This window comes from Pseudomonas sp. Sample_14 (genome assembly GCF_004307515.1).
GTDB classification, from domain to species: Bacteria; Pseudomonadota; Gammaproteobacteria; order Pseudomonadales; family Pseudomonadaceae; genus Aquipseudomonas; species Aquipseudomonas atacamensis.
In genome coordinates, this window is sequence record NZ_RCOC01000093.1 from 67,266 (window position 1) to 123,903 (window position 56,638).

Annotated in this window: 54 protein-coding genes, 1 tRNA gene and 2 pseudogenes (2 of these 57 only partly in view); 29 read left to right on the forward strand and 28 right to left on the reverse strand. The window is 59.6% G+C overall.

Annotation, left to right across the window (positions count from 1 at the left end):
* Both D8U61_RS22650 and D8U61_RS22655 read left to right on the forward strand, forming a co-directional pair.
* Positions 1–734 carry the 3' portion of a methyltransferase gene (locus D8U61_RS22650; RefSeq protein ID WP_130927696.1) on the forward strand. It extends 523 nt beyond the left edge of the window, so only the last 734 of its 1,257 coding nucleotides appear in the window; the start codon falls outside the window, past its left edge; its stop codon occupies positions 732–734.
* Positions 735–1,140: 406 nt separating this feature from the next.
* A tRNA-Thr gene (locus tag D8U61_RS22655) sits at positions 1,141–1,216 on the forward strand.
* Positions 1,217–1,289: 73 nt separating this feature from the next.
* Here the strand turns inward: D8U61_RS22655 and D8U61_RS28135 are convergent.
* A pseudogene (locus D8U61_RS28135) lies at positions 1,290–1,403 on the reverse strand (transcriptional regulator); the annotation flags it as partial.
* A 398-nt stretch (positions 1,404–1,801) separates the two neighbouring features.
* On the opposite strand from D8U61_RS28135, the gene D8U61_RS22670 reads away from it, so the two are divergent.
* Entirely contained in the window at positions 1,802–2,596 is a 795-nt protein-coding gene (locus D8U61_RS22670; RefSeq protein WP_130927697.1) for a lipopolysaccharide biosynthesis protein, read from the forward strand.
* Here D8U61_RS22670 and D8U61_RS22675 read toward each other — a convergent pair.
* The 4 genes from D8U61_RS22675 to D8U61_RS22690 form a co-directional block, all read right to left on the reverse strand.
* Positions 2,587–3,267 carry an RES family NAD+ phosphorylase gene (locus D8U61_RS22675; RefSeq protein WP_110644796.1) on the reverse strand — a complete coding sequence of 227 codons (681 nt, stop codon included), beginning with the start codon at positions 3,265–3,267 and terminating at the stop codon, positions 2,587–2,589. The two genes, D8U61_RS22670 and D8U61_RS22675, sit on opposite strands and share 10 nt — an antisense overlap.
* A complete protein-coding gene (locus D8U61_RS22680; protein WP_125925811.1) occupies positions 3,264–3,671 on the reverse strand; it encodes an MbcA/ParS/Xre antitoxin family protein in 408 nt (135 codons plus the stop codon). The genes D8U61_RS22675 and D8U61_RS22680 overlap by 4 nt, the downstream gene beginning before the upstream one ends.
* 136 nt (positions 3,672–3,807) lie before the next feature.
* The gene (locus D8U61_RS22685) at positions 3,808–4,128 is read right to left on the reverse strand and encodes a type II toxin-antitoxin system YafQ family toxin (RefSeq protein WP_312023558.1); all 321 of its coding nucleotides are present in this window, start codon (positions 4,126–4,128) and stop codon (positions 3,808–3,810) included.
* Positions 4,088–4,378, reverse strand: coding sequence for a type II toxin-antitoxin system RelB/DinJ family antitoxin (locus D8U61_RS22690; RefSeq protein ID WP_125917396.1), 291 nt, complete (start codon positions 4,376–4,378; stop codon positions 4,088–4,090). The genes D8U61_RS22685 and D8U61_RS22690 overlap by 41 nt, the downstream gene beginning before the upstream one ends.
* Before the next feature lie 468 nt (positions 4,379–4,846).
* On the opposite strand from D8U61_RS22690, the gene D8U61_RS22695 reads away from it, so the two are divergent.
* Positions 4,847–5,773 (forward strand): LysR family transcriptional regulator, encoded by a 927-nt coding sequence (locus D8U61_RS22695; protein ID WP_122611119.1) that lies wholly within the window; start codon positions 4,847–4,849, stop codon positions 5,771–5,773.
* On the opposite strand, the gene D8U61_RS22700 is transcribed toward D8U61_RS22695, so the two are convergent.
* The 9 genes from D8U61_RS22700 to D8U61_RS22740 form a co-directional block, all read right to left on the reverse strand.
* The gene (locus tag D8U61_RS22700) at positions 5,690–6,007 is read right to left on the reverse strand and encodes an AzlD domain-containing protein (protein ID WP_024011198.1); all 318 of its coding nucleotides are present in this window, start codon (positions 6,005–6,007) and stop codon (positions 5,690–5,692) included. The two genes, D8U61_RS22695 and D8U61_RS22700, sit on opposite strands and share 84 nt — an antisense overlap.
* Positions 5,986–6,702: an AzlC family ABC transporter permease gene (locus D8U61_RS22705; RefSeq protein WP_016772152.1), complete on the reverse strand. Its 717-nt coding sequence runs from the start codon at positions 6,700–6,702 to the stop codon at positions 5,986–5,988. Before D8U61_RS22705 ends, D8U61_RS22700 begins: the two co-directional genes overlap by 22 nt.
* Positions 6,699–7,076: a GNAT family N-acetyltransferase gene (locus D8U61_RS22710; RefSeq protein WP_003220700.1), complete on the reverse strand. Its 378-nt coding sequence runs from the start codon at positions 7,074–7,076 to the stop codon at positions 6,699–6,701. The genes D8U61_RS22705 and D8U61_RS22710 overlap by 4 nt, the downstream gene beginning before the upstream one ends.
* 79 nt (positions 7,077–7,155) lie before the next feature.
* On the reverse strand, positions 7,156–7,902 hold the full coding sequence (locus tag D8U61_RS22715; RefSeq protein WP_016772154.1) for a 2OG-Fe dioxygenase family protein: 747 nt from the start codon (positions 7,900–7,902) through the stop codon (positions 7,156–7,158).
* Between the two features lie 231 nt (positions 7,903–8,133).
* Positions 8,134–9,438 carry an OprD family porin gene (locus tag D8U61_RS22720; protein ID WP_056787155.1) on the reverse strand — a complete coding sequence of 435 codons (1,305 nt, stop codon included), beginning with the start codon at positions 9,436–9,438 and terminating at the stop codon, positions 8,134–8,136.
* Between the two features lie 460 nt (positions 9,439–9,898).
* On the reverse strand, positions 9,899–10,111 hold the full coding sequence (locus D8U61_RS22725) for a hypothetical protein (protein ID WP_016772156.1): 213 nt from the start codon (positions 10,109–10,111) through the stop codon (positions 9,899–9,901).
* Between the two features lie 245 nt (positions 10,112–10,356).
* The gene (gene aguA, locus D8U61_RS22730) at positions 10,357–11,463 is read right to left on the reverse strand and encodes an agmatine deiminase (RefSeq protein ID WP_122508430.1); all 1,107 of its coding nucleotides are present in this window, start codon (positions 11,461–11,463) and stop codon (positions 10,357–10,359) included.
* Positions 11,463–12,341, reverse strand: coding sequence for an N-carbamoylputrescine amidase (gene aguB, locus D8U61_RS22735; RefSeq protein WP_016772158.1), 879 nt, complete (start codon positions 12,339–12,341; stop codon positions 11,463–11,465). The genes aguA and aguB overlap by 1 nt, the downstream gene beginning before the upstream one ends.
* 305 nt (positions 12,342–12,646) lie before the next feature.
* Positions 12,647–15,559 (reverse strand): aminotransferase, encoded by a 2,913-nt coding sequence (locus D8U61_RS22740; RefSeq protein WP_130927698.1) that lies wholly within the window; start codon positions 15,557–15,559, stop codon positions 12,647–12,649.
* A 211-nt stretch (positions 15,560–15,770) separates the two neighbouring features.
* Between D8U61_RS22740 and D8U61_RS22745 the strand changes: the two genes are divergently transcribed.
* The 5 genes from D8U61_RS22745 to D8U61_RS22765 all read left to right on the forward strand — a co-directional run bounded on the left by D8U61_RS22745 (position 15,771) and on the right by D8U61_RS22765 (position 20,605).
* The gene (locus D8U61_RS22745; RefSeq protein ID WP_083387087.1) at positions 15,771–16,295 is read left to right on the forward strand and encodes a DUF3916 domain-containing protein; all 525 of its coding nucleotides are present in this window, start codon (positions 15,771–15,773) and stop codon (positions 16,293–16,295) included.
* Between the two features lie 82 nt (positions 16,296–16,377).
* Complete coding sequence (gene rfbC, locus D8U61_RS22750; protein ID WP_016772161.1) at positions 16,378–16,923, forward strand: dTDP-4-dehydrorhamnose 3,5-epimerase; 546 nt, start codon at positions 16,378–16,380, stop codon at positions 16,921–16,923.
* A gap of 42 nt (positions 16,924–16,965) precedes the next feature.
* Positions 16,966–18,774, forward strand: a complete 1,809-nt coding sequence (locus D8U61_RS22755) for an ATP-binding protein (protein WP_125925814.1) — start codon at positions 16,966–16,968, stop codon at positions 18,772–18,774.
* Complete coding sequence (locus D8U61_RS22760) at positions 18,771–20,153, forward strand: sigma-54 dependent transcriptional regulator (RefSeq protein WP_125925815.1); 1,383 nt, start codon at positions 18,771–18,773, stop codon at positions 20,151–20,153. Before D8U61_RS22755 ends, D8U61_RS22760 begins: the two co-directional genes overlap by 4 nt.
* A complete protein-coding gene (locus D8U61_RS22765; protein ID WP_125925816.1) occupies positions 20,150–20,605 on the forward strand; it encodes a YiiD C-terminal domain-containing protein in 456 nt (151 codons plus the stop codon). The genes D8U61_RS22760 and D8U61_RS22765 overlap by 4 nt, the downstream gene beginning before the upstream one ends.
* A 201-nt stretch (positions 20,606–20,806) precedes the next feature.
* Here the strand turns inward: D8U61_RS22765 and cysQ are convergent, their stop codons facing one another.
* Positions 20,807–21,634, reverse strand: coding sequence for a 3'(2'),5'-bisphosphate nucleotidase CysQ (gene cysQ / locus D8U61_RS22770; protein ID WP_125925887.1), 828 nt, complete (start codon positions 21,632–21,634; stop codon positions 20,807–20,809).
* Between the two features lie 7 nt (positions 21,635–21,641).
* On the reverse strand, positions 21,642–22,211 hold the full coding sequence (gene nudE / locus D8U61_RS22775; protein ID WP_016772166.1) for an ADP compounds hydrolase NudE: 570 nt from the start codon (positions 22,209–22,211) through the stop codon (positions 21,642–21,644).
* A gap of 88 nt (positions 22,212–22,299) precedes the next feature.
* Here nudE and yrfG point away from each other — a divergent pair, with 88 nt between their 5' ends.
* Positions 22,300–22,962, forward strand: a complete 663-nt coding sequence (gene yrfG, locus D8U61_RS22780) for a GMP/IMP nucleotidase (protein WP_071174081.1) — start codon at positions 22,300–22,302, stop codon at positions 22,960–22,962.
* 94 nt (positions 22,963–23,056) lie between these two features.
* Here yrfG and lysM read toward each other — a convergent pair whose 3' ends face one another.
* Positions 23,057–23,506 carry a peptidoglycan-binding protein LysM gene (lysM, locus tag D8U61_RS22785; RefSeq protein WP_016772168.1) on the reverse strand — a complete coding sequence of 150 codons (450 nt, stop codon included), beginning with the start codon at positions 23,504–23,506 and terminating at the stop codon, positions 23,057–23,059.
* A gap of 138 nt (positions 23,507–23,644) precedes the next feature.
* Here lysM and D8U61_RS22790 point away from each other — a divergent pair, with 138 nt between their 5' ends.
* The 4 genes from D8U61_RS22790 to D8U61_RS22805 all read left to right on the forward strand — a co-directional run bounded on the left by D8U61_RS22790 (position 23,645) and on the right by D8U61_RS22805 (position 28,627).
* Complete coding sequence (locus D8U61_RS22790) at positions 23,645–24,532, forward strand: LysR family transcriptional regulator (protein ID WP_024011190.1); 888 nt, start codon at positions 23,645–23,647, stop codon at positions 24,530–24,532.
* 92 nt (positions 24,533–24,624) lie between these two features.
* Positions 24,625–25,464 (forward strand): formate dehydrogenase accessory sulfurtransferase FdhD, encoded by an 840-nt coding sequence (gene fdhD, locus D8U61_RS22795; RefSeq protein WP_125925817.1) that lies wholly within the window; start codon positions 24,625–24,627, stop codon positions 25,462–25,464.
* Positions 25,461–27,809 (forward strand): FdhF/YdeP family oxidoreductase, encoded by a 2,349-nt coding sequence (locus D8U61_RS22800; RefSeq protein WP_130927699.1) that lies wholly within the window; start codon positions 25,461–25,463, stop codon positions 27,807–27,809. Before fdhD ends, D8U61_RS22800 begins: the two co-directional genes overlap by 4 nt.
* Positions 27,810–28,141: 332 nt before the next feature.
* Positions 28,142–28,627 carry a glycine zipper domain-containing protein gene (locus D8U61_RS22805; protein WP_125925818.1) on the forward strand — a complete coding sequence of 162 codons (486 nt, stop codon included), beginning with the start codon at positions 28,142–28,144 and terminating at the stop codon, positions 28,625–28,627.
* A gap of 55 nt (positions 28,628–28,682) precedes the next feature.
* Here D8U61_RS22805 and D8U61_RS22810 read toward each other — a convergent pair whose 3' ends face one another.
* The 3 genes from D8U61_RS22810 to D8U61_RS22820 form a co-directional block, all read right to left on the reverse strand.
* Entirely contained in the window at positions 28,683–29,108 is a 426-nt protein-coding gene (locus D8U61_RS22810) for a thioesterase family protein (protein ID WP_016772173.1), read from the reverse strand.
* Positions 29,109–29,324: 216 nt separating this feature from the next.
* The gene (locus D8U61_RS22815; protein ID WP_130887612.1) at positions 29,325–30,551 is read right to left on the reverse strand and encodes a 3-hydroxyacyl-CoA dehydrogenase; all 1,227 of its coding nucleotides are present in this window, start codon (positions 30,549–30,551) and stop codon (positions 29,325–29,327) included.
* Between the two features lie 124 nt (positions 30,552–30,675).
* Entirely contained in the window at positions 30,676–32,610 is a 1,935-nt protein-coding gene (locus D8U61_RS22820; RefSeq protein WP_130927700.1) for an ATP-dependent DNA helicase RecQ, read from the reverse strand.
* 274 nt (positions 32,611–32,884) lie between these two features.
* On the opposite strand from D8U61_RS22820, the gene D8U61_RS22825 reads away from it, so the two are divergent.
* The 3 genes from D8U61_RS22825 to D8U61_RS22835 all read left to right on the forward strand — a co-directional run bounded on the left by D8U61_RS22825 (position 32,885) and on the right by D8U61_RS22835 (position 35,071).
* Positions 32,885–34,027 (forward strand): hypothetical protein, encoded by a 1,143-nt coding sequence (locus D8U61_RS22825; protein WP_125925821.1) that lies wholly within the window; start codon positions 32,885–32,887, stop codon positions 34,025–34,027.
* Between the two features lie 106 nt (positions 34,028–34,133).
* On the forward strand, positions 34,134–34,799 hold the full coding sequence (locus D8U61_RS22830) for a hypothetical protein (RefSeq protein ID WP_232245433.1): 666 nt from the start codon (positions 34,134–34,136) through the stop codon (positions 34,797–34,799).
* Positions 34,799–35,071, forward strand: coding sequence for a type II toxin-antitoxin system RelE/ParE family toxin (locus D8U61_RS22835; RefSeq protein ID WP_123444075.1), 273 nt, complete (start codon positions 34,799–34,801; stop codon positions 35,069–35,071). The genes D8U61_RS22830 and D8U61_RS22835 overlap by 1 nt, the downstream gene beginning before the upstream one ends.
* A gap of 179 nt (positions 35,072–35,250) precedes the next feature.
* Here D8U61_RS22835 and D8U61_RS22840 read toward each other — a convergent pair whose 3' ends face one another.
* Both D8U61_RS22840 and hslO read right to left on the reverse strand, forming a co-directional pair.
* Entirely contained in the window at positions 35,251–36,792 is a 1,542-nt protein-coding gene (locus D8U61_RS22840; RefSeq protein ID WP_016772179.1) for a phosphoenolpyruvate carboxykinase, read from the reverse strand.
* 181 nt (positions 36,793–36,973) lie between these two features.
* Positions 36,974–37,876 carry an Hsp33 family molecular chaperone HslO gene (gene hslO / locus D8U61_RS22845; RefSeq protein ID WP_016772180.1) on the reverse strand — a complete coding sequence of 301 codons (903 nt, stop codon included), beginning with the start codon at positions 37,874–37,876 and terminating at the stop codon, positions 36,974–36,976.
* A gap of 107 nt (positions 37,877–37,983) precedes the next feature.
* Here hslO and D8U61_RS22850 point away from each other — a divergent pair, with 107 nt between their 5' ends.
* Positions 37,984–38,784 (forward strand): phosphatase PAP2 family protein, encoded by an 801-nt coding sequence (locus tag D8U61_RS22850; protein WP_016772181.1) that lies wholly within the window; start codon positions 37,984–37,986, stop codon positions 38,782–38,784.
* Between the two features lie 97 nt (positions 38,785–38,881).
* Here D8U61_RS22850 and D8U61_RS22855 read toward each other — a convergent pair whose 3' ends face one another.
* On the reverse strand, positions 38,882–39,289 hold the full coding sequence (locus D8U61_RS22855) for a S4 domain-containing protein (RefSeq protein ID WP_016772182.1): 408 nt from the start codon (positions 39,287–39,289) through the stop codon (positions 38,882–38,884).
* Positions 39,290–39,405: 116 nt separating this feature from the next.
* Between D8U61_RS22855 and D8U61_RS22860 the strand changes: the two genes are divergently transcribed.
* The 3 genes from D8U61_RS22860 to rimK are packed head-to-tail and all read left to right on the forward strand — an operon-like array spanning position 39,406 to position 41,583.
* A complete protein-coding gene (locus D8U61_RS22860; RefSeq protein ID WP_016772183.1) occupies positions 39,406–40,185 on the forward strand; it encodes an EAL domain-containing protein in 780 nt (259 codons plus the stop codon).
* Positions 40,186–40,219: 34 nt separating this feature from the next.
* Positions 40,220–40,681: an ATP-dependent zinc protease gene (locus D8U61_RS22865; protein ID WP_172667902.1), complete on the forward strand. Its 462-nt coding sequence runs from the start codon at positions 40,220–40,222 to the stop codon at positions 40,679–40,681.
* The gene (gene rimK, locus D8U61_RS22870) at positions 40,678–41,583 is read left to right on the forward strand and encodes a 30S ribosomal protein S6--L-glutamate ligase (RefSeq protein WP_024011184.1); all 906 of its coding nucleotides are present in this window, start codon (positions 40,678–40,680) and stop codon (positions 41,581–41,583) included. Before D8U61_RS22865 ends, rimK begins: the two co-directional genes overlap by 4 nt.
* 91 nt (positions 41,584–41,674) lie before the next feature.
* Here the strand turns inward: rimK and D8U61_RS22875 are convergent, their stop codons facing one another.
* Together D8U61_RS22875 and ompR are read right to left on the reverse strand one after the other, a co-directional pair.
* A complete protein-coding gene (locus tag D8U61_RS22875) occupies positions 41,675–42,988 on the reverse strand; it encodes an ATP-binding protein (RefSeq protein ID WP_016770645.1) in 1,314 nt (437 codons plus the stop codon).
* Positions 42,989–43,102: 114 nt separating this feature from the next.
* Positions 43,103–43,843: a two-component system response regulator OmpR gene (gene ompR, locus D8U61_RS22880; protein ID WP_016772186.1), complete on the reverse strand. Its 741-nt coding sequence runs from the start codon at positions 43,841–43,843 to the stop codon at positions 43,103–43,105.
* Positions 43,844–44,201: 358 nt separating this feature from the next.
* Here ompR and D8U61_RS22885 point away from each other — a divergent pair, with 358 nt between their 5' ends.
* The 7 genes from D8U61_RS22885 to tauD all read left to right on the forward strand — a co-directional run bounded on the left by D8U61_RS22885 (position 44,202) and on the right by tauD (position 52,625).
* Complete coding sequence (locus D8U61_RS22885; protein WP_125925823.1) at positions 44,202–46,526, forward strand: Tex family protein; 2,325 nt, start codon at positions 44,202–44,204, stop codon at positions 46,524–46,526.
* The gene (locus D8U61_RS22890; protein ID WP_016772188.1) at positions 46,526–46,909 is read left to right on the forward strand and encodes a PaaI family thioesterase; all 384 of its coding nucleotides are present in this window, start codon (positions 46,526–46,528) and stop codon (positions 46,907–46,909) included. The genes D8U61_RS22885 and D8U61_RS22890 overlap by 1 nt, the downstream gene beginning before the upstream one ends.
* 269 nt (positions 46,910–47,178) lie before the next feature.
* Positions 47,179–48,762: a glutamate--cysteine ligase gene (gene gshA / locus D8U61_RS22900; RefSeq protein WP_041477477.1), complete on the forward strand. Its 1,584-nt coding sequence runs from the start codon at positions 47,179–47,181 to the stop codon at positions 48,760–48,762.
* Positions 48,763–49,019: 257 nt separating this feature from the next.
* Complete coding sequence (tauA, locus tag D8U61_RS22910) at positions 49,020–49,997, forward strand: taurine ABC transporter substrate-binding protein (RefSeq protein WP_024011179.1); 978 nt, start codon at positions 49,020–49,022, stop codon at positions 49,995–49,997.
* Between the two features lie 16 nt (positions 49,998–50,013).
* A complete protein-coding gene (tauB, locus tag D8U61_RS22915) occupies positions 50,014–50,808 on the forward strand; it encodes a taurine ABC transporter ATP-binding subunit (protein ID WP_130927701.1) in 795 nt (264 codons plus the stop codon).
* Positions 50,805–51,638: a taurine ABC transporter permease TauC gene (gene tauC, locus D8U61_RS22920; protein WP_130927702.1), complete on the forward strand. Its 834-nt coding sequence runs from the start codon at positions 50,805–50,807 to the stop codon at positions 51,636–51,638. Before tauB ends, tauC begins: the two co-directional genes overlap by 4 nt.
* Before the next feature lie 144 nt (positions 51,639–51,782).
* Positions 51,783–52,625 (forward strand): taurine dioxygenase, encoded by an 843-nt coding sequence (tauD, locus tag D8U61_RS22925; RefSeq protein ID WP_130927703.1) that lies wholly within the window; start codon positions 51,783–51,785, stop codon positions 52,623–52,625.
* A gap of 130 nt (positions 52,626–52,755) precedes the next feature.
* Here tauD and mgrA read toward each other — a convergent pair whose 3' ends face one another.
* Entirely contained in the window at positions 52,756–53,793 is a 1,038-nt protein-coding gene (gene mgrA / locus D8U61_RS22930) for an L-glyceraldehyde 3-phosphate reductase (protein WP_130927704.1), read from the reverse strand.
* A gap of 360 nt (positions 53,794–54,153) precedes the next feature.
* Between mgrA and D8U61_RS22935 the strand changes: the two are divergent.
* Positions 54,154–54,276, forward strand: a pseudogene (locus D8U61_RS22935) (LacI family transcriptional regulator); the annotation flags it as partial.
* A gap of 38 nt (positions 54,277–54,314) precedes the next feature.
* On the opposite strand, the gene D8U61_RS22940 reads toward D8U61_RS22935, so the two are convergent.
* Both D8U61_RS22940 and betT read right to left on the reverse strand, forming a co-directional pair.
* On the reverse strand, positions 54,315–54,716 hold the full coding sequence (locus D8U61_RS22940; RefSeq protein WP_130887601.1) for a type II toxin-antitoxin system HicB family antitoxin: 402 nt from the start codon (positions 54,714–54,716) through the stop codon (positions 54,315–54,317).
* 247 nt (positions 54,717–54,963) lie between these two features.
* Positions 54,964–56,638, reverse strand: partial view of a choline transporter BetT gene (gene betT, locus D8U61_RS22945; RefSeq protein WP_160768576.1) — the 3' portion only. 287 nt of this gene lie beyond the right edge of the window; 1,675 of the gene's 1,962 nt are visible here — the last part of the coding sequence; its start codon lies off the right edge, out of view — the gene reads right to left on this strand; its stop codon occupies positions 54,964–54,966.

The following is a 56,638-nucleotide window of genomic DNA, read 5'->3' on the forward strand; positions in this document are numbered from 1 at the left end:
CCTTGAGTCAGCGTCATCATATGCACGCTTTGCATGTCGAACAGGATGTACTCGCGGCAGACGCCCCGGCCGTATTGAACGCCGCGCACACCCCCGTCGCCCTCCACGCGTGCGGTGATCTTCATGTGCGCTTGATGCAACTGGCCAGTGCCGCAGGTTGCCGGCAAATGGCGATCGCGCCCTGCTGCTACAACCGCATCAGTCGTAACGAATATCAGGCCTTGTCCTGCGCCGGATCGGCATCACTCCTACACCTGTCGCTGGAAGATCTGGCGTTGCCGATGAGCGAAACCGTCACCGCCGGTGCGCGCGTCCGACGTCAGCGCGACACCTCGATGGCTCGTCGCCTGGCTTTCGACCTGCTGCAACGGCAACTGCGCGGCGTCGATGAATACCTGCCAACCCCATCATTGCCCAGCGCTTGGCTGGATAAACCGTTTGCTGATTACTGTCGCGATCTGGCTGTGCTCAAAGAGTTATCCACAGTCGGCTCGCTAGATTGGTCGACACTCGAAGCCGCCGGTTGGCAGCGGTTGGCCGAAGTGCGCAACCTGGAATTGCTTCGCGGATTGTTCCGACGACCGCTTGAGCTCTGGCTGAATCTGGATCGGGCGCTTTTCCTCGCAGAACAGGGATACGTCGTACGCCTCGGCACCTTTTGCGACGCCTCACTCACACCGCGAAACTTACTGCTGCTCGCCGAACGCGCTGAAAACATCACAGCCTGTGGATAACTCTGTTGATGGATTTGCCGTGGATCCGATATCTGCGCCTGTTTCATCGCCTTAACGACACTGGTCATTTTTTGTTCACATAAATAAAAACCTGTAAAACAGGGATTTGCGAACAAGATGAGAATGGCTGCACTAAACCTCGCCCAAGCAGTCCTAGCGCCCCTCAGTTGTGCATAAGCTGCCAACCAAAACGACATAACCGACGAATATTGGGCTGGCCGAGTGAATAACTGCAGGGTCCCGAAAGCCCAGACTCAACCGTACGCCCTGCATAAATGCCTTACTGCGCTTGAGGTACAAAAGCTGCGCATTAATTTGCGCAGGGCCTGATTTTTCCGGAATGCAAAAATAGTCTGAATTCAGGGGTTTACAGGATCTACCCAATCGCTATAATCGTCGCCCACACGCCGGTATAGCTCAGTTGGTAGAGCAACTGACTTGTAATCAGTAGGTCCCGGGTTCGACTCCTGGTGCCGGCACCATACAAAACAAAGCCCCTGCAGAAATGCAGGGGCTTTGTTGTTTCTGAGTCAGCCAAGACGTCCAAAATGTGGATCAGGCAGGATGCAAATCCCGCAACGCCTCCGGATGCCGACTTGCGACCCACAAGAGAGTCTGCGCTGCACCCGTCGGCTGCCTGCGCCCCTGTTCCCAATCCTGCAAAGTCCGCGCTTATGCCTCGCAGTATCTGCAGGAGCCAAGCAAGGCACTGGTTGATGATGTGGTGAAAGTAATGGATGCGCCACCAGACAAGGCATTGATGTAAACCGCCATTTGAAGCCCTCGTTGATGCGAGGGCTTTTTGCATTTCAGGCCTGCCGAAAACATGCCGGCCTTCCTCAAGCCCCTTGGTGCGCGGACATATCCGACTTCCCTCCTGCATCTATCCAGATAACCCGCCAGCCACTGGAGCGTTCTTGGCCAACGCTTCGGCTGCCCAGCAGCCAAACGGGAACTAACGCCGAGCGCAACACTCACTTACAAAGCGCGGCGCTATAGAAGAGTCATCTCGCTTCATCACGTCAGCACAACGGACTGAATGCATGACATGGACCAAGAGACCATCGATGAACTTAACATCAGAAACGCCAAACGGCTCCGCACGTTCGCAAATCAGGGACTTTTCTGACTGTCGAAACATTGCTCGAGGCGCTGTATTCATAATCGCGTCGGGTAACTCCGCGAAGGACTTTCCCATTGAACAGTTTGCCGATATCCCGATGATCACGGTGAACGGCGCGATATCCATGTTCATGGGAACAGGCATCAAGCCGTTCTTCTACGCATGCACCGACACCAGTTTTTCGCTACAACAGCCTGACTTGTTTGCCTATGCGATGCGCACCAGTCAGCGAGTAGCTCTCTGGGCTCGCCAGGCCCAGGAACTGGCCGTTGAACCGACAGGTGATCTCTATCTTCTGAAGAAAGCGCCCAAACCAACCCTGACTGAATGGCTACTTCGCAACAACCAGGATCTCGTACGTAATCGCGCTGTTCTGGGTAGCCGAAACCGCAGTATCGGATTCAGCAAAAACCTCGCCCATGGTTTTTTTGATGCCCGCACAGTGTTGTATCTCGCACTCCAGCTCGCCTATCACGCAGGTTTTTCCAAGGTGATTTTGGTGGGAGCGGATATGAACCAGTCGGCCGGGCGCTTTTACGAGACTGATGGAAGCTCTATCTCACCGTGCGGGCTGGACCAGCATTTTCATTCCAGAATTCTTCCATCTCTGAAACTTATGTCCGACAAAGTCATCGACAGTAAATTTGCCGTGTACAACTTGTCGCCCTCTTCGCGAATTCCATCCAGCGTCATTCCCGTCACAACGCTCGACGAAGTCAAAGCGATAATTCAGACCTGACTGATCTCGAATACAAACGAAATTCTGCCCTCACTTGCGCTCCAGACATAGCGCAAATGCTTGCCCTGCTTCGGAATCGATACCGCCGGCGGCCGAAACGCCGCAACGCACTCATGCCCGGGCAACCGCACGCTGTTATAGAGCAAGCCCCACGACTCGGCGTCGCGCAGTTGTCGCGCGAACAGTTGTGATGGGCCATAGGCTTCAGGATCAGGCTGATGCAGATGATCAAAGCCATGGCGAATATCATGCAGCGGCCTGATCACCTGATTGAAGTAAGTACGCATGGTCAATTCGAGATCGGCTTCCCGGGTCGCCGCGAGAAAACGTTCCTGATGAAAACAGGTTTCGGCGATCGCCGCAGCCTGGCTGCTGGCGGCGTAATAGACGCCGAAGGTGCCGTCACTGAAACGGCTGCGTTTGCCGACGTGAGTGAACGCGGCCATCACCGGGCTGGAACCGGGGCCGGACAGGCGATCTTCGGGACGTACGCGGGCAAGGACGCCGGCCTGTTCGACCAGCCGATCATTGGTCAGTGCTTCGATGGCGTAGGCAACTTCGAGGTCCTCGGGGTCGAGGACGTCTTCGAACAGTGCAATCGGCGGGAAGCTGCTGTTGACGATGCGATACGCCCGCGGCCATGGCACATCCACCGGCGCCGGCGCTTTCAACCGCGCACTCCGTCGAGGTAGCGGCGCACATCGGCGATATCGACCACCCGGCCCGCCAGCATGTAATCCAGCGCGGTTTTGCCATTGAACGGTGCCGCGGTGTTCGGGCTGCTGACCCAATCGTAGGCGCGCTCGCGGCTGTTGCTGAAGATGATGCTCAACGCCTTGTGAATACCCATCAGGTAAGAGATGCGCTCGAGGGTGTCATGGGGCAGGCGTATGTTTGGCAGGTGTTTGTATTTATAGAACGTGGTGTTGCCGACTCCTCCGAGCAGGGTGCGTTGTTGCTCGGCGCTACAGCCCCAATGCTCCATGAGGCTGAAGAAGAACTTCAGCGCAACCCGGCCGGCTTCGGGGGCGTCGAGTTGTTCGCATGGGGTAAGAGCTGGGGATGAGGTAGGCATAGACGCCTCCTGATTTTTGTCTTAGCTGAAGACTAGTACATAACTGTAATTTTTTAGTATTTTGATACACAAACGAACGAATCGTAACAATCAAATGCGCAGAAGCCGGAGTTAAGCCGGCTTATGTATTTCTGCGCTATTGAAACAGTTCTGAATGACTCCCTAAATCCACGAACGTGATCAGGTCGGGACGTGTGTTCTCGTAAACCATCAGAAAATCGCCACCGATATGACACTCGCGGAATCCAGACCAATCTCCAGTCAGCGCATGATCCAGATATTCTGCCGGTAACTGCTGCCCCAGGAACAACATTGCCATCACCTTCCGAACGTCGTTCATATCTCGCCTTCCGGCACGGTTGTAACGATCCCAAGACTTCTTGAATTCAGAAGTCTGTGCACACTGTTTAGGTCGATCAGCGCGTTTTTGTGTTTTCTCCTGTTTCGCCATCAGCATTCCTCAGCATGTCGTCTATCGAGTCGAAACGCTGACGGATTTCTCGTGCTTCCATCATTGCGCGGGCCGTCTTCTCCGATGGAACTCGCACCTCGAAGGGAAGCCCCTGAGTAGCAACAACCTGTCGCAGAAAAAGTCGCATGGCGTCACTAATGCTCAGCCCGCAAGCGTTCAAGACTTCAGTGGCACGCGCTTTCAAATCCTCATCAATGCGGCAGCGCACATCGGTAGTTTTCAGTAGTGCAGCCATTTCAATTACCTCATCGTGGTTTTGTAGCTACATCAGCGCTACCTCTGCATTGTGTTCGGAGTGATCTTCGTCGGTCAACGCGAAGTTGATAGGTGGTTATCTACTACCATGGCTCGCATGCCAGACATCCATTTCAACTCCTTTGACTGTTGGGCGCTATCAGCTAAATCGTTACTTTACCCGAGACCTATCTGCGTATGACGCAGGCAAAAAGCTAGGAAGATGTAAGCTGTTTCTCTTCGAAAAGAATCTCCCCGCGCACCAAAACCACGCACTTTTTTGACCTTCATCACCCCCGCTTCACCAAAAACCCCGATCCTCTGTCAGCCTCCAGCCATCGGCGGGGAAATCAATTCGCTACTAAAGCCGCGACAACTATGCTCAGGTGCAGGAATATAGCCGGCATATGGCGCCGTTTCCGTCGTTTCGTACACAACAATACCCAGCCCACTTCAGAGGGCATTACCCATGGATAGCAGAACCTTACGCAACCTCATGCGCATCGTGCAGACCGGCTCGTTGTCGGCCGCAGCCGAGCATTCGTGCCTGACCGTGCAGGCGTTGGCCGCACAGTTGAACAAGGTCGAAGAGCAGTTCGGTTTCCGCTTGTTTCGCCGTTCCAACAAGGGCCTGACGCTGACGCCGCAAGGCACGGAGCTCACGCCTTACATCGACAAAGTGCTGATTGCCACGCGACAGATGGAAGAAAAGGTCGAGGCGCTGAAGGTCCCCGGGCAGCGGACGTTGAAGGTGGCGTTGAACAACACCCTGTCGCCTGATTTCAACCGGCGCATGATCGGGCGCCTGATCGAGGTGTTTCCCGATTACCAGATGGAGTTCAGCTACGCCGAGTCGATGGAAAATCTCAGCAAGCTGAAGAACGAAGATTTCGACCTTGCCGTACTGATCGGCCCGCAGCGGCCGGGGCTGCCGAGCATCGTCCTTCCGGAGGTGCAGGTGCAGGTGGTCGGTGCGCATTGCGGTCAGGAAAACGATCCGCTGACGTTGCTGGGCAACAAGTTTCAAGTGCGTCCTGCGGAAGATTGTCCGTATTCCCACAGCTTTTTGCGTTTTCTCGACGCCGGGCTGGGCAATCACGAGAACGGCCAGCGCATGGTCTATTCCTGCAGCGAAACCCTGACGCTGTCGTTGATCACGCAGATGGATGCGGTCGGCATGGTCTCGCGTGAAGCGGCGCAGAAGAACGGCCTGACGATTTTTCCGGGTTTCGAGGATTTCCTCGAAGTCCGGCTGGCGGTAAACAACCCGGAGTTGTCCCACCAGGCGCTGAACGACGTCGTTGATCTGCCGCTACATGAACGAGCCGAGCGCAATGTACGCAGCCGTCCCCACCGCCACACTGAGAAAGAGGTTTTTGCTGAAATACGCACATAGCAACGTCGGAATCGCGGCATAGAATTCCGGGCGATCGAGCTGGATCTGCCGGTCCTTGATCAACAGGGGCGTGAGGCTGATCGCAGCGACGATCGCCACCGGCAGATATTCCAGTGCGCGCGCCACGAACGGCGGCCAGTGTTCGGTGTTGATCTGCAGCGGCAAGGCGCGCGGCAGGAAGGTCACCGCCATCATCAGCACCACCACCAGAATCAGGAACGTTTGGTCAGGCATACACCCACTCCGCAGCCCACAAACGTGGCGATAAATACGTTGAAGGGCGAACTGCCGATCAGGCTCAGCGCACCCATGCACACCACGGCAGCAGCGGCCGCAATCAATTTGTTACGCGTGTTGCACAGCGAGACCAGCACGTAGAGCATCATCGCCGTCAGCGCGTAATCGAGCTGATATTTGATCAAGTGCGCCGCGTACTGCGCGCAGACCGCACCGAGCAAACCGCCGAGCACCCACGAGGTGTGGCAGAACAGATTGAAACCGATCAGGTAACGCACGTTGACCGGTGCGCCCGTGCCGAGCTTGACGCTATGAAAGGCGAAGGATTCATCCGTCAGGCCACCGGCGTAAGCCCAACGCTCCATGCGGCTCAAGCCCAATGCACGCAGGGCTTTGGCCATGTACACCGACATCAGCATGTGCCGCGCATTGATCAGAAACGTGGTCAGCACAATGGTGGTCAGCGACGCACCGCTGGAGATCAGCGCCAGCGCGGCGAATTGCGAAGCGCCGGCATAGACAAACAAGCACATCGCCACCGGCAGCCACATCGGCAGGCCGGCGTTGACCGCCATCAGCCCGAAGACAAACGACACGGTGAAATACCCGGCGACCACCGGGCTGGCTTCGGCAAACGTGCGCGACGGCTGATGAGTCGCCATCAGCGGCGCGCTGCCGGACCTTTCATTCATAGATCCCTCTCAAATGTTCGTTCGCCGTGAGGCTCGCAAAAACCCTGGGCGGTCCAGAATCGCTTGCCCGCGAGGTTAGCATCGTCGACGAACAGAAACATCCGCAGCACCCCGACCCGTTTCATGTCGGACGACGCTGCTTCGACCAAACGCTGGCCCACGCCCTGGCTGCGGTAACGCGGGCTCACGGCCAGATGGTTGATCGTGCCGCGACTGCCGAGCATGCCGCCGAGCACCGCGCCGACGATCTCGCCCTCGACATCGAAAGCCAGGTACGCCGTGGTGGTTTTCTGGATCAACACGCCGCGCAGGCATTTGGCGTCCTGCCATTCGCAGAACGACACTTCGTCGAACTGGCGGAAGAAGCGCTCCATGCGTTGCGCATCCTTGGCGGTGGCGCGGCGCAGTACCACTGGCGTCGAGCACTCGACGCCGTCGATTGGGGTGATCTGATTAGCGAACAATGTCGAAAGCGGTCCCGGGCCGCGAGAAGGAAATCGCCAGAATCTGCCGGTACGCCATGGCATGGGTGTGGGTGTTGCGCGCCGGGGTCACGTAATGGCGCATGTCGCGATCGAGGAAGTAGGTGGTATCGAGAATTTCCTCGTAGGTGGTCGCCGCCAGCTGTTGCTGATGAATGTCGTACAAACGACTCTCAGCGCCCTCGACATTATTGCGCCCCCAGAAGTGCACGCCGCTGAACGGATAGCCGTCGCAATGAATGCCTTCAGGGGTGATTTCCAGCTGCTTGCCGGGTTTGATCTCAATGCGGATCTGATGGATCTGGCACTGCCAGATTTCATCGTGCAACTCTTCCGGCAGGACACTTTTGTACACTTCGAAATCGGTGTCGATCAGGCTGCGCATCACCGGCGAAGAGATCACTTCTTCGGAAAAGTCCTGAAAGTGTCGTACCACGCCACCGACGTAAGCGTTGTTCTCTTTCGATTGCACGTAAGCGCGATGCTCAAGTTGCTTGAGCTCACGGGTTTTCGGGTTGTATTCAAAGTCGCTGTAACGACGATAACGCATGCCGGCTTCGGCCTGACCGTAGTAACTGTCAGGCTCCATGTTTTCCCAACTCTTGGTCAGTCTGACGAAGTCGGCAAAATGACCGTAGAGATTGAAGTCACCACCCTGGACGTTGACAAACTTGTCGCGCCGTAGCGATTCGCCCACTTCTCTGTTCAAAACGATCATTACCAAATTCTCCGCTGCGTTGAACGCCCTAATCTATTGGGTGGAGAATTTGCGTCCATGAGAAAGAATTTCAGGCATTTGAAGCACTGCTTGAAACGGAATCTGCAGCGCTTGAAAAACGACTTTTACATGACAAGAACACCGGTTATTTGCGGTTTGCGCTGAAAAAACGCCGAAAAAAAACCCCGAACGAATCGGGGTTTTCTCATTTTTCTTACAGCGGATCGATCATCAGAAGATGTTGATCGGATAGTCCACGAATACACGCAGTTCGTTACCGCTGACGTTGTACTCGCTGGATTTCTGCGACACGCGCAGGATCGAACTGCGCAACTTCACGCTCAGGTCTTTGGCCGGGCCACTTTGCACGACGTACTTGAACTGGTTGAAGATCTCGCGCTCGGTGCCGCCTTCGCTGGTAGACGTGGTGATGTTGTCGCCGCGCACGTAAGCGAAGTTGTAGCTCAGACCCGGAACGCCGAACGAACCAAAGTCCAGGCCGTAACCCAGCTGCCAGCTGCGTTCGTCTTCGGCGTTGAAGTCGGACCAGTAGGAGTTGGCCAGATAGATGGAGTTACCACCGTCGCCAACACGGCCCTGATCTTTCTGGTAGCCGCCATAGGCGTAGCCCAGGTTGCTGTCGCCAGTGGAACGCTGATGCGCCACGGTGAACGAGTGCGGGCCGGTGGCGAAAGTGGCTGCCAGGCTCCAGATCTTGTTGTCGCGACCAGTGACGATGCTTTCGCCCGGCACGGTGTTTTCGCGTACGTACGAGCTGTCCAGCTTGGTGCGATAGCCGTTGAAGTCCAGGGTCAGGGACTGATCCTTGTTGAACGGAATCACATAGTTGGCGTTCACGTACTGTTTCTTCAAGACGTCTTCAACGTCGGACGCATACAGCGCGCCTTTGAAGTGTTCGGTGAACTGATAGCTGCCGCCCAACACGTTGATCGACTTGAGACCGCCGCTGTCACGGCCTTCATCGCTCTTGCGCGACTCGGCGGTGAATCGGCCGGCGTTCAATTCCAGGCCTTGGATCTCACGGGAGGTGATCAAAGTACCGGTATAGCTTTCCGGCAGCAGACGCACGTTGTCGTAGCTCAGCACCGGCAGGGCCGGCATCTGGTCGCCATAGGTCAACACGGTGTTGGAAACACGGAATTTGACCGCTGCGCCGCCCTTGGCGATGTCGTGGTTCGCACGACCGTCATTTTCCTGTTTGAAGAAGTCGATGCCGCCGGCGCCGCTACGGCCCTTGCCGCCGTCCAGGCGCAATGCGTACAGACCGAAAGCGTCCACGCCGACACCGACGGTGCCTTGAGTGAAGCCCGAGGAGAACGTACCGATGGCCGCTTGGCCCCATTCGGCCTTGTCCTTGTTACCGTCTTTGTAATCACGATTGATGTAGGCGTTGCGCAACAGTACTTTCAGGCTGCTGTCTTCAACGAAACCCTTGGATTCGGCCTGGTCGTTAGCCATGGCCTGTGTAGCACTCAACATCCCCAGTGCGATCAGACTGATTCGCTTGTTCAACATTTTGTTTTCCTTATTACGGGTTGAAACGCGCTGTGTCGAACGGCTGAAACGGCGCTTTCTGCACTCTTGTATTCACCCCGAAACAAAAAAGCCCGCCGACGTTAACGTCATGGCGGGCCTGCTCCTTATTTTGAGTCATGGCGGTTAGCCACAGGCGTTGGGCCGAATCGTAGCCGCGCCCTGAACTGTGTGTCAATTTCAAGAATCGTCTTTAAATAGGCGAAAAACGTCTAAGAAACGTAATTTTTTTGCTGGGCGGTTGCAGAAAAAACGGATTAAACAGGGAGTTTGAACTGTGGGAGCGAGCCTGCTCGCGAAGCGCTGGATCAGTCAACAAAGTCACTGGCAGTGCTGACGCCTTCGCGAGCAGGCTCGCTCCCACTTTTGAATACCTGTGGATAAAAATCAGGCAAAAAAAGCGCCGCCATCCCGGCAGCGCTTTTACCAATCCCTATTGTTCTTATCCTTCCATCACATCCCACAAGGCTTCCAGCTCGGCCTCGCTGAACAGGCCAGCGGGGTAACGCTCGATCATCATCCGGCGCGGATCAGGTTGTCTGATCTGACGCGTTCCATTGGACTTCAACCAGTGCGCGACAAGCTGGAGCGATTCGCCGTTGACGGCCATGGGATGCACAGTCCGCTCGCTGATTACGTTCACTTCGGCGTTCATTTCAGCGCTCTCTCCCCGTTCGTGAGCGGCTACGTTATCCAAGGTTTGTGACAGAACTGTTGAAGTTCCCCGCCCTCCCTAGTGCATAAGGAGCAATACAAGAGCTATGCCAAGGCGACTCGAATGTCGACCGGCGGATACAAACAAGCCCGCGGTCCTGACGGGCCGCGGGCTTGCTTTGATGCAGAGCGAGCTAATCATTGCCTGGCTGATTTGTGAATCAACTCAAGCTGTTACGACTCAACTCACTCTTTGTGCGGCGCTGGCTGCTGTTGGGTAAGGCAGTGAATATTGCCGCCACCCAGTAACAGTTCGCGGCCCGGCACCATCACTACTTCGTGTTGCGGGAACAGCTTCTGCAGGATTTCCCTGGCCGGGGCGTCCATCGGGTCGTCGAAGCTCGGCGCGATGATGCCGCCGTTGACGATCAGGAAGTTCACGTAGGAACCGGCCAGACGCACGGAAGGATTGCGCTCCTGCGAACCGTCCACCGCATCGACGCCGGCACACTCTTCTTCGGTCGCGTACAGCGGCCCCGGAATCGGCATTTTGTGCACCGTGAACGGGCGGCCCTTGGCGTCGGTGCTGCTTTGCAGCACTTTCATTGCGGCCTGGCAGCGCGGGTAGTTCGGATCCTGCGGATCATCGGTCCACGCCAGCAGCACTTCGCCCGGACGCACGTAGCAGCAGAAGTTATCCACATGGCCGTCGGTTTCATCGTTGAACAAGCCATCCGGCAACCAGATGATCTTGTCCACGGACAGGTTGTCGCTGAGTACGGCTTCGATTTCTTCGCGGCTCAGGTGCGGGTTGCGATTGCGGTTGAGCAGGCATTCTTCGGTGGTGATCAGCGTGCCTTCGCCGTCGACATGAATCGAACCGCCTTCGAGCACGAAACCTTCGGTGCGGTAACGCGGGCTGCGCTCGATCTCGAGGATCTTGCCGCCGACCTGCGAATCACGGTTCCACGGTGCATACAGGCCGCCATCGAAACCGCCCCAGGCGTTGAAATCCCAGTTCACACCGCGCACTTCACCATGGTTATTGATAACAAAGGTCGGGCCGCTGTCACGAACCCAGGCGTCGTCGCTGGACATTTCCACCACGCGGATATTCGGCACATCGAGGCGCGCGCGGGCGTTTTCGTATTGGCCGGCGGAGACGGCAACGGTGACCGGCTCGAAACGGGCGATGGCTTTGGCCACGGCGGCGTGCGCGGCCTGCGCCGGTTTGCCGCCCAGACGCCAGTTGTCCGGGCGCTCGGGCCAGATCATCCAGGTCTGGGTTTGTGGCGCCCACTCGGCCGGCATGTAGAAGCCGTCGGCGCGCGGGGTACTTTTCAATGTGGTCATCAGGACTCCAGGGAACCGTCGAGGGTTTTCAACGCGCCGTACAGATTCGGTCGGCGGTCGCGGAATGAACCCCACGCGCTGCGAATATGTTCCAGCTCGTCGAGGTTGAACGTGTGCACAAGAATACCTTCTTCGGTTTTATTCAGCTCCTGCACTTTTTCGCCGAACTGGTTGGCGATGAATGAAGAGCCATAGAAGGTGATGTCGTAGCCGTCCTGTTCTTCGTTGCCGATGCGGTTGCTGGCGATCAGCGGCATCAGGTTGGCGCCGGCATGGCCCTGCTGCACCCGCTGCCAGTGATCGCGCGAAGAAATGGTCTTGTCGTGCGGCTCGCTGCCGATCGCGGTCGGATAAAAGAGAATTTCCGCGCCTTGCAAGGCCATGCTGCGCGCCGCTTCCGGGAACCACTGGTCCCAGCAGATGCCGACGCCGATTTTCGCATAACGGGTGTTCCATACCTTGAAGCCGGTGTCGCCCGGGTTGAAGTAATACTTTTCGTGATAGCCCGGGCCGTCGGGGATATGGCTTTTACGATAAATCCCGAGGTTGCTGCCGTCGGCGTCGATGATCGCGATGCTGTTGAAGCGTGCACGCCCCGCCAGTTCGTAGAAGCTGATCGGCAGCACCACTTGCAGCTCTTTGGCGATTTTCCGGAAATGCTTGATGGCCACGTTTTCTTCAACCGTCGTTGCCAGTTGCAGGTAATCCGGATTGGGCTTCTGGCAAAAGTACGGCGCCTCGAACAGTTCCTGGATGAGGATGATCTGCGCGCCTTTGGCGGCGGCTTCGCGGACCAGTCTTTCAGCGGTTTCGAGGTTGGCTTCCAGGTCCCACGAACAGGCCATCTGCGTGGCGGCGACGGTAACGATACGGCTCATGAATCATCTCCGGGCTAGTGCTTTGACGGTCGAAGAATTCGACCGAAAAGAAAACGCGCGCACCGGACAAAAGATCGCCATGCCGGAGCAATGGCAACTTTATAACCGATAAATATCGGCTTTAGAAGCTGTAAAGAAGAAATCTCTCTGTTTGAACGCCAATTAAATCGATACAAATCGGACTTCAGACCGAAAATAAATGTGGGAGCGAGCCCGCTCGAGAATGCGCTGTGTCAGTCACCGCATGTGGCGACTGATACACAGCTTTCGCGAGCAGGCTCGCTCCCACAGGGGATGTGCGTTGCTTAAATGCCTTCGGTAAGCACCCGATCCAGCATATCGACAAAGAAATCCACGCTCTGGCGCGACGTCACCATCGGTGGCTTGATCTTGAGGATGTTCAAATCATCGCCCGTCGGCTGCATGAAAATCCCCAACTCGCGCAGGCGATCACACAGCAACGCAGTCTCGGCGGTTGCCGGTTCCAGTGTCTGCCGATTGCGGATCAGTTCCAGCCCCAGATAAAACCCGGAGCCGTGCACCGCGCCGACCAGCGGATGTTTATCGATCAACGCTTCCAGGCGCGCCTTGAAGTGGCCGCCGACGACCTGGGCGTTTTCCCAGAGCTTTTCTTCCTCCATCACATCGAGCACCGCCATACCAATCTGGCAACTGACCGGACTGCCGCCCGCCGACGAGAAGAAATAGCCTTCGGCCTCCAGCGCCTCCGCGATTTCCCGGCGAGTGATCACCGCGCCAAGTGGCTGACCGTTACCCATGCCCTTGGCCATGGTGATGATGTCCGGCACCACGCCCTGCTCTTCGAAGCCCCAGAAAAAATGACCCATGCGCCCGTAACCGACCTGCACTTCGTCAGCGATGCACACCCCGCCCTGCGCGCGGACCTTTTCATACACCTGCGGCAAATAGCCCGGCGGTAAAGAAATACCCCCGGCATTGCCGTAGACCGGCTCGCAGATGAAACCGGCCAGTTGCCGCTTTTGCTCGGCCAGTTTTTGCAGATGATGCTCGACGCTGCGCACGTAATCCGGCGCCGAATCGGCGCCACGGAATTCGCCGCGATACGTGTTCGGCGCTGGCACTGGGTGCACCCAGTCCGGGCGACTTTCCAGCGCTTTCGGGTTGTCGGCAATCGACGTCGATACCGCATCGGCACCGATCGTCCAGCCGTGATACGCCTCGAGCACACTGATCATGTCGCGCCCGCCGCTGTAGGCCCAGGCCAGACGAATCGCCAGGTCATTGGCCTCGCTGCCGCTGTTGACCAGAAACACACGATCCATGCCCTCCGGCGCCAGCTTCACCAAGCGCTCGGAAAACTCGGCGACCGCCGCGTAGTTGAAGCGCGAATTGGTATTGAGCAACGACCACTGCCGCGCCGCGACCGCCGCCATCCGAGGGTGACCGTGGCCGAGCACGGCGACGTTGTTGAGCATGTCCAGATAGGATCGGCCCTGCATATCAATCAGGTGATTGCGCCAGCCGCGTTCAATGCGCGGCGGGTCAACGTAATAGTGCTTTTGCGTGCGGGCAAAACTGGCATCGCGGCGTTCGAGCAGGGTATTCGCGTCCAGCTCAGGCTCGGCGTCGCAGGCTAGCCCGAGCAGCATCGCCGGTGACGGGCACAACGCCTGCCACGCCGATGCACGGGACGGCGTGCAGAACAGCGGCGCGTCGAGCTCTGCTTCTCGGCACAACTGCACAATCAGCGGCCCAGTGACTTCACCGAGTTTCTGGCCTCTATCCACTGCCACCCCATGTTCAAGAACAGGCGTCACGCCCCACAGGCGAACGCTGAACTGTGGGCCATCGAGTTGCAGCGCACCGTTTGCCGCTTGCTTCAGAATGCCGGCGAACGGTGCTTGCACTTCGGTTCCGGTCGGCACACGCAATTCGACATGCAACGGGAACGTGTCCGGCTCAGTCGCGCTGTCTGGCCGAGTACGTGACAAGCGGTACTGGCCATAACGCGTCGCCGCCAGCCCGTGCACCGCTTCGGCCTCTGTCAGCAAGCGCTGATCAATGCCCGGCTGCTCCCAATTGCCCGCCTCGAAGTGCGGGCTCAACACGCCCAGATCGATCAGCGCGAATTCGCGCCCGACCAATCCGGGCAGCAATGGCGCAAATTCCGGTTTTTCGACCTTCGGCACGGTCTGGCCCACGGCGGTGAGAATCGCCGCTTCCATCAGCGCCTGTGGCACCGATGTCGCGACGTGAAAGATTTCCCACTCGTGACTGAGATTGTCGCGGCTATACGTATTGGTGGGGTCGATGCTCACCTGTTGCTCGCCACTGAGCACCAGCACCGCCGCCCGCGCCACGATCAATGGCCACAGCGCTTGCAGCTCAGCGTACTGCAACGGATTGACCGCGTGATAAGCCTTGACCGCCGGCAGGATGACAAACGGATCGCCATCGGCGTGATGCAGCAAAGCCGCACAGGTCACCGACAGATCGGTGATACGCCAGGTGCGCACCAGATCACCGAAGTCGATCACACCCTGCAACTGCCAATGCCGCTGGGCATCACGCGCCCAGACGACGTTGTCATCGGTGATGTCCATGTGAATCGCCTGCACCGGCAGTTTGTCCAGCAGCGGCTGCAAACGGCGCTCGGCCTGCTCGGCGGCAGCGCTGATCGCCGCACCCTGCTGCGCGTCGGTGATCACCGGCAACAGATGACTGATCAAAGCGTTGGCGTGACGCGCGTCCCACTGCAAGGTGCGTTCAAGACCCGGGTGATCGAAACCTGCCAGGGCCAGATCCATCTCGCCACAGAGTCGGCCAAACCCGGCGACCACGTCTTTGCCAAGATGATCGAAATCGGTCAATGGTTGGCCGTCGATGTACTCCAGCAACCGCACATGCACCGTTTCGCCATTGGCTTGCAACGACAACAGATCTGCACCGTTATTGGCTGCGATGACGCGCGGCACCTTGATCGCCGAGTGCTCGGCCAAGTATTTGAGCCCGGCGTGCTGGGCTTGCAGCTCAACAAGAGCGTAGTCGCCACGACAGACTTTCAGCACGAAGCGTCCACGCTCGCTGTCGACGCGATAATTCAGATCCTGCTGGCTGCCCAGCGCCTGCAACGTGCCGCTGAACCCGTAATATTCGGCCAGCCATTGCAGCGCCTGCGCCTCTGAAACCTGCGGACCGGGCAAACTGGCGCGATGAATCAACGTGGCGAGCGGCATGAAACGACCCCTGAAATTTTATTAGGCGCTTATATCGCCATTGCCTTGGCGGTTACGCAACCCCTTAAGACGTTGCCCGGTCAACCGAAAACGGAAATGCGATCATGAAAGACTTCCAGGCAAACTTTCCTACAAGACTTTCAGATTGTGTTTCAGCGCCGCTCTGTGCAATCTGCGCCCCGAATTCACAGCACGGATGCAAGCCCAAGTCATGTCCCATCGTCGCCTCGCCCTTACCGACAAAAAGGTTCGCAACATCCCTCGCCGCTTACGTGCATTGGCTGCTTGGGCCGCCGATTTCGAGGGATACTTTCCAGCCGACCTCACTCTCGAAGATAAATACTGGAACTGGAAAATTCCGATTCACATGGCGATGGTCGAAGGAAAACAGGCAACGACCGATCTGAAAAGGCAATGTGCCCAGCACTTGATCGACGCGGCGCAGCATCTACGCCTGGCTCGTCCTGAGCATGCGCTTGACTGCAGGGTGGTCGCAGCCATTTGTGTTCCCGGCATGTTTTCCAGCGAAATCTGTATCTATACGGATCTGGAATACCACCGCGGTCACATCCCTGCCTCCGACAGCGAATATGTCGAAACCGGCAAAAGCCTGGCTCAAGAATGGGGTCTTGTGTTGCCAAAGGGCATGGGCGAACGAGGTTTGCGCTACGAGGTTGAAGGCTGGGATGGGCAGACTTATGAAGAGGAACGCTGGTATTTTGGCGAGGTCGATTGACGCTCCGGCGTAGTCCGCACTCGCGCCCCGCAGCGCTTTGCGCAAGAATGTCGGCCATTCAAACCTGTCTATGGAAATCCCCATGAATGTCATCACCACCGATCTGCCCGGTGTTCTGATCATCGAACCCAAGGTGTTCGGCGACGAGCGTGGTTTTTTCTACGAGAGTTTCAATGCCAAGGCGTTTCAGGACGCTACCGGTCTGGAAACGCAGTTTGTGCAGGACAACCATTCGCGCTCGCAAAAAGGCGTGCTGCGTGGTCTGCATTACCAGTTGCAGAACACCCAGGGCAAGCTGGTTCGTGTGACCGCGGGTGAAGTGCTCGATGTGGCGGTGGACATCCGTCGCAGCTCGCCGCATTTCGGCAAATCGGTGGCGGTGCGCCTGTCGGCGGAAAACCATCGTCAGCTATGGGTACCGGAAGGTTTCGCTCACGGTTTCGTGGTGCTGAGCGAGTTCGCCGAGTTCCTCTACAAGACCACCAATTATTACGACCCGTCTTCCGAGCGCAGCATTCGCTGGGACGACCCGGCGCTGGGCATCGACTGGCAACTGGACGAAGCGCCGAAGCTGTCGGCCAAGGACCAGGCGGCTGCGCTGCTCAAGGACGCTGACGTCTTCGCCTGAGGCCGGGCATAATGCGCCTGTCCCTACAGGCGTATCCGGCACATGAAACCACCGCTCCCCCGCAGACCCCGCTGGCGCAGCCTCGCACTGTTGGCCCTGTGCCTGGCGCCGCTGCTGTGGCCGCTGGAGCACCTCGCCGAGCGCTATTACCGCAGCGAACTCGCCGGACAGAATCGCCAGACCCTCGACCTCTACGTCGCCAATCTGCTCGGCACCCTGCATCGCTATGAAGTGTTGCCGCAGATTCTCGGCGATCTGCCGGCCCTGCGCGCGGTGCTCGGTGCGCCGGACGACGGCGTGACCCAAGGCAACGCCAATCGCCTGCTGAAAAACATCGCCGCGCAGACCGGCGCTGAAGTCATGTACCTGATGGACACATCCGGCCAGACGCTGGCGGCGTCGAACTGGGACAAACGCGACAGCTTCGTCGGCCGCAACTTCGCTTTCCGCCCGTATTTCAGCGAAGCCATGGCCGGGCGCCTCGGACGCTTCTTCGGCCTCGGCACCACTTCGGCCAAACGCGGCTACTTCTTCGCCGCTGCCGTGCGCAACGGCGAGAAAATCATCGGCGTGCTGGTGATCAAGGTCGACCTCGACCATACCGAAAGCCTGTGGGGCAAAACCCCGGAACAATTGCTGGTGACCGACCATAACGGCGTGGTCATCCTGACGTCGCGCCCGGAATGGCGTTTCCGGTCCACTCGCGAGTTGAGCGATGCCGAGCGCGCCGCGATCACTGCGATCCAGCCCTACCCGACCCGTGAACCCCGGCCGCTTAACCTGAGCGCCGACGCCTGGCTGACGCAGACCCACGACATCGCCGAAACCGGCTGGAGCGTGAGCATTCTCGCCCCGCGCACGCTGATCGATCGTCCGGTGCGCACGGTAGTTGCGATCGGCGGCGCCACGCTGTTGGTGGTGATGCTGCTGGTGGGTTTGATGATGCAACGTCGCCGGCATTATCTGGAGCGCATCGCCTTCGAGGCCAAAGCGCGCCGCGAACTGGAAGGTCGGGTGGCTGAACGTACCAGCGATCTGGAGGGCCTCAACCGGCGTTTGAAGCAGGAAGTGCTCGAGCGTGAGCAGGCGCAGCAGGAGCTGGTGCGCGCCCAGGACGATCTGGTCCAGGCGGGCAAATTGTCGGCGCTGGGGACCATGTCGGCGAGCATCAGTCACGAACTCAATCAACCGCTGGCGGCGATTCGCAGCTATGCGGAAAACGCCGAAGTGCTGCTCGATCATCAGCGCACCGAGGACGCGCGCGGCAACCTCAAGCTGATCAGCGAACTGACCGGGCGCATGGCCTCGATCATCGCCCACCTGCGCGCCTTCGCCCGCCGCGATCGCCACGCACCGGAAAGCGTCGCCCTGCAACCGGCGCTGGACGATGCGCTGGCATTGCTGGCCAAACGTCGGCGCAGCATGGAAGTCGAACTTATCCGCGACTTGCCCGCAGCCACGCTGTGGGTCGAGGCCGGCGAAACCCGCTTGCGTCAGGTGCTGGGCAATCTGCTGGCCAATGCTCTCGATGCGCTCACCGAAAAAGGCCCGCCGCGCAAATTGTGGCTGAGTGCCGAAGCCACCGCCGACGGCGTCAATCTGTACATTCGCGACAACGGCCCCGGGTTCTGCATGGAAGCTCTTGGCCGCGCCAGCGAGCCCTTTTACACCACCAAGACCCGCACCCAGGGTCTGGGTCTGGGACTGGCCATTTGTGAAACGCTGATGCGCGCCTTTGGTGGCGAGCTGTCGTTCGCCAACCACAAACAAGGCGGTGCCCTGATCACCCTGCGCCTGCGCGCCGGCGCGCCCGGAGTCAGCCTGCAACCGTCCGAGGATCGAAGTGCATGACCATCGACAATCGCATCCAGGTAGTGTTGATCGACGACGATCCGCACTTGCGCCAGGCTCTCGGCCAGACCCTGGACCTGGCCGGCCTGAAAATCCTGCCGCTGTCCGAAGCCAAAGGGCTGGCGGCACAGCTTGAGCGTGACTGGCCGGGGGTGGTGGTCAGCGACATCCGCATGCCGGGCATGGACGGCCTCGAGCTGCTCAGTGAATTGCACGCACAGGATCCCGAGTTGCCGGTGCTGCTGATCACCGGCCATGGCGACGTACCGCTGGCAGTGCAAGCGATGCGCGCCGGCGCTTACGACTTTCTGGAAAAACCCTTTGCCAGCGATGCACTGCTCGACAGCGTCCGTCGCGCCCTCGCGCTACGGCGGCTGGTGCTGGACAACCGCAGCCTGCGTCTGGCCTTGAGCGACCGCAACGAATTGAGCGCGCGGCTGGTCGGCCATTCGACGCCGATGCTGCGCCTGCGTGAGCAGATCGGTGCGCTGGCGGCGACCAAGGCTGACGTGCTGATCCTCGGCGAAACCGGTGCCGGCAAAGAAGTCGTGGCCCGCGCGCTGCACGACTTGTCGAGCCGCCGCAACGGTCCGTTCGTAGCGATCAACGCCGGCGCCCTGGCGGAATCGGTGGTGGAAAGCGAGCTGTTCGGTCACGAACCCGGCGCTTTCACCGGCGCGCAGAAACGCCGCATCGGCAAATTCGAATTCGCCAACGGCGGCACGCTGTTTCTCGACGAAATCGAAAGCATGAGCATAGACGTGCAAGTGAAGCTGCTGCGCATGCTGCAGGAGCGCGTCGTCGAACGCCTGGGCGGCAATCAGTTGATCCCGCTGGACATCCGCGTCATCGCGGCGACCAAGGAAGACCTGCGCCAGGCGGCGGATCAGGGTCGCTTCCGCGCCGACTTGTATTACCGCCTCAACGTCGCGCCGCTGCGCATCCCGCCGCTGCGCGAAAGGGGCGAAGACGCACTGGTGCTGTTCCAGCACTACGCTGATGAAGCCAGCGCCCGCCACGGCTTGCCCCCCCACGAACTGCAACCGGCACACCGCGCCCTGCTGCTGCGCCACACCTGGCCGGGCAATGTACGTGAACTGCAAAATGCCGCCGAACGCTTCGCCCTCGGGCTTGAACTGGCACTGGACAACAGCGCTGATGGCAGCGGTGGCACGCCGGTAGAAGTGGTCAGTGGCGGCCTCAGCGAGCAAGTGGAAAACTTCGAGAAATCGCTGATCGCCGCCGAGCTGGCGCGCTCGCACAGCTCGGTGCGCAGCCTCGCCGAAGCCTTGGGTATTCCGCGCAAGACCCTGCATGACAAGCTGCGCAAACACGGTCTGAATTTCGGCGACAGCAGCCACGGGGAAGACCACGAATGAGCAGCGCAAGCGAATACCTGCAAACGGTGCTGCATCACGACATTCCGCTGACCGCCGAGATGGGCCTCAAAGTGCTCGAGTGGCGTGAGCAGCAATTGAGCCTGCACCTGCCGCTTGCGCCCAACGTCAATCACAAGAGCACCATGTTTGGCGGCAGCCTCTACTGCGGCGCGGTGCTGGCCGGCTGGGGCTGGTTGCATCTACGTTTGCAGGAAGAAGGGATTACTGACGGACACATCGTCATTCAGGAAGGGCAGATCAGTTATCCGCTGCCGGTGACCGGGGACGCCGTGGCGATCTGCCCGGCATCGGATGCCGCGGTGTGGAAGCGGTTTGTGGCGATGTATCGGCGATACGGACGGGCGCGGTTGACGCTGGATACGCGGATCCTGAATGCGGGAAGCGAGGACGATGCGGTGAGATTTACCGGGCAGTACGTTTTGCACCGTTGAAGATCAACAGCCCCTCACCCTAGCCCTCTCCCGAGGGAGAGGGAACCGATACGGGGATGCTACACATTTACGTCGACCTGAACTGCTTCGCCGAATCCACAATCGACTCGATTCTCCAGGACAATGCATAGCGCCAGACAACTCGGTCGGCTCCCTCTCCTGGGGGAGCGGGCTGGGTGAGGGGAATTGCGGATCAGGCAGTTAGCCTCGGGCCAACTCCAACAACCGCGCGCGCCACGCAGCCTTCGCCGGCAGCGCCAGAAAGAACTCGTTCAACAGCGATTCTCGCGGCGGATAACTGAACGCCTCGCCGCTCAGATCCAGCACCTCGCCCCCCGCGCCTTCCAGCACGCCCTGCGCTGCCGCCGTGTCCCACTGCGAAGTCGGCGCCAGTCGCGGATAGCAATCAGCAGCACCTTCGGCCAATAGACAGAACTTCAAGGAACTGCCGATATTGGCCAGTTGCAGCTCACCAAGACTGGCGCTCAACCCGGCCAGCAAACGCTCTTGCTCGGGACTTGAATGTCGGCGGCTGGCCACCACGGTAAACGCCTCGCCCGGCGCAGGCACATCGCGCACCTGAATCGCCGTCGGCGTACCGCCCTCGTCGCCACGCCAGGCTCCAAATCCGGCACCGCCGACGTAAAAACGACCGTTGGTCGGCATCGTCACCACGCCAAATACCACCCGGCCATTTTCGATCAGCGCGATGTTGACGGTGAATTCCTCGCTACCGCTGATGAACTCCTTGGTGCCGTCCAGCGGATCCACCAGCCACCAGCGCTGCCAACCGGTGCGCACGCTTTGCGGGATGTCGGCGTCCTCTTCCGAGAGCACCGGAATGCTCGGATCCAGCGCCGTCAGCCCGGCAACGATAAGGTGATGCGCAGCCAGATCGGCAGCCGTCACCGGCGAATCATCGGACTTGGCCGTGACTTCGACGCCGGCACGCCAGAACGGCAGAATCGCCTCGCCAGCCTGTAAAGCCAGCGCAACCACAGGTGCCATCAGCGGATGGGGAAAATTCATCGACGTCTCACTCATAGCTGAACACCCCGCGCTGGCTCAGCAGGTCGCGGGTCAAATACAGCGCCGCCAACGCGCGGCCCTCGGAAAATTGCGGATTCTGCGCCAGTGCCGACAGTTCGCGCAGGTTGACCTTGTCGACCCGCATCGGCTCCGGCTCATCACCTTCCAGCCGCTCTTCATACAGGTCGGTGGCCAGCACCACTTGGATTTTCTGGCTCATGTAACCGGGCGACAGCGACAGCTCGGTCAGATGCTCCAGTTGACGCGCGCCATAACCGGCCTCTTCCTTGAGCTCCCGCTCGGCCGCCGCCAGCACGTCCTCGCCCGGCTCGATCAGGCCTTTGGGCAGAGACAGTTCGTATTCGTCGGTGCCGCCGCAGTATTCCTCGATTAACACTGCGTGTTCGGCATCAAGCATCGCGACGATCATCACCGCGCCATAACCCGCGCCCTTGCCGACCAGACGCTCGTAAGTACGCTCCACGCCATTGGAAAATCGCAGCTTGAGTTCTTCGACGCGAAACAGGCGACTGGTGGCGACGATCTCGCGGGCGAGTACGGTGGGTTTCTGGCGCATGCAAAGCTCCTTGGCGTGAACGCGCTACTATAACGCGGCTTTCCCGATTGTTTGCGTCGGATATCCTTTCACCGTTCGAGACGTTGCCATGCCTTCTTTACCGTGGTCCGACATCGATACCGTTCTGCTCGACATGGACGGCACGCTGCTGGATCTGCACTTCGACAACCATTTCTGGCTCGAACACCTGCCCCAGCGCTACGCCGAGCTGCACGGCATCAGCCGGGCCATGGCCGAGCTGGAATTGCAGCCGCTGTTCGAGCGCCACGCCGGCCAGTTGCAGTGGTATTGCCTGGATTTCTGGAGCGCGGAACTGAAATTGTCGGTGCGTGAACTGAAACAGGAAACCGCCCACTTGATCGCCCTGCGCGCGGATGCCGATACCTTTCTCGATGCAATCAAACGCGCCGGCAAACGGGTGATCATGATCACTAATGCACACCGCGATTCGCTGTCGTTGAAACTGGAACGGATCGAACTCGCACCATACTTCGAGCGGCTGATCAGCTCGCACGACTATGGTTATCCCAAGGAGAACCCGCAGTTCTGGGATGCCTTGCAGGCGGACATCGGTTTTGATCCGGCGCGCAGCCTGTTTATCGACGACACCTTGCCGATCCTGCGCAGTGCACGGGATTTTGGCGTGGCGCACTTGCTGGCGGTGAAAGAACCGGACAGCCGCAAAGGGCCGAAAGACACAGCGGAGTTTGCCGCAGTCGAGGATTACCGGGATTTGATTGCAGGGCTTTGACCCCGCGTTGCTGCCATCGCGAGCAGGCTCGCTCCCACACCGAAATACGTTTCAAATGTGGGAGCGAGCCTGCTCGCGAAAGCGCTTTCGAATGTTATTCAGGAATACGCAGTACTTGTCCCGGGTAGATCTTGTCTGGATGTTTGAGCTGAGGTTTGTTGGCCTCGAAAATCTTGTTGTACTGGTTGGCGTCGCCATACACGCGCTTGGAAATCGCACTCAGCGTATCGCCCTTCTCGACCGTGACAAATTTTGCAGCGGCGGCAACGCCACCCGTCACGGTGATCTGATCGTCCACGCCACTCACGCCGGCGACGTTACCCAGGGCCAAGAGAATCTTTTCTTTCTCTTCCTGACTCGCCGCTTCACCCGTGGCGATGACCTTTTCGCCTTCAACCTTGACTTGGATCTTCGACGTATCGATACCAGTCAGCGCTTCCTGCACGTGCTTGGTCAGCGCTGCGCTGTTGGCCTCGGCCTTGTCCGGCGTCAGTGCATCGAGAATCTTTTCACCGGCTTCTTTCAAAAAACTGAACAGGCTCATCGCATTCACTCCATGTAATAAAGGGTCAGTCGTCCAAGCCTAGACCACCCCAGCCAAACCCGGTTCCAGTCCGACCAATGACGCTGCCGCGCCGCAGGCGGTAGAATCGCCACACCCCGCCAACCGCCCGGAGCGAAGATGGACATCAAGCAACTGAAATTCCTCATCGCCCTCGACGAAACCCGCCATTTCGGCCAGGCCGCCGCGCGCTGCCACATCACCCAGCCGACCCTGTCGATGCGCTTGCGCAGCCTCGAAGAAGAACTCGACCTGCCATTGGTCAATCGCGGCCAGCGCTTCGAAGGCTTCACCGCACCGGGCGAACGCGTGCTGGCGTGGGCGCGTACGGTGCTGGCAGCTTACGACGGCTTGCAGGCGGAAGCGGCGGCCTGTCGCGGAAATCTGATTGGTACGCTGCGCCTGGGCGTGGTGCCGCTGTCGAGCTTCGATCCCTTGCCGCTGATGCAACGACTGCACGCGGCGCACCCGGACTTGCGCTTCGAGCTGTCGTCGCTGAGCTCCGAGCAAGTGCTCGAACACTTGGCGAACAACCGCATCGACATTGGCGTGTCGTATCTGGAGCGCCTGGACAGCGAGCGCTTCGATTCGCTGGCCTTCAACGAGACGCGCATGGGCCTGCTCTATGACGAGCGCTCGTTCAACTTCGGCGAAGAACCCCTGAGCTGGGAGTCGCTGATCGAACTGCCGCTGTGCATGCTCACCAGCGGCATGCACTTTCGCCAGTCCATCGACCACAACTTCCACAGCCGTGGCCTGACCCCGCAACCGCTGTTGCAAACCGACGCCGTGCATCAACTGCTGCAAGCAGTACACGGCGGTTTTTGCTGCGCGATCATGCCGCTTGATGGCGGCGCGGAAACCCTCGCTGATCACCTGCGTCTGCAACCGATCGAAAATGCCCACACCCTCGCGCCACTGGGGCTGATCATGCGCCGTGGCGCGCCGCGTTCAGCGCTGGCAGAAGCCTGTTTCGCGCTTTATCAGAAATCGTCAAAAGACGCTTGATCGACGGCATCTATCGGTAGATCGGTAATAGCGATTAGACGCGACAACTTGCCGCGCCTAGTCTTGACCTAGATCAAACCGTCGGTGATGCCATGAACGCCAAGCGCCCAGCCTGCGCGGCGCCAGCAATTGAAACGCCCGCGCCTGCCGCCAGCCAGACCTACAGCTACAGCGATTTACCCTTTGAGGCATCGGCCAGCACCGCGCTGGCCGAGGAAGTCGCGTTGGCGATCGCCTACAACGGCATCAGCCAGGCGGTGATGCTGGTGACCCCGACCGATCTGGAAGACTTCATTGTCGGCTTCAGCCTCGGCAGCGGCATCATCGAAGACGCCAGCGATATCTACGATCTGCAACTGACAGGCGCCGGCTCGGCGCAATACGCGCAAGTGACCATCGCCAATCGCGCATTCTGGAACCTCAAACAGCAGCGTCGGCAGTTGGCCGGCACCAGTGGCTGCGGACTGTGCGGCGTCGAAGCCGTCGAACAGGCGCTGCCTGAGCTCAAAGTGTTGCCGGGCGCAGCCTTGCCACCGATCGAATGGCTCGACGGTTTGCGCCAGCGCATCGGCGCCTTCCAGCCGCTCGGCCAGCATTGCGGCGCGGTGCATGCTGCGGTGTTCATGAATGCCAGCGGTGAATTGCTGCTCGGTCGTGAAGACATCGGCCGCCATAACGCCCTCGACAAGCTGATCGGCGGGTTGATCCGCCAGAAGATTTCTACCGAAGGCGGCCTGGCGATTGTCACCAGCCGTTGCAGCCTCGAATTGATCCAGAAAGTCTTGCGTGCCGGCATCCAGACCCTGGTCAGCCTGTCGGCACCCACCGGCCTGGCCGTGCAATGGGCCCGGCGCCACAACCTCAATCTCATCCACCTGCCGCAGAAAAGTGCGCCGCGGATGTACAGCCCCGCGATGGAGAATCAAGCGTGAGCCAACATCATCAAGCCGACCAGAAACCTGTCCCGCGCTACAAGCCTTACAAAGGTGCCGCTGGCGGCTGGGGCGCCCTGATCAGTGTGGCCCAGGCGTGGCTGACCAGCGACAACGCCCTGAAAAACCTGCGCATGATGCTCAAGACCAACCAGAATGGCGGTTTCGACTGCCCGGGTTGCGCCTGGGGTGATTCGCCGGAAAGCGGCATGGTCAAGTTCTGCGAGAACGGCGCCAAAGCGGTGAACTGGGAAGCGACCAAGCGTCGCGTCGATGCGAAGTTCTTCGCCAAGCACAGCGTCACTTCCCTGCTGGAGCAGAGCGATTACTGGCTGGAATATCAGGGCCGCCTGACCGAGCCGATGGTCTACGACGCCGAGTCCGATCGCTACAAGCCGATCAGTTGGGAAGATGCCTTCGCTCTGATCGGCAAGCACCTGCGCAATCTGCCGAGCCCGGATCAGGCCGAGTTCTACACCTCGGGGCGCGCCAGCAACGAAGCGGCGTATCTGTATCAGCTGTTCGTGCGGGCTTACGGCACCAACAATTTCCCTGACTGCTCGAACATGTGCCACGAGGCCAGCGGCGTGGCGTTGGCGCAGAGTGTCGGGGTCGGCAAAGGCACGGTGACCTTCGACGACTTCGAACACGCCGACGCGATTTTCGTCTGGGGCCAGAACCCCGGCACCAACCATCCGCGCATGCTCGAACCGTTGCGTGAAGCGGTGAAACGCGGCGCCCAGGTGGTGTGCATCAATCCGCTGAAAGAGCGCGGTCTGGAGCGTTTCCAGCATCCACAGCACCCGATCGAAATGCTCACCAACGGCGACAAGCCGACCAACACCGCGTACTTCCGCCCGGCACTCGGCGGCGACATGGCGGTGCTGCGCGGCATGGCCAAGTTCCTCCTGCAATGGGAACGCGATGCGCAGAAAGCTGGTGAGCCAGCGGTGTTCGATCATGACTTCCTCAATGCCCACAGCGCCAACGTGCTGGAGTACCTCGCCACTGTCGACGACACCTCATGGGAGCAGATCGTCGAGCAGTCCGGCCTGACCCTGGTCGAGATCGAGCAAGCCGCGCGCATGTACGCCAAAGGCAAGAACGTGATCATGTGCTGGGCCATGGGCATCACCCAGCACCGTCATTCGGTGCCGACCATTCAGGAAATCGCCAACCTGATGCTGCTGCGCGGCAATATCGGCAAACCTGGCGCCGGTCTGTGCCCGGTGCGTGGTCACAGCAACGTGCAGGGCGACCGCACCATGGGCATCAACGAGCGTCCACCGGTGGCGTTCCTCGACTCGCTGGAGCGTCGCTTCCAGTTCAAGGTGCCGCGCCACAATGGCCACAACGTGGTCGAGGCGATTCATGCGATGGCCCAAGGTCGCGCCAAGGTGTTCATCGGCTTGGGCGGCAACTTTGCCCAGGCCACGCCGGACAGCTCGCGCACCTTCGAAGCGCTGCGCAATTGTGACCTGACCGTGCAGATCAGCACCAAGCTCAACCGCAGCCACCTCGCTCACGGCAAAGACGCGTTGATCCTGCCGTGCCTGGGCCGCACCGACATCGACATCCAGACCGAAGGCCCGCAAGCGGTGACCGTGGAAGACTCGTTCAGCATGGTCCACGCGTCCAACGGCCAGTTGCAGCCGCTGTCGAACCAGATGCGCTCGGAGCCGTCGATCATCGCCGGCATCGCTGCCGCCACTCTCGGCAGCCAACCGGTGGACTGGAACTGGCTGGTAGCCGATTACGGGCGCATTCGCGAACTGATCGCCGACACCATCCCGAGTTTCAAAGACTTCAACGACAAGATCAAAAACCCGGGCGGCTTCTATCTGGGCAACTCGGCTGGCGCCCGCAAGTGGAACACGCCGTCAGGCCGCGCCAACTTCCGCGCCAATCAGTTGCCGAAAGATCTGGTCCACGAACGCACCCGCGCCACCGGCCAGGTGCCGGATCTGATCCTGCAATCGATGCGCTCCCACGATCAGTACAACACGACGATCTATGGTCTCGACGACCGCTACCGTGGCGTGAAGGGCCAGCGTGACGTGCTGTTCGCCAACGAGGCCGACATCATTCGCCTGGGCTTCCGTCCGGGACAGAAGGCCGACATCGTGTCGATCTGGGACGATGGTCGCGAGCGCCGGGTGAAAGGTTTTACATTGTTGGCGTTCGATATTCCTGCGGGGCAGGCGGCGGCGTACTATCCGGAGGTCAATCCGCTGGTGCCGCTGGAAAGTACGGGGGATGGCAGCCACACGCCGACGTCGAAGTTCATTGCGATCCGGCTGGAAGCGGCGAGTGAGACTGGGTTGATCATGGCTAAATCCGCTTAACCGCGGAGCCAGATCCGGCCCCTTCGCGAGCAGGCTCGCTCCCACAGTTGGAATGCATTTCAAATGTGGGAGCGAGCCTGCTCGCGAAAGCCATCGATCTTTCAACAGATCTGCCGTGGCAAAGATTTTCGACCGCTCACAAAAAAGGCCGTTTCTGCATGAAAACGGCCTGTCCGAAGTAGCTAAAGACCGGCGAAAATCGGTTAAGTTCCGGTGAAAAAACAGTAACTTGCATTATTGTATACAAGTCGTGTTATTCGTCGGATTTTGATTGTCACGCCCATTGCAGAGCCTCAGGATCGGCGCCGTCATCCCTTTGAGGCTCATCCTCTATGAAGTTCTCCTCGATTCTCTTGTTGTCCCTTGGCCTGGTCAGTGGCTTCGCTTCTGCCGGAGGCACCACCGAAGCAGGTGTGGGCGGCGCATTGGGCGGGGTTCTTGGCTCGGTCGTCGGTCAATCGTTAGGCGGCAATACAGGTTCCACCATCGGCGCAGCCCTGGGCGGCGCGGGTGGTAGTGCGGTCGGCGCAGACAAGCGCAGCCGTGGCGAAGCAGCCATTGGTGGTGCACTGGGTGCAGCCGGCGGTAACGTCGTCGGCCGCAGTCTCGGCGGCACCACCGGCAGCCTGATCGGCTCCGCCGCTGGTGGCGGTGCAGGTGGCGCGCTGGGTAACTATATGGGCAACAAGAGCGACGATGATGATCGTCGCTACGACCGTCGCCATGATGACGGTCGCTACTACCGCGACCGTGGTCATCCAGGTCGCGGCCATGCCTACGGCCACCGCAAGCATCACAAGTACTATCGCCACCACTAAGGCGAAGGCTTGAACAAAAAATCGCAGCTTTTTAGCTGCGATTTTTTTTGCGCGTCTAGACCACCAGCCGCTCCAGCGCCCCACGCAAACCTGCCGGAATCGGCACCGGCTGATTGCTCGCCCGATCGACGAACACATGCACGAACCGCCCCGCCGCACACGCCTCGCTTTCGCCAACCTTGAACACAGCCAGTTCGTATTGCACCGAACTGTTGCCCAGCTTGCCGACCCGCAGTCCGATCTCGATCAGATCGGGAAAAGCGATCGAGGCAAAGTAATCGCAGGCGGAACTGACCACGAATCCCACCACTTCGCCGTCATGAATATCCAGGCCACCGACCTGAATCAGATAAGTGTTCACCGCCGTATCGAAGAAGCTGTAGTAGGTAACGTTGTTGACGTGACCGTAGGCGTCGTTGTCGTGCCAGCGTGTGGTGATGGGCTGGAAGTGGGGGTAGTCGATGCGCTGAGGGGTGGACATGGTTGTGCTGGTTCTCTTGTTTTTCAGTGAGGGCGCTTGCCCTCACCCTAGCCCTCTCCCAGAGGTAGAGGGGACTGACCGATGTGTTCTCTCGAAATACACCGACCTGAACTGTCGAGTCGAGCTCACATTCGAAAATCACGAAGATCGGCTCCCTTTCCCCCTCTCCCCTTGGGGGAGAGGGCTGGGGTGAGGGGATAGATTTTCGCCGTAACACTATGCGTGAGCAAACCCCTTGCCCTGCGCCGCCAGTTCGCCAATCAGCCGCGCCGGCTTCCACTGATCGCCCTGGCGCGTCTCCAGTGCCAGCAAGCGCTGATGAATATCCGCCAGCCCTTGCTGATCCGCCCAGGCCATCGGTCCACCCTTATCCGCTGCAAAACCATAGCCGTTCAAGTACACCAGATCGATGTCATGGGCCGAGCCGGCAATGCCTTCCTGCAGAATCTTCGCGCCTTCGTTGATCAGCGCCAGCAAACAGCGCTCAAGGATTTCTTCAGGACCGATGTCGCGACGCTGGAAACCCAGCTCTTCGCTGACCCGCAGCACCAGTGCATCCACTTCGGGATCATGCTCGGCCTGGCGACTGCCCGGCTCATAGTGGTAGTAGCCGTTGCCGGACTTCTGCCCGAACCGACCCATCTCACACAGGCGGTTATCCACCTGAACCTCGGGCGCATCCTGCCCCTTGCCAGCTAGCTGCCGAGCACGCCATTCCAGATCGATGCCGACCACGTCGTACATGCGAAACGGCCCCATGGCGAAGCCGAAACCTTGCAGCGAGGCATCCACCTGCTGTGGATAAGCACCTTCGAGGAGCATCTTGCGCGCTTCGAGTACATACGGATGCAGCATGCGGTTGCCGATAAAACCGTGGCAGTTGCCCGACACTACGCTGACCTTGCCCATGCGCTTGCCGAGTGCCAGCGCGGCCTCCAGCGCCGCTGGCGAGGTCTGCGCACCGCGAACGATTTCCAGCAGTTTCATGATGTGCGCCGGGCTGAAGAAGTGCAGACCCAGCACCTGTGCCGGGCGCCGGGTCGCAGCTGCGATGGCGTCGATGTCCAGCGCCGAGGTGTTGCTCGCCAGCAGGGCCTCAGGCTTGAGCAGGCCATCCAGCTCGCGAAAAATCTTCTGCTTCAGTTCGAGGTTCTCGTACACCGCTTCGATCATCAGATCGACGTTGCGAATCGCCGCGTAATCCGCCGCCGCAGATATACGAGCAATTCGCGCATCCGCCTCGGCCTGATCAATGCGGCCCTGGCGCACGTTGTGTGCATAAGTTTCGGCGACCGTAGTCAGCGCCTGCTCAAGCATCTGTGGATTGTTATCCACCCATTGCACGTTCACCCCGGCATTGGCCAGGCACATGACGATGCCACGGCCCATGGTGCCCGCGCCGATCACGGCAGCCTGCTGAATCTCGAAGCTTGTCTGGCTCATGTTGTTCTCTTGTGAGTTGCCCGAAGACAGATTCCAACCTTAGTCAGGCCACGACGCTTTTTGAAGTTTATTAGCGTGATGATCGACATTCAGCGGATGGATGCAGCGACCACAGACTCTCTGCTTAATCGAGCAAGTGACTGTCCGCCCACTCGCGGACCTCTGCGTAGGGATACTCTTCCAACGCAGCAAAACCCGGTATCGCCCGCGCCTTGAGTTTGGTGAACAACGGCACGCTGATTCCGCACAGGAACCGTGTCAGGCGTTCGGCCGTCGGAAGGCTGCCTGTGTGCTGCTCATGCCTGTGGATAAATTCACCACACAGCTGCGCGAAGTTTTTATCCACAAGCGGCGGCAATGGCGGCGGCTCCGGCAACCGCGCGATCTGGCCGTGACATACCGAACAATGGCCGCAATGTTCAGGGGCATTGTGGTCACCGAAATACTCGGCCAGGCGATAACCCAGGCAGCGTTCGGTGGCGAACACCTCAAGCATGGCGTGAATTCGCGCCACTTCAGTCTCTTCGTGACGAGTGAAGTACTCGTGCAGCTCAGCGCTCAGGGCGTCGCTGGCAAAATCACTTTGCAGCAGGCTGTAAACCTCGGTCATTTGCTTGCTTTCAAGCTCGACCCAGCCTTTTTCCTGGAAGTAATCAAGCGCTGTCACTACGCGATTGCGCTCGGCGGAATACTGCGAATACATCGCCTCGAAATCTACTGTGGCCCAGGTGCGTGCTCGCGTGGACGTTCTGATGATCGCCGCAACGAAGTCCCTGCGTTCGCCTTCGAAGCGCTGGAGCATTGCTTCAGGCTCAAGCAGATATTTGAAGCGGTATTCAGCGTAATAAGCGTAGCGCGGCGCGATCAGGCCCCGCAGTTCCAGCTGCACCAGCAAAGTCTTCAACGGCAACGAGCGAATGTTGCTCTGATCCGCCAGTGGCCCAAGCAGAAATTCCCATTGCCCTTCCGGGACCGAGGCTTTGAGTTCATCGAGCACATAGCGAATCCCGTCGCGCTCGGGCGTATCACCGTAGACGAAGTTTTCCAGCACATTGAGGCTGTCGCGATTCGCTAGTACCAGGCAGTCGGAGGGCTGCCCGTCGCGTCCGGCGCGGCCGATTTCCTGGCTGTAGTTTTCGATGGATTTGGGCAGATCGAAATGCACGACGTTACGGATGTCGCTCTTGTCGATGCCCATGCCAAAGGCGATGGTGGCGACAATGCAATTGGACTGCCCGGCCATGAAGCGACGTTGAATGTCTTCACGCTGATCGTGGGGCAAACCTGCGTGGTATGCCTCGGCCTGAATTCCGTTGCGTTGAAGATGCTCGGCGATGTGCTCGGCGGTCTTCTGCAACGTCACGTAGACAATGCTCGGTTGCCCGGGACGCTCGCTCATCCATTCGACCAGACGCCGGCGCTTGTCCTGACCGCGTACAGGCTCGACCAGCAGGTTGAGGTTGGGCCGATAGAAACCGGTGGTCACTACATCGTCCGGAGATATGGCGAATTTGGCCTGCATGTCGGCGATGACTTTTGGTGTCGCCGTGGCGGTGAGCAGCAAGGCCTGCGGGATGTTGAACTGACGTTGGTAGTCCGGCAATTTCAGGTAGTCCGGCCGAAAGTTGTGGCCCCATTCGGAAATGCAGTGCGCCTCGTCGACTACCAGCAACGAGATCGGCACCTGCTGCAGAAAATTGCGGAAGCGCTCATTTTTCAGGCGTTCGACGGAGATCATCAGAATCTTCAATTCCCCCGAACGCGCACGGGCCATGACGTCGTTGGCATCCTCGCGGCTCTGCGCCGAATCGATACTGCCTGCGGAGATACCGTGGCGCTTGAGAAACGCCAGTTGATCCTGCATCAACGCCAGCAACGGCGAAACCACCAATGTCAGGTGTGGCAGTAAAAGCGCCGGCAGCTGATAGCAAAGCGATTTGCCGGAGCCGGTGGGAAAGATCGCCACCGCGGAGCGCCCCGCCAGGACCGCGCTGACAGCGGCCTCCTGACCGGGGCGAAACTGTGGATAACCAAAAACCTGTTCCAGGGTGTGGTGCATTTACTGTCACTCCTTTGACTGCTGCCATGCCCAAAGCCTAGCGGGCGATTGCAGCGAGTCGAGAAAAGGTCGGGGTTGAATCGATACTGAATGATACATGGGAAGCGAAAACCAAGCGTGTAACAATCGAAGCGTCTCGACAAACTTTCGAAAAACTAAGCTACATATATATAACAAACTTAAAAATTACAAACGCAGACACAACAGCACCCTTTATTTATAACAACACTTCAAACTAACTTGACTGCTCTTATACATAAGCAAGAGCAACGAAATGACAACTTTAACAATCTTTTTCTGCGGCACCGGCTCCAACAAGTTTGATGACAAACATAAAAACTTCTGGGACGGCGAAATCGTTTCTACGCTCGCTGCACACCACAGTGGACGCGAATTCGCCGAGTGGATCGTCGTCGATGGCCCTGGCAGCGGCAATCTGCAAGCCGACGACCTGTTCACCAAGACCTCTGAATACGGCTTGTCCGGCACGCTGTTCGGCAAAGGCTGGGATGAAAACGTGCAGCACGCGTTGAATATCATCAAAGGCAAATGCGATTGGCAGCGTAAACAACTTACCGAGGCAGAATATAACCGTCTGAAAGCCGCAGGCATTCCTATTGAAGATGTAAAAGAGGAAGGTTCCTGGTTCTGGCGCCAGTATAACTATGGCGACCGAAGTATCACGCAACAGAAGTTGCAGGAACAGATCATCAAGACTTTCCGCAAGGACGGCATTATTCCGACGCGTGTCAATCTGCTCGGCTGGAGCCGGGGTGGTATCAGTTGCCATATGCTTGCCAATGCAATGTCCAGGGACGCTGCGCTCAAACATATTCCGGTGAATATCTTTGCGATTGATCCAGTCCCGGGAATTGGCAACTTCCAGGAAAACCGCGTCAAACTCGAATCCAACGTCAAGGAATACATCGCCTTCTATGCCCGCGACGAGCGCTCAAAAGGCTTCAGCTGCGTGATCCCGCAAACCGCTACCGGCACCAGGACTTCGATCTATCCAATGGCCGGTCGCCACGCCACCCTTGCTGGCAACGCCACGGCGCTCGGCGGCGAGCCGAGTAGCAGCAGCGACCTCAACGCGCTGATCGAGCCCGGCCGCATCGTTCGCCATCTCGCCGAGACCTGCCTCAAGCGCTGGGGCGCGCCACTGAGCAAAACTCTCAACCTGAACGATACCGACCTGCGCCGCCTCACCGGCGCCATCGTCAGCGACGAAGCTCGCTACAAGAAGATGCATACTCAGTCCTACACCTACTTCACCGAGCTGGATAAAGGTGAACGCTATGTCTCGCTGGGCAGCAACGGCGTGCCATTCTCGGCAGTCAAAGGCACGATCTACCGGCCGGCGACCGGACTGACCACAAGCCTGCTGGATATTTCCGGTTACCAGCATCTGCGTTGAAAGGCGTTGAAGAATCGGTAGCAACGTCTGGCGCTTTGTTCGTCCCATTCCTACTTCACGCGATGCCTTGTCGGCTATCGCGAGGCGGTGGTGCGAACCTATAGTCGTGGGTGTCGCTGCTTTGGTCAGTGACACCCACATCACCTACGCTCTGTATCCGCTGACACAGGACGGCTGCGACCTGCTGCAAGTCCGAAAGCCCCGGCCCAGCAACAAACGAAACATCATCGCTGCACACGGCGTATCCAGCATCAGGAGTCAAATTTTGCAAACTACTATTGATTGCGTACGATGGGAGCCATTACTCAGCGAAGGGCTCGCATTTATGGCCAGCACTGAAAACATCGACCACAGCGCCCTCCTTCGCTTGGTCGAAAACGGTTCTGTGAGCGGCACAATCATCGTCGCGAAACCGGGAGGCTGGTCGGTCGAGATTCGGCAAGGTAGCCGCAAATGCGCGCTGACAGCACAACGCAGTGGTCAGGTGCGCCTGTTCAAGAGGCTGGAGACGCTGGTGGCCTACCTGCAGGGCTTGGGCATCAGCCAATTTAACGTGGATGCCTCCGGTTATGACCCGCTGCAACTGAAAACCTACGCCAGGCCTGATCGCTCTGAAGCGTTGAAACAAGCCCATGAAGCGGCCGCTTATGAGGAATGGTTCAAGCGACAGGTGCAGATCAGCATCGATGATCCAAGGCCAAGTATCAGCGATGAAGATGCTCGCCGAATATTCGCCGCCAAGCGTGATGCCCTGCGTCAACGAGGGCGCTGATGAGGTTGGTCTGGCGCCCGGAAGCGCTTGCTGACCGAGACCGGATAATGGATCGAATCGGTCAGGACAACCCAGACGCTGCTGCGGATCTCGATGAAATGTTCGAATCAAAAGGGGAAATAGCAAGACAGCGCCCAACCTTGTACCGAAAGGGCAGGGTCCACGGAACACGTGAAATCGTTGCGGCCGCCAACTACGTCATCGTCTACGCAATCAAAAAAGACCGGGTGGAAGTGCTGCGTGTCATGCATGCACGGCGGCAATGGCCTTAGCTAGAGGATCATTTTGCAGGAATGTTAAGTGGCATTACTCTGGCCGTATCACGCCAAAAATGAACGATTACTGCTACACGGCAAGTGACGAACCGCCGTTGAGATGAGCTTACCCAAATCTTCGCCCATGAAAAAAAACCGCCCCAAAGGGCGGTTTTTTATTCACTGCAAACCACTACTTACAATTTCGGCCCAGCCGCCTTGATCGCGTCGCTCACTTCGAACTTCTTGAAGTTCTCGATGAACAGACCGGCCAGTGCTTTCGCGGCTTCGTCGTACGCCGCCTTGTCAGCCCAGGTGTTGCGTGGGTTGAGCAGGTTGGTGTCGACGCCCGGGACCGCCAGAGGCACGTCGAGGTTGATGGTGTCGAGGTGTTCGGTGGCTGCACCGATCAGCGCGCCGCTCTGGATCGCTGCGATCACCGCGCGGGTGGTCGGGATGTTGAAGCGTTGGCCGACGCCGTAGCCGCCGCCGGTCCAGCCGGTATTGACCAGGTAGACCTTGGAGCCGAAGCCGCGGATGCGCTTGATCAGCAGTTCTGCGTACTCACCAGCCGGACGCGGGAAGAACGGTGCGCCGAAGCAGGTGGAGAAGGTCGACTTGATGCCGCTGCCCGAACCCATTTCAGTCGAGCCCACCAGTGCGGTGTAGCCGGACAGGAAGTGGTAGGCCGCTTGTTCTTCGTTGAGGATCGACACTGGCGGCAGTACGCCGGTCAGGTCGCAGGTCAGGAAGATCACCGCGTTTGGCTCGCCACCCAGGTTCTTCTCGGAACGCTTGGCAACGTGCTCCAGCGGGTAGGCGGCGCGGCTGTTCTGGGTCAGGCTGACATCGGCGTAGTCGGCGTGCTTGGCGTCGTCGATAACGACGTTCTCCAGCACCGCACCGTGCTTGATGGCTTTCCAGATGACCGGCTCGTTCTTCTCGGAGAGGTCGATGCACTTGGCATAGCAACCGCCTTCGATGTTGAACACCACGCCTTCGCCCCAGCCGTGTTCGTCGTCACCGATCAGGTAACGGCTTTCGTCGGCCGACAGGGTGGTTTTACCGGTGCCCGACAGACCGAAGAACAGGGTCACGTCGCCGTCTTCGCCGATGTTGGCAGCACAGTGCATTGGCAGCACGTCAGCGGCCGGCAGCAGGAAGTTCTGCACCGAGAACATGGCTTTCTTCATCTCGCCGGCGTAACGCATGCCGGCGATCAGCACTTTCTTCTGCGCGAAGTTGATGATCACGCAACCATCGGAGTTGGTGCCGTCACGCTCAGGCACGCACTCGAAGTTGGCGACGTTGAGCACTTGCCATTCTTCACGGCCAGCCGGGTTGTACTGGGCCGGGTTGATGAACAGGCAACGACCGAACAGGTTCTGCCAGGCAGTCTGCGTGGTCATTTTCACGGCCAGGTAGTGATCTTCCGCCGCGCCTACATGCACGTGGGAAACGAAGTGCTCTTGCGCGTTGTTGAAGGCCTCGACGCGAGCCCACAGGGCATCGAACTTGTCGGCCGGGAACTTGCGGTTGATCGGGCCCCAGGCGATAGCAGCCTGGGTGGAAGGCTCTTCAACGATGAAACGGTCGACTGGCGAGCGGCCGGTGCGGTGACCGGTGCGAACAACCAGAGCGCCGGTATCGGCAAGCTCGCCTTCACCGCGATTCAGGGCTTCTTTTACCAGATCATCAACACTCAGATCGGTGTACACGGCGTTATTGGCTTGCGTCATGAGGTTCCCCGTCGGCCAGTGGCCGAGTGTGCTCCAAACGTTTTGTAGTAGAAAGTCGTGCACTACTACCGCGAAAAAAGTGGGCCGGATTATGCCAGAAAAGCCCAAAAAGAGTAGGGTCCTCCCGTCGTAACGGCGATATTCCGTCATTACGCAGTGAATTTACCTGCGCTGAACCGTTTTAGTGACGGGTATCTGACGGCGTATCGACGCCCGCGCCAGCGAACAATTGAGCAATATCGGCCGCGTCGAACAGGTACTGCTGATTGCAGAACTGGCAATCGATCTCGACTTTGCCGCCTTGCTCGGCGGCCAGCGCCAGCGCATCTTCCAGCCCAAGACTGACCAGCGCATTGCCGGAGCGTTCCCGCGAGCAACTGCAACTGAAGCGCAGATGCTGCACATCAAACAGGCGCACTTGTTCTTCGTGGTACAGGCGATGCAGGACGGTTTCGTTGTCCAGGCTCAGCAGCTCATCGGCGCTCAGAGTGCTGGCCAACGCGGTGAGGTGCTGCCAGCTGGCGGCGCGATCCTCTTCGTCTTTCAAGCGATCGGCGGGGAGTTGTTGCAGCAGCATGCCGCGGGCACGACGACCGTCGGCGAACAGCTTGAAGCGCGTGCCAACCTGCTGCGACATGACGAAGTAGTTGGTGAAGCAATCCGACAGGGTTTCGCCGTCGAGATCGACAATGCCCTGATAGCGCTGGCCAACAGTCGGGTCGACGGTCAGGGCCAGAACGCCGTCCGGCATCAGATCGCTGAGGGTGGCGTCTGCGGCGATCTGCTCGGCGTTGTAACGCGCCAGACCACGGATCTCACGCTCGCTGGAGCACTCGATCATCAGCAGCGGAATCGGCCCTTCCGAGCGTGCCTGCAAAATCAGCAAGCCATCGAACTTGAGCGTGCCGACCAGCAACGAAGCGGCCGCCATCAGTTCGCCGAGCAACTGCGCGACAGGTTCCGGGTACGGGTGTTTGGCGAGGACTTCAGCGTAGCTGCGCTCCAGCGCTACCAGTTCGCCGCGAGTGTCGCTGTCATCGAAGATGAAGCGTTGAGTGAAATCGGTATCCGCTAGGTCGGTCATAGGTCTGGGTATCTGAATGTGATGACAAAATGATTACAAAACGTGAAAATTTGCGCTTGCTGGCACTTTTTTTGGTGCCGGCGCTTTTTCGCCATGGGAGGCATTTTATGAACAATCCGGGTTTGTTCCAATCAAGGTGGAACCTCGGCCGGCTGGTTCTGTGTAACGTAGTGCCGTTGGCGCTGCTGGCTTTCTGGTTATGGCCTACCGGCCAGATGCTGTGTGTGATTTTCGACGAGTGGCTGTTCCGCTCGCTGAATGCACCGCTGGCCAGCAACCCGATATGGCTCCACATTTGGGCAATTGCAAGTCTGCGCCCGTTCGACATCGTCGTCGGACTGATTCTGCTGACGCTGCTGATCAAGGGCGACTGGGTCTTCAGGGCGATCGACGTGCGTCGCGCGTTCTTCGGTTTTTTCTCGATCCTGCTGCTGATGGTGGTGATCCGCGCGCTGTTTTCCAAATTCGCCGATCACATGGGCTGGCAGCACAGCAGCCCGTCAATGGTGCTTGAGGGCGCCGTGCACATCAGCGATTACTTTCCGCATCTGGAAAAAACCTGGGAGCTGAAGGACCGTTCCGGCCAGAGTTTCCCCGGTGATCATGCCTCAGTGTTGTTGATCTGGGCGTTGTTCATGGGCGTGTTCAGCCGCACCGTCGGACAATTTCTAACAGTATGGGGTCTGGCCGTGTTGTTCATGCTGCCGCGTCTGGTGGCCGGCGCGCATTGGGGTCAGGACGACTACATCGGCGGCGTGCTGCTGGCGGTGTGGGCGTTGGGCTGGGGTTACTACACACCGTTTGCCTATCACGCGGCGAACTTCTGGTTGAAGCTGACCGCGCCGGTTTTCGCGTTGCTGGGCAAGCTGCCGATGGTGTCGCGGATGAGTGTGGTGCGTAGCGCCTGATACCGCGTCGTACTCGATTCGCGAGCAGGCTCGCTGCCACAGACGACTTGATCAAATGTGGCAGCGAGCCTGCTCGCGAAGAGGCCGGCACAACGTTTCAATCTTCGTTGCTGCTACCGCGAAACTTGAACAGATCACGCCGCTGTTTCTTGCTCGGCTTGCCATCGGTGCTCACGCCCAACGACCCTGCCTTGCGCATTGCCGCAGCCGCTTCACGCTTGGCGACACTCGCCTCGGTCTCGGCATACAAGGTCTGCGCCTCGGGTGCGCCACGACGCACGATCGACAATGCCTCGACCCTCACCGTGCGCACTTCGAAGCCGGTACGAATCTCGAACTCATCACCGATGCGCGGCTCCTTGCCCGGTTTGCAGCGCTCGCCACGGCAATGCACCTTGCCACTTTCAATGGCGGCTTTGGCCAATGCACGGGTCTTGTAGAAACGCGCTGCCCATAGCCATTTATCGAGACGGACCTTGTCGTCCTCCTCCTGCTTCTGTCCCATATGAATTCCTCGCTCAGCCAGTAGTCGGAACTGTACTACCGTTTCTGTCGGGCGCAAGAACTCGGCCCTCCAGATAGACTGTGATCTTCGCCGCCTGACCGGCCTGGAGTGACCGCGTGACTAAATTTCCAACTTCGTTGACCTCAACCAAGGGCGGTTGCCAGGGCTGCCAGCAGAGCGAACCGCTGGACTTCGATTTTGCCTTCGCCTACCAGCCGATCGTCGACCTGCGCGACCAGTCGGTATTCGCCCACGAGGCGCTGGTGCGAGGCGTGGCCGGGGAAGGTGCACTGTCGGTGTTAAATCAGGTTACAGAAGATAACCGCTACCGTTTCGACCAGCTCTGCCGGACCCGCGCCATCGAAGGCGCGGCGAGCCTTAATATGCAGACACACTTGTCGATCAACTTTTTGCCCAACGCCGTCTACCGTCCAGAGCTATGCATTCGCAGCACACTGGAGGCCGCACGCAAACACAACTTTCCGATCGACCGACTGATTTTCGAAACCCTGGAAATCGAGCACGTAGATAATTATCGCCATTTGACCAATATTCTGCGTGAATACCGCGAATTCGGCTTCAAGACCGCCATCGACGATTTCGGCGCCGGTTATTCGGGGCTCAATCTGCTGGCTGATTTCCAACCGGACCTGATCAAACTCGACATGGCGCTGATCCGCGATGTTGACCAGGACCGTGTCCGTCAGGTGATCGTGCGGGGGATTGTCACAATGTGTGCGGAGTTGGACGTTACAGTCATTGCCGAAGGCATAGAAAGCGCCGGGGAACGGGATTTCCTCGCGGACTGTGGAATATTTCTGATGCAGGGCTACTGGTTCGCCAGACCCGCATTCAAAGCGTTGGCCCAGGTGCCGGACGAGGCCTGGAAGCGTTAACCCTTGGTTTTTTTCTTTGAAGACATTTGATCATTTGACCGTTGTCGGTCTGCGCGAGTGGGTGGCGCTCCCGGGCCTGGGAGTCGCTGGCCTGCGCGCAAAAATCGACACCGGCGCCAGCACCTCCAGCCTGCACGCCACCGATATCGAACCGTTCGAACGCGACGGCGAGAAATGGGTGCGCTTCACTGCGCATCTCGGCACGGTGGTGCAGTTGCGTCACCGGCGCTGTGAAGCACCGCTGGTCACGCGCAAAACCATCAAGAGCTCCAACGGCCATGCGCAAGTGCGCTATGTGATCAGCACCACGCTGGCCCTTGGCGATCGGGTCTGGCCGGTGGAGTTCACCCTGGCCTGCCGCAAGTCCATGCGCTATCGCCTGTTGCTCGGTTCCAAAGCCCTGATCGATGGCCAGTTGGTGGTCAATCCGGGCATCAAGTATGTACAAGACAAGCCGGTGTTCCCGGTATCTACCTCCTCCACAGGTGTTGCATGAAGATCGCTGTGCTGTCGCGTAATCCGCGTCTGTATTCCACCCGCCGTCTGGTCGAAGCCGGAATCGAGCGCGGGCATGAAATGGTGGTGATCGACACCTTGCGCGCCTACATGAACATTGCCAGCCACAAGCCGCAGATCCATTACCGCGGCAAACCGCTGGAAGGTTTCGACGCGGTGATCCCGCGGATCGGCGCGTCGGTGACGTTCTATGGTTGCGCGGTATTGCGTCAGTTCGAAATGATGGGCGTGTTCCCACTCAACGAGTCGGTGGCCATCGCCCGCTCGCGGGACAAATTGCGTTCACTGCAGCTGCTGTCGCGACGCGGAATCGGTCTGCCGGTCACCGGTTTTGCCCACTCGCCGGACGACATCCCCGATCTGATCGCCATGGTCAACGGCGCACCGCTGGTGATCAAGGTGCTCGAAGGCACTCAGGGCATCGGCGTGGTGCTGTGCGAAACCGCGACGGCGGCAGAGTCGGTGATCGAGGCATTCATGGGCCTGAAGCAGAACATCATGGTTCAGGAATACATCAAGGAAGCCGGCGGCGCGGATATCCGCTGCTTCGTGGTCGGCGACAAGGTGATCGCGGCAATGAAGCGCCAGGCCAAACCGGGCGAGTTTCGCTCCAACCTGCATCGCGGCGGCAGCGCCAGCCTGATCAAGATCACCCCGGAAGAACGCATGACGGCGTTGCGCGCTGCCAAGGTCATGGGCCTGGCAGTGGCGGGTGTGGATATCCTGCGTTCCAATCACGGGCCGCTGGTGATGGAAGTGAACTCGTCGCCGGGACTGGAAGGCATCGAGACCACCACTGGCAAGAATGTCGCCGGGATCATCATCGAGCATCTGGAAAAGAATGGCGGGCCGAATATGACCCGCACCAAGGGCAAGGGCTAGAGAAGCAGCTGCTAGCGGCAAGCTTCAAGCGGCAAGTGAACAGCGCTTTGCTTGCAGCTTGTAGCTTGTAGCTTGTAGCTTGTAGCTGCTTCTAAACAGCATCTCGGGGCAACATCAATCCAAGCGGCAATCTCACCCGCGCCTCCAGTCCACCCCCGGACCGGTTGCGCAATTCGACGTTGCCGCCATGCATCGCCGCAATCCTTTTCACGATCGCCAGCCCCAGCCCGGTGCCTTTGCCACCGCGAGCCCGATCACCTCGGGTAAACGGGTTGAAGATCGCTTCAAGCTCGGACGGATCAATCCCCGCGCCACGGTCCATCACGCTCAGGACCACATACGGCGCGCTGGTATCTCCGGACACATAAGCCGCGACCTCAACACCGGTGCCGGCATGGTTCAAGGCGTTGCCGATCAGGTTGTTGAGCAGGCGTTTCATCGACACTCGACGCAGCGGAAACGGCTGGATCGGTTCCAGGCGCAGGCGCACTTTCTCTTCGTTCTGGTTGTACGGCGCGGCGACTTCACGCACCAGATCGCTGAGGTCCACCTCCTCCACTGACTCATCACGACCATCGCGGATGAACGCGAGGAACTGGTCGAGAATCGCGTCCATGTCTTCGATATCGCGGACCATGTCGTCGGTGAGATCGGTGTGATCGCCCATCAATTCCAGCGACAGGCGCAAGCGCGTCAGCGGTGTGCGCAAGTCGTGGGAAACCCCCGCCAGCATCAGCTCGCGCTCGCGTCCGGCCTGTTCAACGTCCTCGGCCATCTGGTTGAAGGCGCGATAAACCTCGGTCATTTCGCTCGGCGTGTCGCTGATCGGCAGGCGCACGCTGCGGCCTTGGCCGAGTTGCCGCGCGGCATACACCAGGCGCTTCAAAGGCTGGTTGAGCTGGCTGACGAAAATCCATGCCGACGCCGTCGATAGCAGGCCGATGGCGAGGAACCAGCCGAGCACGTTCCAGATTTTCTGGCCGCGCAGCGGATGTGGATACAACGGCACTTTCAGCCAGCCATCGCCCAGGCTCGGTGCCCTCACCCACAGCGCCGGTGGCGAGTGCATGCGCAAACGCACCTCGGTGTCGGCACCCAGTTCCGCCTGCATCTGCCGCTGATAGATTTCGCTGTACGGCCAGTGCTGCTCGCCTTCCGGCACACCGGCGCCGACCACACGAATCAGGGTCGCGGCATCGGCAATTTTTGCGCGGTTTTCTTCGTCGGCGGCCCAATAGGCGCGCAGCGTCAGAGCGACACCATGGCTGTATTGGCGGTCCACCAGCACGTCCTCGTTCATCAACAGATAAACCAGGGTCAGCGCCTTGGAAAACAGCACGACGATCAGCACCAGCCAGAGGGTGCGGGAGAAAAAACTTTGGGGGAACCAGACGGGGGTTTTCATCTTTAACCGCTACACACTTGCAGGAGCGAGCAATGCTCGCATATTGCGGATTGCGAGTCTGTGGCAATGGCCGTGCGACCAGAGCCTTGCAGACCCGCTCCTACAAATCACCGATCACTTGGTGGCGGTGCCATCCGGTACGAACACGTAACCCACGCCCCAGACGGTCTGGATGTAGCGCGGTTTCGACGGATCGGGTTCGATCATCCGGCGCAGACGCGAGATCTGCACGTCGATGGAACGCTCCAGCGCATCCCATTCACGGCCACGGGCGAGGTTCATCAGCTTGTCGCGAGTCAGCGGCTGACGCGCGTTCATCACCAGCGCCTTGAGTACCGCGAACTCACCGGTGGTGAGCATGTGCACTTCATCGCCACGCTTGAGCTCGCGGGTCGCCAGCGACAACACGTAATCACCGAAGGTGACGTTTTCGTCCTCACTGCCCGGTGCGCCCGGTACCGGTGCGGCCTGACGGCGCAATACCGCTTTGACCCGCGCCATCAGCTCGTCGGGGTTGAACGGCTTGGCCAGGTAATCGTCGGCGCCCAGTTCAAGGCCCTTGATACGGCTCAGCTCATCGCCCTTGGCGGTGAGCATGATGATCGGAATCTGGTTGTTCGCGCTGCGCAGGCGGCGGCACGCGGTCAGGCCGTCTTCGCCCGGCAGCATCAGGTCGAGAACGACCAGATTGAACACTTCACGCGCCAGCAGACGGTCCATCTGCTCGGTGTTCGGAACGGTACGGGCACGGTAGCCCTTGCTGACGAAGAAACGCTCCAGCAGGCTGCTCAGCCCCGGATCGTCATCAACGATAAGAATTTTTTCGCCTTCAGCCGTTTGTGCAGTGCTGCTCATTGGATGCTCCTTTTAGCTCGGCGCGCATTATGGCGTAGCTGTCGTTATACGCACCGTGTGCATTGTTAGCAGATTTTTCCTTCACTGCCAGAAAACCGGGGTTTATGCCTACAGCCTGCAACGCCCCCGAATGACAGAACGCTGGTTATAATGCGCGGCGTTTTGCGCCAGGCAACGTCTGAATCGTTACCGTAAGTGGCCGGTATTTTTTCCGGCCCTGTGCAGTAACTGTTCGATTTCACGGGTCAATGGGCAGCTTCTTGATCCAGGCAGCGGCAATTTTCCAGCCGCTCAATCAGCCTCCAGGCCATTATCTGCGTGCCTGCGAGCCTGCTTTCATACTATGTCAGGTGGTTTTATGGACAGCATCAACAGCCGCATCGCCGAGGAACTCGGCGTACGCCCACAACAGGTCGAAGCGGCCGTCGCGCTACTCGATGAAGGTTCTACCGTTCCCTTTATCGCCCGTTACCGGAAAGAAGTCACCGGCAGCCTCGATGACACCCAGTTGCGTCATCTGGAAGAGCGCCTGCGCTACCTGCGAGAACTCGACGAACGGCGCATCAGCATCCTCGCCAGCATCGAGGAGCAAGGCAAACTCACCCCTGCCCTTGAGCGCGACATCAAGCTCGCCGACACCAAGACCCGTCTCGAAGACTTGTACCTGCCGTACAAGCAGAAGCGCCGCACCAAGGGCCAGATCGCCCTCGAAGCCGGCCTCGGCGAACTGGCCGACGGCTTGTTCAACGACCCGAACCTGTCGCCGGAAACCGAAGCCGCGCGCTTCGTCGACGCCGAAAAGGGCGTGGCCGACATCAAGGCTGCGCTGGAAGGCGCCAAATACATTCTCATGGAGCGCTTCGCCGAAGACGCCAGCCTGCTGGAAAAGCTGCGTAATTTCCTCAAACAGGAAGCGATCCTCAGTGCCCGCGTCATCGCTGGCAAGGAAGAGGAAGGCGCCAAGTTCCGTGATTATTTCGAACACGACGAGCCGCTGAAAAGCATGCCCTCGCACCGCGCCCTGGCGATTTTCCGTGGCCGCAACGAAGGCATTCTCAGCTCCGCGCTGAAAGTCGGCGATGAGCTGCCCGGCACGATGCATCCGTGCGAAGGCATGATCGCTCAGCAGTTCGGCATCCAGAACCAGAACCGCCCGGCGGACAAATGGCTCGGTGAAGTGGTGCGCTGGACCTGGAAGGTCAAGCTCTACACCCACCTGGAAACCGACCTGCTTGGCGAGCTGCGCGACGGTGCCGAAACCGAAGCGATCAACGTGTTCGCGCACAACCTGCACGACCTGCTGCTGGCCGCTCCGGCCGGCCCGCGCGCGACCCTGGGCCTCGACCCGGGCCTGCGTACCGGCTGCAAGGTGGCCGTGGTCGACTCCACCGGCAAGCTGCTCGACCACGCCACGGTTTACCCGCACGTGCCGCACAACAAATGGGATCAAACCATCGCCATTCTCGCCGCGCTGTGCGCCAAACACTCGGTGGACCTGATCGCCATCGGTAACGGCACTGCCAGCCGCGAGACCGACAAGCTGGCGATCGAGCTGATCAAAAAATATCCAGCGATGAAAATGACCAAGGTCATGGTGTCTGAAGCCGGCGCCTCGGTGTACTCGGCGTCGGAACTGGCGGCCAAGGAATTCCCGGACCTCGATGTGTCGATCCGTGGCGCCGTGTCGATCGCCCGTCGCTTGCAGGATCCGCTGGCCGAACTGGTGAAAATCGATCCGAAATCCATCGGTGTCGGCCAGTACCAGCACGATGTCTCGCAGCTGAAACTGGCGCGCGGTCTGGATGCCGTGGTCGAGGATTGCGTGAACGCCGTGGGCGTGGATGTGAACACCGCCTCCGTGGCTTTGCTGGCACGGATTTCCGGCCTCAATGCGACGCTGGCGCAGAACATCGTTGCTCACCGTGACGAACACGGCGCGTTCAAGACCCGTGCAGCGCTGAAGAAAGTCGCGCGTCTGGGCGAAAAAACCTTCGAACAGGCCGCCGGTTTCTTGCGCGTGATGAACGGCGACAACCCGCTGGATTCGTCGGCGGTTCACCCGGAAGCCTATCCGCTGGTGCAGCGCATTGCCGCTGAAACCGACCGCGACATTCGCTCGCTGATCGGCGATGCCGCGTTCCTCAAGCGTCTGGATCCGAAGAAATTCACCGACGAAACCTTCGGTCTGCCGACCGTCACCGACATCCTGCAAGAACTGGAAAAACCCGGTCGCGACCCACGTCCGGAGTTCAAGACCGCCGAGTTCCAGGAAGGCGTCGAAGACCTCAAGGATCTGCAACTGGGGATGATCCTCGAAGGCGTGGTGACCAACGTGACGGCGTTTGGTGCATTCGTCGACATCGGCGTGCATCAGGATGGTCTGGTGCACATCTCGGCGCTGTCGGAGAAGTTCATCAAGGACCCGCGCGAAGCGGTCAAGGCCGGTGACGTGGTGAAAGTGAAGGTCATGGAAGTCGATATCCCGCGCAAACGCGTCGGCCTGTCGATGCGCATGAGCGACACCCCGGGCGAGAAAATCGATGGCGCCCGTGGCTCGCGCCCGGGCTCGGCACCGCGCCAGTCTTCGGGCAACGCGCCGCGCAAGGAAACCGCCACCGCCGCGCCGGTGAACAATGCGATGGCCTCGCTGTTCGCCAACGCCAAGCAGTTGAAGAAACGCTGATGGACATGCCGGCCGGGCTCGTCGAGAGCGCGTTTTTCAAGCTGTTGGGCTGTCGCCTGCACAGTCTCGAAACCGGGGTGGCGCAAGTCGCCCTGGCGCTTGAGCCCGAACTGCGCAACCGCGGCGGCAAACTGCACGGCGGTGCGCTGTTCAGTCTGGTCGATATTGCTATGGGCCTGGCGTGTTCCAGCAGCCATGGCTTCGATCAGCAGAGTGCGACCATCGAATGCAAGATCAACTACATCCGCGCCGTTTCCGATGGCGAGGTGCTGTGCACGGCGCGGGTGATCCACCCGGGCCGGCGCACGCTGGTGGTCGAAGCCGAGGTGGTGCAGGGCGACAAACTGGTCGCAAAAGCGCAAGGCACCTTCGCTGTCCTGTAGATGTTGCTCATCATTTTGAGTTAATTTCGGCGCAATGAATCCTGTGGAAGCGAGCCTGCTCGCGAAGACGGTGTGTCAGTCGACGATGAAATTGACTGCAAAACCCTCTTCGCGAGCAGGCTCGCTCCCACAGGGATTGTGCAGTTCTTGACTGACCGGCAAATGGCCTGCCGCTACAAACCAGGCGATAACGCCAGTTTCAACTTCACCCTTGTAGACCGTCCTGCCCACCCCCATATTGGGGCGACTGACGCGTGAAGGAATCCAAATTGAGCGAACTTCTCAACCGCCGCCTGGCTCTGCTCGGCGAGCGCGCTAACCTTTCTCTGCTCAAGCAGTGCCTGCACGGTATCGAACGTGAATGCCTGCGCGTGACCAGTGAAGGTCGCCTGGCGCAAACGCCGCACCCCGAAGCACTGGGTTCCGCGCTGACCAACGAACAGATCACCACCGACTACTCCGAGTCGCTGCTGGAATTCATCACCCCCGCCCTGCCGGATCCTGCCGACACGCTGGCAAGCCTGGACAAGATTCATCGTTTTGCCTACAGCAAACTCGGCAACGAGTATCTGTGGAGTCCATCGATGCCGTGCCCGTTGCCGGCCGAGGAAGATATTCCGATCGCCTATTACGGCACCTCCAACATCGGTCAGCTCAAGTACGTTTATCGCAAGGGCCTGGCCCTGCGTTACGGCAAGACCATGCAGTGCATCGCCGGGATTCACTACAACTTTTCCCTGCCGGAACAACTCTGGCCGTTGCTGCGCGAGGCTGAAGGTTTCGTCGGCACCGATCGCGATTTCCAGTCGGTGTCCTACATCGCGCTGATCCGCAATTTCCGTCGCTACAGCTGGCTGCTGATGTACCTGTTCGGTGCCTCGCCCGCGCTGGATGCCGGCTTCCTGCGCGGGCGTTCGCATCAGCTCGAACAGCTCGATCCGGACACGCTGTATCTGCCGTACGCCACCAGCCTGCGCATGAGCGATCTCGGATATCAGAGCAACGCCCAGGCCGGCCTGACACCGTGCTACAACGATCTGGCGAGCTACACCGACAGCCTGCGCGAAGCCGTGGCCACGCCGTACGCGCCGTACGTGGAAGTCGGTACGCACAAGGATGGTGAGTGGGTGCAGCTCAACACCAACATCCTGCAAATCGAAAACGAGTACTACTCCAACATCCGCCCGAAACGCGTGACCTACACCGGCGAGCGGCCGATCCAGGCGCTGATGGCGCGCGGCATCCAGTACGTCGAAGTGCGCTGCCTGGACATCAACCCGTTCCTGCCGATGGGCATCGACCTCACCGAATCGCGCTTCATCGACGCCTTCCTGCTGTACTGCGCGCTGAACGACAGCCCGCTGCTGACAAACACTTCGTGCGGCAACGCCACCTCGAACTTCCTCAGCGTGGTCAAGGAAGGTCGCCGTCCGGGCCTGCAATTGCAGCGTGACGGTCAGCCGGTCGAGATGAAGCAATGGGCGGCGGAGCTGCTGGAACAGATTGCTCCGCTGGCGGCGATGCTCGATCAGAGCGTCGGCGGCGATGCCCACAGCAAGGCGCTGGATGCGCAACTGGCCAAGGTCAACGACCCGTCCCTGACCCCATCGGCGCAGGTGCTGGCGGCCATGGCCGAGCACAAGGAAAGCTTTGCGCAGTTCTCCCTGCGCCAGAGCCAGACTCACGCCGAGTTCTTCCGTAGCGAGCCGTTGGCGGCTGACGAGCAAGCGAAGTTTGAAGAACTGGCGCGCGCGTCGCTGGCGCAGCAGACCGAGCTTGAGCAGAACGAAGTCGGCGATTTCGATGTGTTTGTCGGCGCGTATCAGGCGAGTATTCTCGCCATCAGCAATTAAAGCCGCCCCGGCCTTGATCGTTCCCACGCTCTGCGTGGGAATGCAGCCTGTGACGCTCCGCGTCACTTCGGACGCAGAGCGTCCCTTGAGGCGTTACCACGCAGAGCGTGGGAACGATCAGTCAAAGGCTCACATCCTCTGCTGCCTTAGATTTTTCCGCTCATAAGCTCATTCGAAAAAGTTATTTATTTCGCGATTCTTAGATCATTTAGTCTCCACTCACGCCGACATTCGGTCGCCTGATCTGGAGCTCTCAATTGAAACTGAATTTCCCGCTTCGCCTGCTCGCCGCCGCCTCACTGGCCGCTGCAAGCTTCCTGGCCCAGGCGGCCGACCTCACTGTCGCCTACCAGACTACCGTCGACCCGGCCAAGGTCGCTCAGGCCGACGGCGCCTACGAGAAAGCTACCAAGGCCGATATCAGCTGGCGCAAGTTCGATAACGGCGCCGACATCATCGCCGCCATCGCGTCCGGCGATGTGCAGATCGGCTACCTCGGTTCGAGTCCACTGACCGCCGCGATCACCCGCAAGGTACCGGTAGAAACCTTCCTGATTGCCACGCAGATCGGCGCCGCTGAAGCACTGGTCGCGCGCGACGGCTCCGGCATCAAGACTCCGCAGGATCTGATCGGCAAGAAAATCGCCGTGCCGTTCGTGTCCACCGGGCACTACAGCCTGCTCGCCGCGCTCAAGCACTGGAACATCGACCCGTCGAAAGTCACCGTGCTCAACCTCGCGCCGCCAGCCATCATCGCGGCGTGGAAACGCGGCGACATCGACGCCACTTACGTGTGGGATCCGGCACTGGGCGTGGCCAAGGAAAACGGCAAAGTGCTGATCACCTCCGGCGAGCTGGCCAAGTTCGGCGCGCCAACCTTCGATGCGTGGATCGTGCGCAAGGACTTCGCCGAGAAGCACCCGGAAATCGTCACTGCGTTCGCCAAGGTCACCCTCGACGCCTACGCCGCTTACCGCAAGGATCCGCAGGCCTGGCTGGCCAACCAGAGCAACGTCGACAAACTGGTGAAGCTGTCTGGCGCCAAAGCCAGCGACATCCCATTGCTGCTGCAGGGCAACGTCTACCCGCTCGCGGCGGATCAGGTCAGTGATCTCGGCGCGCCGACCACCAAAGCCATCACTGACACTGCCGCGTTCCTCAAGGAGCAAGGCAAGGTCGAAGCCGTCCTGCCGGACTACGCGCCTTACGTCAGCGCCAAATACATCACCAACTGATCGGGAGATAACAGCGATGGCCTTGCTACAGCTGGAGCGCATCAGCGCACAGTACCCGGGCAGCCCCGAGCCGGTGCTGGCGGATATTTCTCTGACCCTGGGGCCGCAGCAATTGCTGGTCGCCCTCGGCCCGTCCGGCAGTGGCAAGACTTCGCTGTTGAACCTGATTGCCGGTTTCGTCGAACCGGGTGCCGGGCGCATCACCCTCGACGGCGTGCCGGTCAAAGGCCCGAGCGCCGAACGTGGCGTGGTGTTTCAGGACGACGCCTTGCTGCCCTGGCAGGACGTATTGGCCAACGTCGCCTTCGGCCTTGAACTGGCCGGTGTCGCTAGGGACAAACGCGAAAAAATCGCCCGGGAAATGCTCGCGCTGGTTGATCTTTCCGGTTTCGAAAGCCGTCGTATCTGGCAACTCTCCGGCGGCCAGAAACAACGCGTCGGCCTCGCCCGCGCCCTCGCCGCCGACCCGCGCGTGTTGCTGATGGACGAGCCGTTCGGTGCGCTTGATGCATTCACTCGCGAGCAGATGCAGGAGCTGTTGCTGCAAGTCTGGCAACGCACGGCCAAGCCGGTTTTCCTGATTACCCACGATATTGAAGAAGCGGTGTTCCTCGCCACGGACCTGATTCTGCTGGCGCCGAATCCGGGGCAGATCGTCGAGCGTCTGCAATTGGATTTCGGTCAGCGTTATGCCGCTGGCGAGTCGGCCCGTGCGATCAAATCCGATCCGCGTTTTATCGAAACCCGCGAGCACGTGCTGAGCAAAGTCTTCTCGCAACGCAGCGCCGTACCCCGGCAGGAGCGCGCATGAGCAGTTACGACGTTTCCGCTGCGGCGGTGAAAACACCTTCGGTGAGCATCCCGGTGCGCCGCAGCCTCAGCACTCGCTGGATCAGCCTGCTGACCCTGTTCGGCCTGCTGGCGATCTGGTGGACGGTGACCGCGACCGGACTGATCGAACCGCTGTTCCTGCCGCCGCCCTCCGCCGTGCTGCAAAAGGGCTGGTTGCTGGCGACTTCCGGATACATGGATTCGACTTTGTGGCAGCACCTCGGCGCCAGCCTCAGCCGCATTGGCCTTGGACTCTTTTTCGCCATCCTGACCGCCGTGCCGGTGGGCATTGCCATCGGCGCCAACCGCATCGCCCGTGGTGTGCTCGATCCGCTGATCGAGTTCTACCGCCCGATCCCGCCGCTGGCGTATCTGCCGCTGATCGTGATCTGGTGCGGCATCGGTGAGTTGTCGAAAGTGCTGCTGATCTATCTGGCGATTTTCGCGCCGATTGCCATCGCCACCGCGACCGGCGTGCGCACGGTTGACCCGGCGAAATTGCGCGCCGCGCAGTCGCTGGGTGCGACTCGTGCACAACTGATTCGCCATGTGATTTTACCCAGCGCCCTGCCGGACATTCTCACCGGCGTGCGCATTGGTCTGGGCGTCGGCTGGTCGACCCTGGTCGCCGCTGAACTGATCGCGGCCACCAGTGGCCTGGGCTTCATGGTGCAGTCGGCCGCGCAGTTTCTGGTCACCGATGTCGTGGTGCTGGGGATTCTGGTCATCGCCCTGATCGCCTTCACCATGGAAATGGGCCTGCGCGCATTGCAGCGCAGACTGGTGCCATGGCACGGCCAGGCGCACTAAATCGCCTTGTGAAAATTCCCCTGTGGGAGCGAGCCTGCTCGCGAAAGCGTCAGATCAGTCACTGCACTGTCGCCTGACACTCTGCATTCGCGAGCAGGCTCGCTCCCACAAAAGCATGACACTCCGAATTCGAAGAGAACGACCATGAGCACCCTCAGCATCACCCCGTTAAGCTCGGCCCTCGGCGCGCAGATCAGTGGCGTCGACATCAGCCAGCCGCTGAGCCTGGCACACCGCGACGCCATCGAGCAGGCGCTGCTCAAGTATCAGGTGCTGTTCTTCCGCAATCAGCCGATCGAGCCGGCACAGCAGGCACGTTTCGCGCATTATTTCGGCGACCTGCACATTCATCCGATTTACCCGAACGTGCCGGAACAACCGGAAGTGCTGATTCTTGATACCGCCGTCACCGACGTGCGCGATAACGCGATCTGGCACACCGACGTGACCTTCCTGCCAACGCCCGCGATGGGCGCAGTGCTCAGCGCCAAGTTGCTGCCGGAGTTCGGTGGTGACACGTTGTGGGCCAGCGGCATCGCGGCATATGAAGCGCTGTCGGCACCGATGAAAACCCTGCTCGAAGGTCTGACCGCCACCCACGATTTCACCCGATCGTTTCCGCTGGAGCGCTACGGCAACACGCCTGAGGCGCTGGCGCAGTGGGAAGAAGCGCGGCGCAAGAATCCGCCGCTGTCGCACCCGGTGATTCGTACGCATCCGGTGAGCGGCCGGCGCTCACTGTTCGTCAATGAAGGGTTTACCTCGAAGATCAACGAGCTGTCCGAAACCGAGAGTGAGGCGATTCTGAAGTTTCTGTTCGCCCACGCGACACGGCCGGAATTCACCATTCGCTGGCGCTGGCAGAAGGACGACATCGCTTTCTGGGACAACCGCGTGACGCAGCATTACGCGGTGGATGATTACCGACCGGCGCGGCGGGTGATGCAGCGGGCGACGGTGTTGGGGGATGTGCCGTTCTTCAAGTGATAGCTGATGATCGTTCCCTCGCTCTGCGTGGGAATGCATCAACGGACGCTTCGCGTTCGGCTTTAGATGGGACGCAGAGCGTCCCGGGCGGCATTCCCACGCAGAGCGTGGGAACGATCCTCCCAGCGGCTTATTCGGCTGTCGAAGGCTTCTCCCACAGATTGACCCCGCCCTCCTGGGCAAACCGATCAATCTCCGCCAGCTCTTCAGCACTGAAATTCAGATTCTTCAGCGCGCCGACGTTCTCGATGATCTGCTCCGGCCGGCTCGCGCCGATCAGTGCCGAGGTCACTCGTGGATCACGCAGGGTCCACGCCAATGCCAGTTGCGCCAGACTCTGGCCGCGACGCTGGGCGATCTCGTTCAACGCTCGCACGTGAGCAATGTTTTCTTCGGACAAGTGCGAAGCCTGCAACGAGCCGCCGCCCGGGCGATTGACCCGCGCATCCGCCGGCACGCCGTTGAGGTATTTGTCGGTGAGCAAGCCCTGCGCCAGCGGCGTGAAGGCGATGACGCCCGTGCCGAGTTCGTCAGTGGTATCGAGCAGATCCTTTTCCACCCAGCGGTTGAGCAGGTTGTACGCCGGCTGATGAATCAGCAGCGGCACTTTCCACTCTTTCAGCAGCGCGGCCATCTCGCGGGTTTTCACCCCGGAATAGGACGAGATACCGATGTACAGCGCCTTGCCCTGCTGCACGGCGGTGGCGAGGGCGCTGGCGGTTTCTTCCAGCGGGGTGTCCGGGTCGAAGCGGTGCGAATAGAAGATGTCCACATAGTCCAGACCGAGGCGTTGCAGGCTCTGGTCGAGGCTCGCCAGCACGTATTTGCGCGAACCGCCGCCCTGACCATACGGGCCGGGCCACATGTCCCAACCGGCCTTGCTGGAGATGATCAGCTCGTCGCGATACTGCTTGAAGTCTTCGCGCAGCAGGCGACCGAAATTGATCTCGGCGCTGCCGTACGGCGGGCCGTAATTGTTGGCCAGATCGAAATGGTTGATGCCCAGATCGAACGCGGTGCGCAGCAAAGCGCGCTGGGTGTCGATCGGGGTGCTATCGCCAAAGTTGTGCCACAGGCCCAGCGACAATGCCGGCAGCACCAGACCGCTGCGGCCGACGCGGCGGTAAGGAATGGAGTCGTAGCGGTTTTCGGCAGCGGTGTAAGTCATCGAATCCTCTCTTGTCTGTCTTTTAGTCATCAGAAACCGGACACCTTTGTGGCGAGGGGATTTATCCCCGATGGGTGGCGAAGCCGCCCCAAAACCTGAAACCTCGGTGAATCAGCTGTACCGGGCGCGCTGGTTTTACGACTGCTTCGCAGCCGAACGGGGATGAATCCCCTCGCCACAAAAACCCCATCAATCAGGCAAAGCGATTTGCAGGTCGAACCAGCTCCAGGTTCTGCCGCAACGTCCGGCCTTCATATCCAATTCTGAACAACCCGCCCAGCATACGCCCAAGCAGCGCGGCGCCGACCTCCGGTTCGACCAATTGCTGAAACGTTTCACATTTTTTCCTGCGCTTCAGACTCGCTGGAGATTGGCGTGCTGGCGGCAACGCGGGTGCTGGAAAGCCTTGGGGTATTGCCGAGCGACGAAGTGCAGCGGCTGAATCTGCTGCGATGCCAAGTGATCGAGCGGGAAAGCACCTGACTGCGGGAGCGAGCAGGCTCGTTCCCGCAGAATCTGCGTCATACCGACAATTCGCGCAGCGCAGCGGCCGCCAGAAATCCGGACCGGGAACGGTAGCGCCGGTCTCGACGGACAGTCTGGTCAATACGTTCCAGCAACTGCTCGGGCAATGTGGCATTGAAGCGCACTGATTTGCCGAAGTAAGGCGTGATGTCAAAGTCGACCACGCCCCAGATCCCGCCCGCGTAATCCGGGTTATCAAGGTGGGCATCGATGTCGCGCACCTGTGGCAACGGCGCGCCATCGGCTACCAGCCCTTCGTAATGCAGCGCCAGTGCTTCCTGCGTGTTTTCAAAAGCTTCGGCTACCGTGGCGCCTGCGGAATAACACCCCGGTACGTCCGGAATGACCACGCCGTAGTCCGAGTCGGCATCCTTGTGCAGAACGACCGGGAATTTCATAAAGGTTTCCTTCGCCCTTTCCGACGTCAAGAATTACAACTCTAGGGCACAAAGCGCGCAGCGATACACACCATACACACTTGGATAAATAATAGTCCGTTTCGTGATCATCACAGATGGACGGATCAACGGCGGGGCCCAAGATTGCGATGGACAGTGCGATATTCGGTGTGCCGGCGGCGGCGGTGGTGCTGTTCATAGTGCTGAACGCCGAGGCGTAAAAAACTCTCGGCGCTCAGCCGTTGGATCAACGCACCAGATGCAGGAACTGCATGTGCCGTTCGTACTGGTCGAGGATGTCGTTGATGATCTGTTCTTTGGTGTAGCCGACCAGATCGTAGTCCTGACTGCCCTCGCTCAAGTGCACTTCGGCGCGGTAGTAGCGGCGATTGTTGAGTTGCTTGGAACCCATGCCGCCGCGCGCGAACGATGGCGTGAAGTAGCCGCGCATCTGCACCTGATAGATGAACGGATGCTGCTCGCCATGACCGATTTCCAGGCTGACGTTGTCATGCGCCGGATCCGGCTGAGTGACGACGTGCAGACCTTTTTCGACGAACACGGCGGTCACTTCCTCGATTGCCGGGCGCACTGTGCTTTCCATGAAGCGGTACACCTCGTCGCGGGACGGGAAGTGCACGGCCTGGCTCAGACGCTGACGCCATCCACCGGTGCCACGCCGCGAACCGGAGACCGGCGCCAGCGAATGCAACTGCGCGATCTGCTTCTGCGACTCCAGATAGAACGCCTTGTGCAGGCCCCACATCATCAGCAGCAGAATCAACGAGAACGGTAACGAGGTCAGCACCACCGCCGACTTCAGCGCATCGATGCTGCCGGAGAACAGCAGCGCACTGGTGATCAGCGCGGTCATCGCGCCCCAGAACACCCGCAGCCATTTCGGCCCGTCTTCATCCGGGTTGCCGCCCTTCGCCGACAGGGTCGAGAGCACCACGGTGCCAGAGTCCGCAGACGTCACGAAGAACACGAAGCTGATGAACACCGTCACGGCGATGACGGTCTTGCTCCATGGGTAGGTTTCCAGCAGCAGATAAATGCTCATCGACGGATTGTCGATGGCCGACATGCCCAGCGCACTCATGCCGTGATTGAGCACCTGGTCCAAGGCGCTGTTGCCGAAAATCGACATCCACGCCAGGGTGAAACCGAGCGGGATCAACAGCACGCCGAAGACGAATTCACGGATAGTGCGGCCACGGGAGATCCGCGCGATGAACAGGCCCACGAACGGCGACCATGCAATCCACCAGGCCCAGTAGAACACGGTCCAGCCACCCAGCCAGTCACTCGGTTTGTCGTAGGCGTAGAGGTCGAAACTCTTCATCGGCAGGGCGCCGAGGTAGTCGCCGACGTTCTGGATCAGCGTGTTGAGCAGGTGCTGTGTCGGCCCGGCAAACAACACGAACAGCAGCAGCCCGCAGGCCAGCAGCATGTTGATGTCGGACATCACCCGCACGCCTTTATCGACACCGGAGACCGCAACGATGATCGCCGCGCCCATCATCAGCGTGATCAGGCCGACCTGAATCCACTGGGTGTGGGCGATGCCGAACAGATAATCCAGGCCCGAGTTGAGGTGCAACACGCCGAAGCCCATGTCGGCACCAAGACCGAACACCGTGGCGATGATGCCGAAGCCGTCCACCGCATAGCCGATCGGGCCGTTGATGCGTTTGCCGATCAGCGGATACAGCGCCGAACGCAGGGCCAGCGGCAGATTGTGCCGATAAGCGAAATAGGCCAGTGCCATGCCGACGAAGGCGAACACGCCCCAACCATGCAGGCCCCAGTGCAGAAACAGAATCTGCATGGCCTGGCGCGCCGCGTCCGCCGTGCCGGCCTCGCCTTGCGGCGGCTGCAGCATGTGGGTCAGCGGTTCGGAAACGCAGAAGAAAAACAGC

Coding starts and splice junctions, on each gene's coding strand:
- D8U61_RS22670 (WP_130927697.1), top strand. CDS start 1,802: ATGAACTTAACATCAGAAACGCCAAACGGCTCCGCACGTTCGCAAATC.
- D8U61_RS22680 (WP_125925811.1), bottom strand. CDS start 3,671: ATGCCTACCTCATCCCCAGCTCTTACCCCATGCGAACAACTCGACGCC.
- D8U61_RS22685 (WP_312023558.1), bottom strand. CDS start 4,128: ATGCTGATGGCGAAACAGGAGAAAACACAAAAACGCGCTGATCGACCT.
- D8U61_RS22690 (WP_125917396.1), bottom strand. CDS start 4,378: ATGGCTGCACTACTGAAAACTACCGATGTGCGCTGCCGCATTGATGAG.
- D8U61_RS22695 (WP_122611119.1), top strand. CDS start 4,847: ATGGATAGCAGAACCTTACGCAACCTCATGCGCATCGTGCAGACCGGC.
- D8U61_RS22700 (WP_024011198.1), bottom strand. CDS start 6,007: ATGCCTGACCAAACGTTCCTGATTCTGGTGGTGGTGCTGATGATGGCG.
- D8U61_RS22705 (WP_016772152.1), bottom strand. CDS start 6,702: ATGAATGAAAGGTCCGGCAGCGCGCCGCTGATGGCGACTCATCAGCCG.
- D8U61_RS22710 (WP_003220700.1), bottom strand. CDS start 7,076: ATGGAGCGCTTCTTCCGCCAGTTCGACGAAGTGTCGTTCTGCGAATGG.
- D8U61_RS22715 (WP_016772154.1), bottom strand. CDS start 7,902: ATGATCGTTTTGAACAGAGAAGTGGGCGAATCGCTACGGCGCGACAAG.
- D8U61_RS22720 (WP_056787155.1), bottom strand. CDS start 9,438: ATGTTGAACAAGCGAATCAGTCTGATCGCACTGGGGATGTTGAGTGCT.
- D8U61_RS22725 (WP_016772156.1), bottom strand. CDS start 10,111: ATGAACGCCGAAGTGAACGTAATCAGCGAGCGGACTGTGCATCCCATG.
- aguA (WP_122508430.1), bottom strand. CDS start 11,463: ATGACCACATTGAAAAGTACCCCGCGCGCCGACGGCTTCTACATGCCG.
- aguB (WP_016772158.1), bottom strand. CDS start 12,341: ATGAGCCGTATCGTTACCGTCGCCGCCACGCAGATGGCCTGTTCGTGG.
- D8U61_RS22740 (WP_130927698.1), bottom strand. CDS start 15,559: ATGCCGCTCGCCACGTTGATTCATCGCGCCAGTTTGCCCGGTCCGCAG.
- D8U61_RS22745 (WP_083387087.1), top strand. CDS start 15,771: ATGTCCCATCGTCGCCTCGCCCTTACCGACAAAAAGGTTCGCAACATC.
- rfbC (WP_016772161.1), top strand. CDS start 16,378: ATGAATGTCATCACCACCGATCTGCCCGGTGTTCTGATCATCGAACCC.
- D8U61_RS22755 (WP_125925814.1), top strand. CDS start 16,966: ATGAAACCACCGCTCCCCCGCAGACCCCGCTGGCGCAGCCTCGCACTG.
- D8U61_RS22760 (WP_125925815.1), top strand. CDS start 18,771: ATGACCATCGACAATCGCATCCAGGTAGTGTTGATCGACGACGATCCG.
- D8U61_RS22765 (WP_125925816.1), top strand. CDS start 20,150: ATGAGCAGCGCAAGCGAATACCTGCAAACGGTGCTGCATCACGACATT.
- cysQ (WP_125925887.1), bottom strand. CDS start 21,634: ATGAATTTTCCCCATCCGCTGATGGCACCTGTGGTTGCGCTGGCTTTA.
- nudE (WP_016772166.1), bottom strand. CDS start 22,211: ATGCGCCAGAAACCCACCGTACTCGCCCGCGAGATCGTCGCCACCAGT.
- yrfG (WP_071174081.1), top strand. CDS start 22,300: ATGCCTTCTTTACCGTGGTCCGACATCGATACCGTTCTGCTCGACATG.
- lysM (WP_016772168.1), bottom strand. CDS start 23,506: ATGAGCCTGTTCAGTTTTTTGAAAGAAGCCGGTGAAAAGATTCTCGAT.
- D8U61_RS22790 (WP_024011190.1), top strand. CDS start 23,645: ATGGACATCAAGCAACTGAAATTCCTCATCGCCCTCGACGAAACCCGC.
- fdhD (WP_125925817.1), top strand. CDS start 24,625: ATGAACGCCAAGCGCCCAGCCTGCGCGGCGCCAGCAATTGAAACGCCC.
- D8U61_RS22805 (WP_125925818.1), top strand. CDS start 28,142: ATGAAGTTCTCCTCGATTCTCTTGTTGTCCCTTGGCCTGGTCAGTGGC.
- D8U61_RS22810 (WP_016772173.1), bottom strand. CDS start 29,108: ATGTCCACCCCTCAGCGCATCGACTACCCCCACTTCCAGCCCATCACC.
- D8U61_RS22815 (WP_130887612.1), bottom strand. CDS start 30,551: ATGAGCCAGACAAGCTTCGAGATTCAGCAGGCTGCCGTGATCGGCGCG.
- D8U61_RS22820 (WP_130927700.1), bottom strand. CDS start 32,610: ATGCACCACACCCTGGAACAGGTTTTTGGTTATCCACAGTTTCGCCCC.
- D8U61_RS22825 (WP_125925821.1), top strand. CDS start 32,885: ATGACAACTTTAACAATCTTTTTCTGCGGCACCGGCTCCAACAAGTTT.
- D8U61_RS22835 (WP_123444075.1), top strand. CDS start 34,799: ATGAGGTTGGTCTGGCGCCCGGAAGCGCTTGCTGACCGAGACCGGATA.
- D8U61_RS22840 (WP_016772179.1), bottom strand. CDS start 36,792: ATGACGCAAGCCAATAACGCCGTGTACACCGATCTGAGTGTTGATGAT.
- hslO (WP_016772180.1), bottom strand. CDS start 37,876: ATGACCGACCTAGCGGATACCGATTTCACTCAACGCTTCATCTTCGAT.
- D8U61_RS22850 (WP_016772181.1), top strand. CDS start 37,984: ATGAACAATCCGGGTTTGTTCCAATCAAGGTGGAACCTCGGCCGGCTG.
- D8U61_RS22855 (WP_016772182.1), bottom strand. CDS start 39,289: ATGGGACAGAAGCAGGAGGAGGACGACAAGGTCCGTCTCGATAAATGG.
- rimK (WP_024011184.1), top strand. CDS start 40,678: ATGAAGATCGCTGTGCTGTCGCGTAATCCGCGTCTGTATTCCACCCGC.
- D8U61_RS22875 (WP_016770645.1), bottom strand. CDS start 42,988: ATGAAAACCCCCGTCTGGTTCCCCCAAAGTTTTTTCTCCCGCACCCTC.
- ompR (WP_016772186.1), bottom strand. CDS start 43,843: ATGAGCAGCACTGCACAAACGGCTGAAGGCGAAAAAATTCTTATCGTT.
- D8U61_RS22885 (WP_125925823.1), top strand. CDS start 44,202: ATGGACAGCATCAACAGCCGCATCGCCGAGGAACTCGGCGTACGCCCA.
- D8U61_RS22890 (WP_016772188.1), top strand. CDS start 46,526: ATGGACATGCCGGCCGGGCTCGTCGAGAGCGCGTTTTTCAAGCTGTTG.
- tauB (WP_130927701.1), top strand. CDS start 50,014: ATGGCCTTGCTACAGCTGGAGCGCATCAGCGCACAGTACCCGGGCAGC.
- tauC (WP_130927702.1), top strand. CDS start 50,805: ATGAGCAGTTACGACGTTTCCGCTGCGGCGGTGAAAACACCTTCGGTG.
- tauD (WP_130927703.1), top strand. CDS start 51,783: ATGAGCACCCTCAGCATCACCCCGTTAAGCTCGGCCCTCGGCGCGCAG.
- mgrA (WP_130927704.1), bottom strand. CDS start 53,793: ATGACTTACACCGCTGCCGAAAACCGCTACGACTCCATTCCTTACCGC.
- D8U61_RS22940 (WP_130887601.1), bottom strand. CDS start 54,716: ATGAAATTCCCGGTCGTTCTGCACAAGGATGCCGACTCGGACTACGGC.